Raw genomic sequence first — 57,671 nt, forward strand, 5'->3', positions numbered from 1 at the left:
GCAAGTGCGAGTCATAATATTATTTTTCTAGCAAGAAAAGATCTTCAAAGCAAAGATGAATTTGCACAAAAACAAGTGCGTCGTTTCTCAGGTTCTAGCGAAGAAAATTTTCAAAAAATTTTAGAAATTTACACCCATAAAACCAATGCAATGAATGATGATGAACTCTATCATTACGCACAACTTCAATGCTATCTTGCTATGATGCAAATGTCGCTAGCTGCAATGAGCTTAGGTATTGATTCTTGTATGATAGGTGGCTTTGAAAAAACTAAGGTTGATGATTTTCTTCATTTAACTTATCCTTTTGAAACTGCTGTAATTTTATCCTTAGGATATAAAGCCCACGAACCAAAATATTCTACTCAACGCTTAAATTTTAATGAAGTCGTCGAATTTTACAAGGAAAAATAATGAAAAAAGAACTTGAAATTTTTAGCACAAGATATTCTTGTAGAAATTTTAAAAATGAAAAACTCAAAAAAGAGGATTTAAATTCTATTTTAGAAATAGCAAGATTAAGTCCCAGTTCCTTAGGACTGGAACCTTGGAAATTTATAGTAGTGCAAGATGAGAAAAGAAAAGAAGAGCTTTCTAAAATTTGCAACCAACAAAAACATGTAAAAGATTGCGCTGTATTAATTATCATCATTTCAAGACTTGATTTTTTAGATTATTTTGAAGAAAAACTTAGAAAAAGAGATATGAGTGAAACAGAAATTCAAAAACGCTTAGATACTTATATGCCTTTTTTAAAATCTCTAAATCAAGAACAAAAAATATCTTATGCAAGAGAACAAGCTCATATAGCTCTAGCTAGCATAATTTATAGTGCTAATGCTTTAAATATAGCAAGTTGTACTATAGGTGGTTTTGATAAAGAAAAGCTTGATTCTTATTTATCACTTGATATTCAAAAAGAAAGATCAAGTTTGGTGGTGGCTTTAGGATATTGCAACGATGAAAAAAATCCTCAAAAAAATCGTTTTAGTTTTGATGAAGTTGTAAAATTTATTTAAATTTTGCTTAAAAGCAAAATTTAAATAAAAATAAACTGATTCTTTTTTGTATTTTTACTAAGTCTTTGCTTAAATTTTATACAATTTTGATTATAATTTTACATTTAATTTCACAAGGCTTGTTATGAATTTACCCAATATCTTGGCGGTTTTTAGAATGGTTTTAGCGCCTTTGCTATTTTTTTTATTAATTCATCATTTTGAAAATATTCATCAAAGTTGGATTAACTATTTTGCTACTTTAACTTTTTCATTAGCAGCTTTGAGTGATTTTTTTGATGGATACATTGCAAGAACTTGGAAACAAACTACAAAACTGGGCGGAATCTTAGATCCATTAGCCGATAAAATGCTTGTTTTAGCAGCTTTTTTAGGGCTTTTGCTTACAGGAAAAGCTAATGAATGGGTAATTTATATTATACTAGTAAGGGAATTTTTTATCACGGGTTTTAGAGTTGTAATGATCAGTGAAAATTTAAATGTCAATGCTTCTTTTGCAGGCAAACTTAAAACCGCTTTTCAAATGACTGCGATAGGATTTTTAATCATGGAGTGGATAGGCGGAGAAATTCTACTTTACATAGCTTTGATTTTAACTCTTTATTCTGGATTTGAATACATCTATACTTATATAAAAGCTCAAAAAAAAGGAGAAAAATGAGATCTTTATTATTTTTAATTGTTATTTTGATTTTGGGAATTAAATTTTATTCTATTGAATTTTTAGCAACTGTTTTAGTCATCTCATTTTTAATTTTCTTTCACGAATTAGGACATTTTTTGGCTGCAAGATCTTTGGGTGTAAAAGTTGAAGTTTTTAGTATAGGATTTGGAAAAAGTCTTATAGAGCGTGAATTTAAAGGCACAAACTATCGCTTAAGCACTTTACCACTTGGAGGATATGTTAAACTTAAAGGACAAGATGATATGCGTCCTGGTTTTGAAAATCTAGACAAAGATAGCTATAGCATTTTAAGTCCTTTAAAAAAGATTTATATTCTTTTTGCTGGACCATTTTTTAATCTAATTTTAGCTTTTTTTCTTTATATTATCATAGGAAATTTAGGTCTAAACAAACTTGCTCCGCAAATAGGAAACATAGCGCCAAACTCTGCTGCACAAGAAATAGGACTTCAAAAAAATGATACTATCTTAGAAATTAACGGTATAAGAATTCAAACCTTTGATGAAATTTCAAAGCATTTAAGTTTAGATCCTTTGAAAATATTAATCAATAGAGAAGGAAAAAATTTAGAATTTATTTTAACTCCAAAAATAGGACAAGGATACAATGACTTTGGACAAATCGTTGAAAAACCTCAACTTGGAGTCAGTCCAAATGGGACAAGCACTCTTGTAAAACACCAAGGTTTAGAAAGTTTTAAATATGCCGCACAAGAAAGTTTTCAAGCTTCTACACTCATCATCAAGGGTATTGTAAAACTCATAAGTGGTGAAGTTGAAGCAAAAAATTTAGGCGGTATTATCACCATGACTGAAATTACCTCAAAGGCTGCACAAAATAGCTTTACTTTGCTTTTATTTATCACTGCTTTAATTTCTATAAATTTAGGCATTTTAAATCTTTTACCTATTCCTATGCTTGATGGAGGACATATACTTTTTAATCTTTATGAAATGATTTTTAGACGCAAAGTTCCACAGCGTACTTTTGAATATTTAAGCTATACAGGCATGGCAATACTTTTAAGTTTAATGCTCTTTGCAACTTATAATGATATATCAAGGATTATAGGTGAATAAAAAATTTTCCTACCCTATTCCAAATTTTACTGATAGAAGAAAAAGTATAATCTTTTGGCGCTATTTGCGTTTTCAAGCAAGAAAAATTTTATATTTTCCTCAAGTAAGACTTCTAGAAAAAACGCTTAATAAAGAAAAAAATAAACATTTAAAAGACTTTTTCTCTCAAAGACCCTATGCTTGTTACAATGCTACAAGAAGATTTTGCGATAAAAGTTTTAAAGCAAATGAACGTGTTAAAACACTTATTTATGATGTTGATAAGGGACTCGCTTGTTTTAAATTCCTTCCCGAGGAACAAATAATTTTTTCTTTTGATGAAGATTTTGAGCTTTTTTTAGGATATAACTATAATGTTTGCGAAGAAGGTTTTTGGGCTTTTTCTTTAAAATTTAAAAAATACACAATCTTACAATGTAATTTTTGCTTTACTTTAGAAAACAATCTTCTACTTTCTTGTATACAAGGACATAAATACAAAGATTTTAATATTTTAGAAATTAATAAAATTTTAACTAAAAAATGTCATGGTTTGCGCCCTGTTGCTTTACTTATAGAATGCTCTAAGATGCTTTGTGAAATTTTAAAACTTCAAACTACTTTAGGTGTACATGAAAAAAATCAAATCCGTTCTCAAAAAGGAAAAGAAAAAGGCTATTTTGTAGATTATCAAAAAATTTGGCTAGAAAATGGTGGAGAATTGATAAAAATCGATAAACACAAATACTACAAGCTCCACCACTCGCAAAAAAACCTAGAAGAAATCCCTTCACAAAAACGCTCCATGTATAAAAAACGTTTTGCCATGCTTGAAAATATTAAACAAAATTTATTCCAAATTTTATCTAAATAATACTTTTTAAATATTCTACACTTTTCTCGCAACCTTTTTTTTGAAGTTTTAAAAGCCTCTCTAAGCATTCTTGAGATACTTCTTGAGGATAATAATACTGCATAGCTTTTAAATCTTCAAACAAAGATTTTTCTATCTTAAAAGCCCCTTTACCTAATTCTTTAACCCCGCCTGTTCCTTTTTCTCTTTTAAAAGTCGCACAATAAGGATAACATTGCTCTACATTAATACGGTCAAGTCCTTCTTTTTTAAGAATTTCTACACAAGTTTTAATGTCTAAATTTCCTTCTCCCAAAGGAACGCCGCAAACATATTCTACACCCTCTTCAATGAAAACTATATGATCTTTACAATGCGTGCTAAAAGTATATTTAGCCATGTCTTTGCAAGCTTTTATAGGATCTTCATAGGCCATCATAGAATTTCCAAAATCATATAAAAATCCTATTTTAGGATGACTGATCAATTTCAACAAATCAAGCAAATCCTCTGAAGTTTGATACTCATGATTTTCTATAGCAAGTTTTAAATCATATTTTTCCAAAATCGGTATCAAAGCTTTTATTTCATCCTTTGTAGCTAAAAAATCTTCTTTATCGAATCTAGTAGTAATTTTAGAATCATCATAAGCCCCATCGCTAGCATGTTTAACTTTTTTATTTTTATCGGTTAAGGGCACATAAGAGCGTATAATTTTAGCACCTAAAATAGAAGCTACTTTAGCAATTTTTTCAAATTTATCTTTATTAAAACCCTTAGAGTCAATCTCACAATACATATTGTATTCATCCAATTTGGCTTTAATTTTTTTAAGATGATTTTCGTCATCGCTTCCTAAGCATCCCCATTCTTCATCCAAACCAAAATCTTTAATGATATTTATAATCACACCCTCACAGCCCAAATTTTTAGCAAAATCGATATAAGAAAATATATCCATCCTACCATTTTGAAACCATAAATGCATGCTTTCAGTTTCTAAACCTATTTTCATGATACCACTCCTTTTAATGCTTTTTTTCTAGCTATCATCTTAAGCAAAATCGTAGTTACAATCACACCACAAATAGCAAAAATCCCCATTAACGCAAAAACAATTTGATAGCCTAATAAACCTTTAAAACGATCGATCATAAAACCATAAAGTGCAAAACAAAAAAGTTGTGGAGAATAACCAAAAATACAAGCTATACTCATAGCAGCTCCACTAATTTCCCTAGGCATTTCTATCTCATCCACAGGAGCAAAAAATGTCGCACGCATAGTAAAAACAAGAGCGGCAAAACCTAAGGTTAAACTCATACCAAAATAAATATTTAATTTCTCATGAGGCATAAAAACAAAAATTAATATGGCCAAGGCTGCTAAAATCAAAGCAAAACGCAAATATCTTGTTGAAGATTTAAAGGTTTTATCTGCTAAATATCCCCCAATTGGCCCACCTACTAATTTTAAAGTGTATTGATTGATAATACCATAAGCACCGACCAAAGCCACAGGCATACCATAAATATCTTTTAAAAATGGAATAAAATAAGTCAAACCACAATACACAGAATAAATAGTAAAAATGGTCAAAGATACCACCCAAATTTCAGGAGTTTTAATCGCTTTGATAACTCCATTCCAAGCGGCTTTGTTTTTACTGATTTCATTTCCTTGCTCATCTTGGGTATTAATTTTGTCATCTTCAAGTAGAAAATATGCCAAAATACCTGCTATAATCACACAAGCGCTATAAAATAATATAGCAGCCTTAAGTCCACCTGCGCCAGACCCTAAAAGTAAAAAAATTCCCAAAGCACTAAAAGCAACTATAGTATCTATAACACCACGTCCTGCTTCTAAAAATCCAAAAAGTCTTCCTTGTTGAGTAGAATCTCCAAGCAAGCGAATGGCTTTAAGCAAAACAGGCCAATACACAACTTCTCCAAATAAAGAAAGCAAACCCCAAGCTATTAAAATTCCATAAAAAGAAGGAAAAGTAGAAATATAAATTCCAACCAAACCCACACAAACCAATGAAAAAGGAATGAGTATTTTTTTAGAAAATCTATCTGCTATATAAATGGATGCAATATTTCCCACCGTTTGCACTATGCCATAAACTGAGAGCGCGAGTCCAATTTGTGTATTGCTAAGATTCATAAATTCTTGCATAGGCACATAAAAGGCATCTTTTAAAGAGGAAAGTTTGAAAACAGTTCCTCCGCCAATAACTAAAACGATAAAAGTAAACCAACGAATAGGTTTCGTACTATTCATATTCACCCTCCTTTTTTAACAATTCGCAACTTAAATTAATTATATCACGGATTAAGATAAAAGGTTAAAATTTCACCTTTAAATTATAAACAGGTAATTACAAAAAGTTACAACACTTATTGAAGTATAAATTAAGTATATTTTGATATAATCTAGTCTTGCTTTATGCAAAATCCTTGCTCATGAAAATGGGCTTTAATATCCATAAGGAGAAAAGATGAAACATTATGAGGTTTTATTTATCTTAAAACCAACACTTACCGAAGAGGAAGTGAATGCGAAGTTGGAATTTGTTAAAGAAGTCCTAACCAAAAATGGTGCAGAAATTGAAACTGTTGTTCCAATGGGCACTAGAAAATTAGCGTATAAAATCAAAAAATACGAAAGAGGAACTTATTTTGTGATTTATTTCAAAGCTCCTACAAACTTGATCGCCGAGCTTGAAAGGGTGTTAAGAATCACTGAAGAAGTAATAAGATTTTTAATCGTAAAATATGAAAATAAAAAAGAAATTGCAGCTTGGGAAAAACTAAGCCACGGGATTAAGCAATCTAAAAAAGAAATCAAACCTTTAGATGCTCCTGAAATTCAATAAGGAAAAAGATGTTTAACAAAGTTGTTTTGGTTGGAAATCTTACACGCGATATAGAAATGCGTTATGCACAAAGCGGTAGTGCTATTGGAGCTTCTGCTATCGCAGTAACAAGAAGATTTACCACAAATGGAGAAAAAAGAGAAGAAACTTGCTTTATTGATATAAGCTTTTATGGTCGCACCGCAGAAGTTGCAAACCAATACCTTACAAAAGGTTCAAAAGTACTCATAGAAGGACGTTTGAGATTTGAACAGTGGAGTGATCAAAATGGACAAAATCGCTCTAAACATAGCATTCAAGTTGAAAATATGGAAATGCTTAGCAATTCCAATGCTCCACAACAAGGTGGAATTGGCAATAATAGCTTTTCAAACAACAATTATAGTGGAAACTATGAAAATCAAAGCTATGATCCTTATATGAGTGAAAATCAAAATTTTAATAAAGCAAAAGCAAACCCTGCTCCACAAAGAAACCAAAACCCACAACACGAAGAAAAATTAAAAGAAATTGATATCGATGCTTATGATAGCGATGATACTAATTTACCATTTTAAAGGATAAACTATGGCAGAAAAAAGAAAATACTCTCGCAAATATTGCAAATACACTGAAGCAAAAGTTGAATTTATTGATTATAAAGATACAGCAATGTTAAAACATGCTTTATCTGAAAGATTTAAAATCATGCCACGCCGTTTAACAGGCACAAGCAAAAAATACCAAGAAATGGTAGAAGTTGCAATCAAACGTGCAAGACATGTAGCCCTTATCCCTTATATAGTGGATAGAAAAGAAGTAATCAACAATCCTTTTGAAGGACTATAATCTTTTAAAAGCAAACTTGTAAAAAGTTTGCTTTCTTATACATTTATTCTCAAAATAAAATTAAACCAAAGTATATTCTAAGACATCACTAAAAGTATCAACAGCAATGATTTCCATATTGTCTCTAACCTCACTAGGAATATCTTTTAAATCCCTTTCATAATTTTTTCTTGGGATTAAAGCTGTTTTTATATCTGCTTTATAAGCTGCAATTAATTTTTCTTTTAATCCACCTATTGGTAAAACTTTTCCTTTTAAATCTATTTCACCTGTCATTGCAACATCTGCTTTAACCTTTTTATCACTAAAAATAGAAGCAATGGCTGTGCTTATCGTAATGCCTGCACTTGGGCCATCTTTTGGAGTAGCTCCATCTGGCACATGTATATGAATATTATAACTATCATAAACATTAACTTTAGGATCGATAATTATTTTTTTAGGTATTTTTATTTTTCCTTCATCGATTAAAACTTTTATCATGCTAAAAGCAATTCTAGCTGATTCTTTCATTACATCACCCAAACTTCCCGTGAGCGTTAATTCTCCTTTACCTTTAATTTTTACAGCCTCTACTTTTAAAACATCTCCACCTACACTTGTCCAAGCCAAACCATTAACCTGACCTACTTGATTTTCTCCATTATTTTTTTCTATTTCAAAAACTTTTTTATCTAAAAATTCATTCAAATTTTTTGTATTAATAATGACTTTTTTAATATTTTCTAAAAGTAGTTTTTTAGCACTCTTACGACACAACTCTGCCACTTTGCGACGCAAATTTCTGACTCCTGATTCACGAGTATAATCACTAATGATTAACTCTATAGTTTCATCATCAATAGATAATTCATTGGATTTTAAGCCATGTTTTTTAAGCTCATCTGGAATTAAATATTTTTTCATTATATGAAATTTTTCACTTGGAGTATAAGAGCTAAGTTCTATAAATTCCATTCTATCTCTTAAAGGTGCAGGAATATTGCTAATATCATTTGCCGTTGCTATAAAAATGACTTTACTTAAATCAATATTAAAATTTAAATAATAATCCCTAAATTTAGAATTTTGCTCTGGATCTAAAATTTCTAAAAGCACCGCACTTGGATCGCCTCTAAAACTGCGATTTAATTTATCAATTTCATCCAATACAATTACAGGATTAATTTGTTTTGCCTCTATGAGTCCTTGGGTAATACGTCCAGGCATAGCGCCTATATAAGTTCTACGATGACCACGTAGCTCATTAACATCTTCAAGTCCGCCTAAGGCTATGCGAATAAGCTCTCTTTTTAAAGCTTTTGAAACAGAATTTGCCAGTGAAGTTTTACCCACGCCAGGAGGTCCATAAAGACAAAGTATAACTTTAGCACCATCTTTTTCTGCTATTTTTCTTTTTTCTAAAAGTTCCCTAACTGCAAAATATTCTTCTATGCGTTCTTTTGGTTTATTTAATGCATAATGATCATGGTTGAGCTGTTTTGAAACTTCTTTAATATCAAGTTTTTTCTTAGAAATTTTTTCAAAAGGAATATCTAATGCTGTTTCTATGTAAGTTTGAATCATCGATGCTTCGGAATTATCTTGATGAATGCGTTCGAATTTTTCAATTTGTTTTTTGATTTCTTTATAAGCATCTTCGTGCATAAATTTCTTCTTTAATTCCAGACGCTTTTGATACTCTCTAACCTCATCTTCTTTTTGTGTGTCAGAACCAAGCTCTTTTTGAATTTGTCTTAATTGTTCTTTTAAAAAATATTCTTTATTTACCTTATCAATACGAGAATGTACTTTATTTTTAATTTCTTTTTGAATTTTATTGGCTTCTATTTCTTGGGCAATTAAATCTATTAATTTTACTAATTTTTGCTCAAGATCTGTTAAAACAAAAAACTCATAAGCAACTTGTTTTTTAATACGCACAGTATTTAAAATCAAATCACAAATCCTAGACGCATCAAAACCTTCTTCAATTGTTCTTAAAAGATCCGGAGAAAAATAATGACTAATATTTGCCAAATTTTTTACCTTCTCTTTTAAAACTTCAAGAAGCGCTTCTTTTTTAGTTCCTTCTAAAAAGTCTTCTTTTATAAGTTCTATCTTGGCTTCTAAAGGTTTATTAGAAATTTGCTCTATAATTTTACCCTTAGCATATCCTTGAAAAAGTATTTTCACCCTTCCATCAGGTAAAGGAACTTTTCGCATGATAGTCCCAATCACTCCACAATTATAAATTTCATCAAAATTTCTTCCATTTTCCAACCTTGAAGGCACAACAAAAAGCATACTATCATTTTTAATCGCAAGATCTAAAGCTTTCATATTGGATGAATCGTTAATAAAAATAGGAGTTATCATAAAAGGATATAAAAATAATTCATCTTCAACCAATACTGGTAAATTTGCTGGATAATTTTGTATCTCTTCAATCTGCATTTATTTTCCTTGTTTATTAAAATCTTTCAAATATACTTCTATACCAAGGAAGCTCAGGTTTGATAATACTTTGCTGATAAAATTCACTTTCTTGAAGTCTTTGTTTATAAATTTGTGCACTTTCATCATGCCCTATGCGCTGGTATAGATTTTCTATAGTACTATTAAGATAAAAAACCGCTAAATTAAATTTTGTAAGCATTGTCTGAACCAAAGGTTCATATTCTGTATAAGGATAATCTTTCAAAAAAGTATCTATTTCTTTTTGGCTTTCAAGCATTAAAGCCTGATTACGATTTGGCACTGCAAATGCATCAAATTTTGCTTTAATTTTAAGATAGCGAATATAATCAGCATTGCGTGAATTTCCAAATTTTTTATTATATTCATCTAAATAAAATTCAGCTAACTTATATTCCTCTTCATCCATATGAGCTTGTGCTAAAATAATTAAAGTAGTTTCCAATAAAGGATCGGCAATGTGCTCACTTGCCATGCCATTATAATGATCATCGGCTTTTTCCAAATCCTTGTCCTGTAAATCTTTAATAATTTGCTTATACCACTCACTAGCACTAAGATTGTATAAACCTTCATCATTTTTCGTACTACACGCATTAAAAAAAACACTTAAAAAAACCAATAAAAAAATACCTTTTTTCATACTTCACCTTGATTTATATTCTCAAAAATCTATATTTTAACGATTTTATAATTATGTTCTTCTAAAATTATAATAAAATTAATTAAATAATTTAAAATTTTGGAATGATTATTGCTTATTTTATGTTAAAATATTAAACATTATAACTTGAGGAGAAAACATGACCCTAGCTGTTAAATGCCCTATCTTAGGTTTTGAAGAAACCAAAAATATGGAATTTTCAACTATCGATGAAGTATTTGTAAGACTTAAAAGTCTTGATGGTAAAGACTTTTCTTTTGTTTTAATTAATCCTTATTTAATTAGACCTGATTATGAATTTGATATACCAACTTATTATCAAGAGCTTCTTTCTTTAACACCTGAATCTAATATGAAAATTTTTAATATAGTAGCCATAGCAAAAAGCATTGAAGAATCGACAGTGAATTTTCTAGCTCCAGTAGTCATTAATCTTGATAATAATACTATGGTACAAGTGATACTAGATACAGTTAATTATCCGGACTTTTTTCAAGCTGATCAAATTGCTAATTATATTAAAAAATAATGCTCTATATACTTGCAAATGGAGCTATGGCAACAGCCTTAGCCTATGGATTAAAAGATAATTATGAAATTTGTATAGTAGGAAGAAGCATAGAAAAACTTCAAGCCCTCACCAAAGAAGGCTTTAAAACCTTACTTTACAAAGATTTTAACATAGAAGGTAAAGATGTTATTTTAGCATTTAAACCCTATGCTTTAGAAAATATTGCTCAAATGCTAAAAGGACAAGCACGTATCTTAATCTCTGTTTTAGCCAATGTTGATTTTGAAAAACTACAAACCATCAAAGCTCAAAATTATGTTAGAATAATGCCTAATACAGCAGCTAAATATAAGGCTTCAACCACACCATATATACTTAAAAACTCTCATTTTGAAAATGAAATTTTAGACATTTTAAAAACTTTTGGCTCGGCTTATAAATTAGATAATGAAATACAAATGAATGCAGCTATGGCGATTAGCGGCTGCGCTCCTGCTTTTTTAGCACTTATAGCAGAAAGTATTGCTAATGCTGGAGTTTATGAAGGTTTGTCAAAAGAACTTAGTCTCAATCTTACGCGCTCTTTATTTAAAAGCTCTAGTACTTTACTAGAACATGAACATCCAGCTATTATCAAAGAAAATATTTGCTCCCCTGGCGGAGTTACAATAAAAGGCATAAAAATACTCGAACAAAAAGGAATTCGCGGAAGTTTTTTTGAAGCCATAAATGCTAGCAGCGCTAAATGAAAAAGGCTTTCATACTTATAGAAAGTATTAGTGCTATAACGATCATATCTTTAATTTTCATTGGCATTTTTTATTATTATACTCAACTTTACAAAAACTATGAAAATTTAAATATTTTTGAAAGACTCTATAGACTTCAAGAAGAATTATATGAAAAGCCCATTTTTAAAACCATCATACTTCAAACTTCAGCCTTAAAACCTATAGTTTTACAAGAACAGTTTGTTAATGATGGTATATTTCAATTTCAAAAATTATATTTTCAAGATCAAAATTATAGTGTTTATTTTAAAGAATGAGCAAAGCTTTTACACTTTTTGAACTTATATTATCACTAATACTTTTTACTTTTATAACTAGCTTACTTTCAAAACCTTTAATGGATTTTTATCATTTAAATTTCACTGCTTTACATACAAACAATCTTATCACTCAAGCACATTTAAACTTGCTTAAAATAGAAAAATTAATACAAAATTGTATTAATATTACATTTTCACAAAATACATTAAAATGTCTTTTAAAAGATGAGTTAATTAGCCTAAAAGATAATAAACTTTATCTTATTAACTCTGCTCTTATTTTAGAAAATAATCATACACTTTATTCACCTCATTCTGATTTTAAAACACAACTCCAAAATAGAAAAGATTTATATAATGACAATGAACATATTGGCTATGCTTATAAAATTAATAAGGTTGAAAAAATATTCATCTTAGAAAATGGTATATCTGCAAATTTTACAGGTAGTTTTATTCCTTTGCAAGCTCAATTAGTTATCAAATTGCAAAATGGAGAACTTATATATGAAATAAAGCCAAAATTTAATGAACAATTAAACCAACAAGGATTAATTTCTAAAAACATAAACTCATTTAACCTGCAAAACAATAAATTAAAAATTTGCCTAAAAAGACAAGCAAAATATTGTCTTGAAAAAAGAATTTTACTATGAAAAAAGCTTATGTTTTAATTTGGACAATTTTTTTAATATTACTAATAAGTCTATGGATGAGCTTGACCTTAAACATATCTAGCTACACTCCAAAAATAATCCAAGATAGTTATTACTACCTTCAAGCTCAAATTTTAAGTCATAATGCAACACAATTTTCTAAATATTTTTTATATCAAGCAAAGCAAGAAAATAAAGAATGTTTAGATAATATATATTTTAATTACACAAAAGCTTTGATTAAAATAAAATATTTTTATCCTATTGCACAATGTGTTAATTTTAAATTTTCCAACTTTAATCCCGATGCAAATTTAAGCAAAGATGGTGTTATTATAGCCCACATTAGCATTGCTTTAAATCGTGATAAAAACGTCAATGATGAAATTTTACTCACAAAAAGCATTATTATTTATCCCAAAGAAAATTTTTGGAATTTAAAAAATTAAACCAAAGTCTTAGCAAGCTTAACACACTCTAAAAGACTTTGATTTTCGCATATATAAAGATTTTTAAAATTTAAAAGCTTCTTTGCTGTGCTTTGTCCTATAACTACAACCTTATCTTCTTCTTTTAAGCTATAAAATTTTAAAAAATTTTCTACACTTAAAGGAGAGGTAAATATAAAAATAGCAGGATGAGTAAGTTTTTTGTCACCTTTTTTAAAAACATTTTCATAAACAATTATTTCATCTAAATCCACACCTGCATTTTTAAGATCCAAATTTAAAGTCGAAACAATATTTTTAGCCCTTAAATACAAACATTTTTGCGTTTTTAATTCCTCTTTAAATTCAAGAAAAAGATCTTTTCCATAAGCCTTTGATGGAATTTTAATCTTTTTAAAACCTAAATTTTTAGCGTATTGAGCTGTACTTTGTCCTACAGCGTATAAATTGAGTTTGAAATTTAAAGTGATTTTTGCATGTTGTAAAGCTTTTAAAGCATTTTTTGAAGTACAGATTAAAACATCATACAAACTCAAATCTATACTAAAATCATAAAAAATAATCTCATTTAAAATAAGATTTTCCACCCCTTTAAAAGGAGTTTCATTTAAGAGGTAAATTTTCATAGATTTTACGCTTTAGCTCTTTAGCTGCCAAAAAAGCATCTTTAGCATCCATGATCGCCCTAACCACAGCCACGCCGCTTAAATTTATACCCTTTAACTCATCAAGCACTGCTTTATCAACCCCTCCTATAGCTACAACCCCTATAGGACTTTTATCACAAATTTGGCTTAAAAGCTCAAGGCTTAAAAGCGAACTTTCTTTAGTAGGCGTTGCCTTGATAGCTCCGCAACCTAGATAATTTACTCCTTGTATAAACTCAAGTTGTTCTAGCTTTTTAAGGCTTAAGCCTATGATTTTTTCATCTCCTAAAAGCTTTCTAGCTAGTTTTACTTCTAAATCTTCCTGCCCTAAATGCACCCCATCAGCATCTAAGGCTAAAGCTATGTCCACTCTATCGTTAATCAAAAAAGGTATTTTATAAGCCTTGCAAAGTTTTTGCACCTTTAAACCTAGTTTGTAAAATTCTCTTGCATTAAGCTCTTTTTCACGAAGTTGAACTATACTCACTCCGCCTTTTATAGCATTTTCTAAAGTATTTAAAAAACATTCCTCGCTTTTATTTCCCTTAGTAGCAACCAAATAAAGGCTAAGATCTAATTTATTTTTCATCTAAAAACTTGAAAAAATGATTTGTAGGACCACAACCTTTTCCAAGATTGAGTGAATAATAAATCGCATTTCTTACATATTCTTTGGCTTCACTAACGGCATAAAATAAATCCTTGCCTTTAGCTAAATTACTAGCAATAGCCGAAGAAAGCGTACAACCTGTACCATGAGTATTTTTAGTTTCTATGCGTTCGCCTTTTAAAATATAAATTTCTTTTCCATCATAAAGCACATCATTGGCATTTTCTTCACTATGCCCGCCTTTAAGTAAAACTGCCTTAGCTCCCAAGCTACATAAATGCTTAGCTGCCTTTATCATCTGCTCTTCATTGGCAATCTTAAAACCACATAAAAACTCTGCTTCAGGAATATTAGGCGTAAGAATGTCTGCAAATTTTACTATGGTTTGTTTGAAAAAATCACAATTTTCTTGAGGCATTAAAGCATAACCATTTTTAGCAAACATTACAGGATCGATCACTATGTTTTGAGGTTTAAACTCGCTTAAATTTTTAGCTACACAGCTCATTAATTCACAAGAACCTATCATTCCGATTTTAGTTGCCTTTGGCGCTATATCTTCAAACACGGCAAGCATTTGTTCGTCCACGCTTTGAGTAGGTATATCGTGTACAGAAATCACCCTTGCGGTATTTTCAGCTACCACACTTAAAACCACACTCATACCAAAAAGATTGTGTGCACTAAAGGTTTTAAGATCGGCTTGTATCCCTGCTCCACCACTACAATCACTCCCTGCTATAGTTAAAACAGGTATAAGTTCACTTCCTTTTGCTTTCATAAATCTTCCTTTAAAATTTTGATCCATTCTTCACCCTTAGGGCTTAATTTTTGTCCTTTAAAACTCTGTTTTGCAAAAGCTACGATCAAAGCATGAAAAATTTGATAAAGTTCGTAAAGTTCGCATTTTTTTCCTAAAATTTTACACAAATTTTCTTGCTCACTTTCTATGCCACTTTGAAAAAATTCTCTTAATTCTTCATAATTTTCAAACTCATAACCTAAGTAAAAAGCCAAACGCAAACTATAGCTATCTACAACCAAAATCTCTCTTTTACAAAGATAGCTTAAAATACCATCAACACTTTCAAAACCTAAACCTTTGATATTTAAAAGCCATTCTCTGCTTACATTTGTTTTAAAATTTTCTAAATTTTTATAAGTGTTTATGATACTTTCTACCAAGCCTTTTAAACGCTTGGCTTTGGTGTTGTAAAATCCGCTAGGCTTAATTAAAGTTGCAAGTTCTAAATTGGATAAAGTATTGATTTGTTCTAAGCTTGCAATATTTTCTTTTTTTAAATTGTCTAAAGCTTTTAAGACATTTTTCCAATTTGTATTTTGAGTTAAAATCACAGAAATTAAAAGCTCAAATTCACTCAATCCTTGATTTTCAAGCCAATCAAAATCATGATAATTTAAATCCAAATTTAAAAGCTTGGTAAAAATTTGCGCTCCAGTCATTTAAAATTCTCCTTAAAAGCCAAATAAAATTGCTTCACAGTACGACCACTTCTACTTGCTCTTAGAGTAGTAAATTCTTTAGCTTTAGCGTGTAAAAGCTCTTTATCACAAGAATAATCTTTAAAATAAAAATCTATCATCTTTAAATACTCTTCTAAATTTCCTTGATAAAAACTTAACCACAAACCAAATCTATCACTCAAGCTTAATCTTTCTTCAGCAGCATCGCTTAAATGAAGTTCTGTATGTGCAATTTGCGTATCAAGATTATCAGCAATGCTTTCACTTAATAAATGCCTACGATTTGAACTCGCATAAATAATTACATTATTTGGGGCTTTTTCTATGCTTCCCTCAAGTAAAGGTTTTAAAAATTTATAACTATCATCTCCCTTCTCAAAAGAAAAATCATCACAAAAAAGTATGAATTTAAAATTTTCTAATCTGATTTCATCGATGATATCTGCTAAGGCAAATAAATCTTCTTTATTTAATTCAACAAGTCTTAAGCCCTGATCTTTAAATTCGTTAAATATAGCCTTAATTAAACTTGATTTTCCAGTACCCTTAGATCCCCATAAAAGTGCGTGATTTGCCCCTTTGTTTTGAATGAAATTTAAAGTATTTTCATAAAGTGCTTTTTTTTGTTTTTCCATACCTACTAAATCTTTTAAAGCAATAGGATCGATTTCAAAAATAGGCTTTAAATAGTCTTTTCTTGCTCTATAAATTGCTGCATAAGTTTTATTCCAATCCATTTTAAGCCTTTCTTAAATGCGTTAAAATTGCCTCTAAAATATCATCATCGTCTTTGCTTTTTGCTTTGATGAGTTCTTTTTCATCATTTAAAGCAGTAAATTGAATATTTTGCTCATAGTTGCTAATACTTTTAAATTTATTTAAAGCTAAAATTTTAATAATAATCAAAGATAAAAATTGCTTAGTATAAACGTCAAGTTTTCCAAAGCGATCTTCAATTTCACCTTCGATCTCATAAACCTCATGAACTTGCTCACACTTGCTAAGTCTTCTATAAAGTTCTAATCTTAAGCGATCTTCGCTGATAAGCTCACTATTTAAAAAGGCATTAACATTGAGTTTTAAATCAAGTTTATTTTCTTTTTGATCCACTTCATTTTTACTTAAAGCATTAAGTTCATCTTCTAACATTTTAAGATATAAACTATATCCAATTTGCTCGATATGTCCACTTTGATCTACGCCTAATAAATTTCCACCGCCACGAATTTCAAGATCATGATAAGCCAAAACAGAACCTGCGCCTAAAAAAGAATTACTTTCTAAAGAAACTAGACGCTTTAAAGCATCTTTTGTGATAGCATTTTTATCTTCGATTAAAAAATAACAATAACCTTGCTTATCACTTCTTCCTACACGCCCACGCAATTGGTGCAAATCAGCCATACCAAAACGATCGCTTTTTTCTACTATGATAGTATTTGCATTAGGTAAATCAATCCCACTTTCTACGATAGAGGTACTTAAAAGCAAATCATATTCTTTGTTTTCAAATTTCAACATTTCTTCTTCTTGCATCTTGGCATCGATTTTAGAATGTAAAATCAAAATACGCAAAGTAGAAAAAAGTTCTAATAAATGTTTTTTACATTGCTCTATACTTGCAATATGATTATGAATATAAAAAATTTGCCCACCGCGTCTTAACTCTCTTGCTATAGCTTCTTTTAAAAGTGCGTCATCATTTTCTTTGACAAAAGTTCTTACATCCATTCTATCTTCTGGTGGAGTTTGCAAAACACTATAAGATTTTATAGAACTTAAAGCTTGATTTAAGCTTCTTGGTATAGGGGTTGCTGACATGGATAAAATATGTGAATTTTGAGTGATTTCTTTAAGCTTTTCTTTTTGCTTCACTCCAAATTTATGCTCTTCATCAATAATAACAAGGGCTAAATTTTCACATTCTACACTTAAAAGTGCATGAGTTCCTACAACTACACAAGCTTTATTTTCTTTTAAATTTTGTAAAACTTGTTTTTTTTCTGCACTACTTGTAAAGCGATCCAGTTTAAAAACCTTTATATCAAAAGGATCAAAACGCTTTTTTAAGGTTTTATAATGCTGATGAGAAAGCAAAGTCGTAGGCGCAAATAAAAATGCGCAAAATCGACTTTTAACTACTGGATAAATAGCATTCATAGCAACTTCAGTTTTTCCAAAACCCACATCACCGCTTAAAAGCCTATCCATGACTTTTCCACTTTGAAAATCTTGCAAAATTTCATGACAGGCTTTATCTTGATCACTTGTATAAACAAAACCCGCACTAGCTATAAAATCAGCTTGTCTATTTAAATCCACTGTAATTTTTTTTGCTTGCACTAAAGATCTTTTAGCTGCCATAATAACAATTTCAGAAGCTATGGCTAAAAGTTTAGTTTTTAATTTTTCTTTAAGTTTAATAAAGGTTGTTTTACCTAGTTTATCTAAGCTTGGAATAGATCCACTCACGCCCAAATATTTATCAATCAAATAAAGATTTTCCACTGGTAATAAAAGCTTGTCAGAATTTTGATACTCTATAGCAACAAACTCTTTTTTTGCTCCGCTTATCACTATCATCTCAAGACCTAAAAATTTACCTACCCCATAATCTTCGTGTACTATATAATCCCCATTTTTAAGCTCATCTATAATCAAACTAGCTTTTTTTCTTGTTTTTTGTTTTTCTTTTTGATTTAAAGAAATGATTAGCTCTTCAGGACTAATAAGATTAAGCCTTAAATCACTTTTTACAAAATGGATATTTTGAGTATCTTCAAGCTCCAAAGCTTTAAACAAAGCTTCGTTTTTAGCTAAAAGTGTGATTTTTTTATTTTTATGAAATTCAAAAAAATCTTTATTGTAAGAACTTTGCAATTCTTTAAATTTTTTAGCTTGAGGTAAAATTTTTGCATTCACAAAACTTATATCTTTTTCATATTCGTTAATATCAAACTTTTCACAAGCTAAAAAATCAAGTTCTAAATAATCAAAAAAATCATCAATACACCAAAACCCTAAAGAATTGATATCATGTATTAAAGTATCACTTTGAAAATCTTCTAATTTGTCCTTAAAAATTTCATAATTTTCTTTGTCAAAATATTTTAAAAAAGGACAAATTTCAAAATGTTCTAGTTCATTAGGAATAGACTTTTGACTTTGCAAATCAAAATATCTTATGCTTTCAATCTCTTCGCCAAAAAGTAAAATTCTAATAGGATTTTCTTCATTGATACAAAAAATATCAATAATATCCGCACGAATTGAAATTTCACCTTTATCCTGAACTATATCTACAAATTCGTATCCCAATCTTGAAATTTCATCTTCAAAACATTTCAAATCAAAATTTTGTTTTTTATCGATATAATAATTTTGCAAATGTTTTTTTGAAGGAAGTTTTTTTAAAACAGTATTTAAAGGAGAAATAAGGATTTTTTTTTCTTCTTCTTTATGATAAGCATTTAAAATCTTGCAAAGATTAAAAAGTTCTTTGGAAAAAGCCCTTAAATCATCTCCAAACTGCGCTCTAAAATCAGGTAAAACAAAGGTTTTTAAACCCTTAAATCGTGAAACTTGAGCGAGCAAATCTGCTTGTTTTTCATCTTTACAAAGCAAAAGTTCACAAATTTTTGGATTTTGTAGGTATTCATAAAATGAAGCTTGCATTATTCTTCGTTGTTATTTTCAATAAGTTTGATAGTATCTTCTTTAATTTTACTAGTTCCATTAAAGCGACCGCCATTTTCTATAGAAATTTTTTGCGTTGAAATATCGCCATTAACAACTCCGCCCGCTAAAATTTCTAAACTATTGGCCTCAAGTTGCCCTTCAAAATACCCATTTACTACAATTTTATCTGCTTGTAATTCACCTTTTAAATTTCCATTTTTTCCGATAACTACAATGCTTTCAGAATGAATAATACCACTTAACTCTCCATCGACATGAAGCATAGAAGCAAAATAAAATTTACCCTCAATTCTCGCACCTGAAGAAATTACTGTTGTTTCTGAGCTAGGACTGGATGTTGGGCTGATACCGCCTTTATTAAAGATTGCCATGGAACTCTCCTTTCTTGATTAAAAAAATCATTCATATTTTTTCTTTGCAAATTTAAAAAATACAAAGGTTCTAAAGTTTTATTAATAAACCTTACCTCATAGTGCAAATGCGGTCCCGTAGAAAGACCTGTATTGCCACTATAACCTATCAACTGCCCCTTGCTAACAAATTGACCTGCTTTGACTACTTCTTTGCGCATCATATGAGCAAATACTGTTTTAAAACCAAAATTATGCAATAAAATTACATTATAGCCATAGCCATTATCACTATAACCTGAAAATTCCACTACTCCACTTGCTGGTGCATAAATAGGAGTACCAATTTCTGCTCTTAAATCAATACCAGGATGAAATTCCCTTCTTTTTAAAAGCGGATGCTCTCTCCAGCCAAAATTTCCTGTAATGCCTTTATTTTCAATAGGCCATCCATTAGGAATTTGCCCCAAAATTCCAAGCTGCTGCTCATTGGTAAGCTGAAGATTATCAAGTCTTGCACTAATTGTAAGATTATTTTCTGCTTCTAAGCCCAAAGCCTCTTCAAAAGAAGCTATTTTATCTTCTATAGCTGCATACTGCTGAGTTTTTTCTTCTATGCTTTTTTGCATTTGCGAATTAGATAATTCCAATTCTTTGCTTTTTTTCAAAAGCTCCTCACGCTTTTCACTGATATCACTAAGTTTGCTATCGAGATATTTGATATAAAAACCACTAAAAACTAAAAATAAAACAATAAAAGCAATAGTATAAAAAACTATTTTTTTGATTATTTGATTTAAATAAAAATGTCTTGAACCGTTAATATCTGTAATGGTAATAGTGAATTTATTTTTTACCACACCACTCCTTTAAAAAATTTTCTACCAGCATAAAAGAGCCAAAAACTAGATTTTTTTTATTTTCTTCTAATTTTACAAATTCTTTACATTGTATGCCTAGCTTTGATGCAATACTATAAATTTCATCATCAGCCAGCTTTCGTTCTGCACTTTTATATTTATATATTTGTATTGTATCAATAATAGGCTTTAATGCATTTAAAATTTGAAAAATATCCTTATCCAAATAAGCATTATAAATAAGATTTATTTTTTCTCCTTGAAATTTATCAAGCATAGCCTTAGCAGCCATGGGATTATGACCCACATCAACAAAAAAATTTGGAGAAATTTCTTGGCATCTTCCTTGTAAATTTAACTCTTGTAACTTTTTTAAAGCTTCTAAGGTTTTTTCTTGCGAAGTTAAAATTTCACAAGCCTTTAATGCAAGCTTTAAATTATGCTTTAAAAAACAAGGTAAAACAAACTTTTTACAATAAATCTCAAAATTTTCTTTCAAAAAAGGATTTAAGGAAGAAACTTGCAAATCAGCTTTTTTTAAAAAAGCAATTTTTTTTGCTAAGTTTAAAACATTTTGCTCTTGCTCATCACTTATAAGTGCTATAGGTGCCATAATTTTAAGCTTGGTTCTTGCAATATCTTCTAAAGAATTACCCAAAATTTGAACATGGTCAAATCCAATTCTTGTAAAAATATTCATTCTTCTTTCAAAAACAGAAGTAGCATCATATTCTCCACCCACCCCTGCTTCTAAAACAATGAAATCGCATTTTTGAAATAAAATCATAGCTAAAAAAGTAGCATATTCGAAATAACTTAATTTTTGCAAGTCTTGTTTAAAAATTTCTTCAAGTCTTATATGCGCTTGATCTAATTCTTCATCATTTGCAATCTTACCATCAAGATAAAATCTTTCATTAAAACTGAAAATGTGCGGGCTAGTATAATGCCCTATTTTATAATTTAAATTTTCTAAAAGTTGAGTTAAATATCTGCCCGTGCTACCTTTACCGTTTGTGCCTATAAGTTGGATTATAGGAATATTTTTAAAACATTTCTTATATTTTTCATACATTCTAAACATCAAAAAACGGTCAATTTTATCGTAATTTATACTTTTTTGGGCTAAAAAATTCTCAACTTTCATTATATTGCTCATTAACCGCTGTAATTTGCTTTATTAACTCGTCTAAAATATTAATACTTGGCTTACTTTGCTTATCAAGATAAGCCACTTGAATTTTAGGAGTTATAATATCTTGCTTATAAATAAATCTAAAATTTTCTATAGTTTTAAGATTTGTATTTACAAGCTGTGTAATTTCATCTTTACTTTTTCCTGGCGAAACAATCAAATAACTCTTTTCATCTATCATCCACAGTTCATCAAATTCGCTACAAGAATCTTTTAAAATTTTTTTAAATCGAACAAAAATTTCATTCAAACTTCCCATACCATATTTTTCCATAATGAAACGGTAATTTACTATAGAAAATAAAGCTAAAGAATAATTAACTTTATACTTATTAAAATTTTCATCCATTTTATCAAGCTCTTTAAGAACACTCCAAGCCTCTCTCTCCTCCAAACTTTGCGTGAATTCAATTTGATTATTTAAAGATGTAATTTTTTCTCCAAGTTGTTTAAATTTTAGTTTTAAATCCTCAAAACTAAGTTTTACTTCCCCATTTTCATCTGGTTTTAAGGTATTAATAAAATCCATGTTTTGTTCATTCGATTTATTAAGCAAAACAAGCAATTCATAGATTTTTTTTAGATTATCATTAAAAAAATTTAAATTTTTTTGGACATACATATTATCAACCATTATGCGATGATTGATAAATTCCATTAATTCGTTCTTAAAATTTTCTTCGCCTATTATAAAAGGTTTTTGTGTTAAATTTTGTATAAAACCTTGAATTTTTAAATCTTCCACCAATGAAGGATTTAAACCCAAGCATAATAATTCACTAAAGTGCTCATAACTACGCTCTTCAAGTTTAACTAAGAGTTTTTTAATCACGCTATCATAATCATCATATTTACTAATGCCATATTTACGAGCTTGTTCTTCTAAATTATTTTCATCATAATTTCTTTCAAGCTCTTTCCATTTTTTGGTAAGCAAGTAAATACTTTCACTATCCATAGTTTTAGAAATTCTAATCGAAGTCACCTTAGCCAAATCTCTTATCTTTTTATCCTTACTTATTTGCAAAGTTTTAGATATGGTATATAAAAAATCAAAAAATTCACTAAATTGTTTTCCGCTTTGTCTATTTAAAACAGAAATTAAAAAACTAATTAGTTCTTCTAAACTTCTTATAGTTTTAGAATTTAATTCTTGTTGATAAATCGGTAAAAGTAAGGTTTTGTATTTGTCAAGTTTAGCTTTATTTGAGCTTGTGATACCATATTTTAAAGATAGTTCTTCAAAAATTTCCGTATAATTTTCAGGAGTTGGTTTTAGTTTTCTTTCTTTTAATGCAATTAAAGTTTGCTTTGCTATTTCATTAGTATTTGGAATCACGTTTTTGCCCTTTAATAGCAATTACGGAAATAAACTCATCAAATGCCTCGCTTGAAGCTGCTCGAATAGCCTCATACCTTGCAGAATCACTAATAATACTATTTGGAGAAATTTCAAAATTATAACTTCCACTTGTAGTAAAAGCCTGACTTGAACCATCTTTAAAGACAACATTAAAATCTAAATTTAATTTAGCTTTATAACTAATGACATAGCCATTTTTATCATAAGCTAAAGGAATAAATTCTAAATTATTCATTTTAACATTGATTACATCATCTGCCTCGTGTTTTAAAGCAAGTTTACGCCCTAATTTTGAAATTACCATTTCTTTTAAAGTATCGGCAACATAGATACTATTTTTTGGGTCTTGTTGACTTAATTCAACATTAACATAAACCTTCTCATCGAAAATATTATTAGCGATTTTTGATGTAGGAACATATCCACAAGCACCTAAAAATAAACCTATACAAAAAATTAAAATCTTTTTCATTTAATCACTAGATTAACTAGCTTTCCTTCCACATAAATTTCTTTAACTATACTCTTACCTTCAAGCCATTTAGCAGTATTTTCTTTTGCAAAAGCTAAAATTTCTTCTTTACTCGCACTACTTGAAATTTCAAATTCAGCCCTTTTTTTACCATTAATACTTACAGCTAAATTTAAAGTATCTTTTACAAAAACCTCTTCTTTAAGTTCTAATTTTTTGAAATTTTTACATTTAAAAAGCTCCTCGCTAAGCTCAAAACAAACATGAGGAATAATAGGCTCTAAAATATTTAAAATAATATAAAAAGCCTCTTGCTCCAAAGCTTCATTTTTGCAAAGCGCTAAAGCATTTAAAGCTTCCATGCAAGCTGCAATTAAAGTATTGAAAGCAAAACTTTGATGATAAACTTCAAAAGATTTTTTCAAAGCTTCATATACCTTTAATCTTGCATATTTTTCTTCTTTATTTAAATTTTCTTGTTTTAATTCTACAAGCTCACCTTTTTTAACATTTTGCGCCCTATCATAGAGTTTGCAAATAAATCTATAAGCCCCTTCAACCGCATCATCATTCCATTCAAGCTCTTTAGCCGGAGGCGCAGCAAAAAGTATAAAAAGTCTTGCGGTATCAGCACCGTATTTTTCTATAATCTCATCAGGATCTACAACATTGCCTTTTGATTTTGACATTTTAGCACCATCTTTTAACACCATACCCTGAGTTAAAAGTCTATCAAAAGGTTCATTTTGTGTTAAATAACCCAAGTCTCTTAAAGCTTTTTGGAAAAATCTCGCATAAAGTAAATGCAAGATTGCATGTTCAATACCACCTATATATTGATCCACACTCATCCAATACTTTACACTTTTTTCATCTAAAGCTTTTTCCTGCCAAGTTCTCTCATCACTTGCAAAACGTGCAAAATACCAAGAACTTTCAAAAAAAGTATCTAAAGTATCACTTTCTTTTTGAGCCTCTTTGCCACATTTAGGACAAATACAATTTTTCCAAGTTGGATGTTTATCAAGTGGATTACCCTCACCTGTAATTTGCACATCTTCAGGTAAGATAATAGGTAAATTTTCTAGTTTTTGAGGCACTATACCACAAATTTGACATTTAATCATAGGAATAGGCGCACCCCAATATCTTTGGCGTGAAACACCCCAATCACGAATTTTAAAATTTACAACCCTTTTTCCTATATTTTTAGCTTCAAACTGAGAAATGATTTTTAATCTTGCCTCATTACAATCAAGATTATCAAACTCTTGGCTATTAATTAATTTTCCTGATTTTTGCGTATAAGGTAAATTTTCTTGAGTTTGAATAACTTGTTTGATGGCAAGATTATATTTTGTTGCAAATTCAAAATCTCTTTCATCATGAGCTGGAACAGCCATAACCGCTCCACTACCATAATCAGCCAAGACAAAATTAGCCACCCACAAAGGAATTTTTTCTCCGCTTAAAGGATGAATGGCATAAATTCCTAGAAAATAACCTTCTTTTTCAGAACTTTGTCTTTCTCTTGGGCTTTGATTTTGAATAGTTTTGATTTTATTTAATACATCTTGATTTAATAAATTTTGCGAAAGCAAATTTTGAACAATTTTATGTTCTGGAGCTAAAGCGATATACGAAACTCCATAAATTGTATCTGCTCTTGTAGTAAAAACTTCTAAAGAACTTTCTTTGGTTTTTTGCTTGCTTTCTTCGTCTAAATTTAAAGAAAATTCCAAACCTTCGCTTTTACCAATCCAATTTTCTTGCATAGTTAAAACTTGATTAGGCCATTTATCTTTTAATTCTTCTAAATCTTTTAAAAGTTCCTCAGCATAAGCAGTGATTTTTACATAATAACCTGGCATTTTTTTCTGCACCACTTCATGACCACAACGCCAACATTTTCCGTCTTCAACTTGCTCATTAGCCAAAACCGTTTGATCTTGTTCACACCAATTTACATTTGCTTCTTTAGTGTAAATCAAACCTTTTTCAAACATCTTAATAAAAAATTCTTGCTCAAATTTTGTATAAAGTGGATCTGAAGTAGCAAGCATTCTTTTTTTAGAAAAAGAAAAACCTAAAGAAAAAAGTTCTTTTTTCATATAAGCTATATTTTCATAAGTCCATGACTTAGGATGAATTTTATGTTTAATAGCTGCATTTTCAGCAGGCATGCCAAAACTATCAAAACCTATAGGATGTAAAACATTAAAACCTATCTTGCGATAATATCTTGCCAAAGCATCACCTATAGTATAATTTCTTACATGCCCCATATGAATGCGTCCACTAGGATAAGGAAACATCGATAAAATATATTTTTTAGGCAAATTTAAGTCATCTTTTGGCTCAAAATATTCATTTTCATCCCAAATTTTTTGCCATTTTTTTTCTATTAAACTTGCTTCATAAGCCATAAATTCTCCTTACACAGTTCCTTTTTCATACATTGCACGATTGCGTTCTTTATCTTGTTTTCTTTTTGCTTTTTCAATTTCTTTATTTCTAAACTCAAGCACACTAAATTTAAACCATAATAATGTCGGACTTGCAACAAAGATAGAGCTTAAAGTTCCCGCTATAATACCTACAATTAAAGCCAAAGAAAATCCTTGTATCATTTCCCCGCCAAAGAAATAAAGTATCACAACGGTTGCTAAAGTCAACCCTGAAGTTAAAACCGTTCTTGATAAAGTTGCTGAAACACTTTCATTAATAATAGGTGCAAGTTCGGTTTTTTTACTTGTTTTAATACCTTCTCTGATTCTATCAAAAATAATAATTGTATCATTCAAAGAGTATCCAAGCACAGTTAAAACAGCAGCCAAAGTATCTAAATTGACATCAATTTTAAATAAAGAAATTGCTCCTAAAGTAATCACAACATCATGAATTTCACTGATTATAGCCGCAAGAGCAAAACGCCACTCAAAACGCAACGCTATATAAATTAAAATTGCTATCAAAGATACAGCTATAGCCATAAGTCCTTTATTTCTAAGTTCATCACCTACTTTTGGTCCTACCACATCAGCACGACGCACCTCAAATTTTCCCGTATCCTTTAAAAGAGTGCTTATATGCTCGCCTATATCATTGCTTACATTATCATTACTTCCTAAAAAGCGTATAGTTACTTCTTCATTGCTTCCAAACTCAGTTACAGATAAATTTTGAAAAGTTCCTTGATTTTCTAAAATTTCTCGAATTTGCGTTATAGGAGCTGCATTTTCATATTTAAGCTGAACTAAAGTTCCTCCGCTAAAATCAATGCCATATTGTAAACCCCTATCCCAAAGTAAATAAATAGAACCAAAAAACAAAATAAAAGAAAGGGAAATAGCAGCAAAACGCATTCTCATAAAATCATAAATTTTCTTTTCGCTAAAAAACTGCATTATCTTCTCCTATAGCCAAACCAAAATCTTGTATTATTATTTTTTTCTATGCGTTGCATAAAATAATCAAACATTCCGTGAGTTCCTAAAATAGCTGTAATCATAGAAACAACGATACCAATTCCCAAAGTCACAGCAAAACCTTTAACTGCTCCTGTTCCATAGGCATAAAGTGCTACCGAAGTAACTAAAGAAGTGATATTTGAATCTATAATCGCACTCATAGCATTTTTATAACCTTGTTCTATACTAACTCTTATATTTACTCCATCTCGCAAGAGTTCTCGTATACGCTCATTGATAATCACATTTGCATCTACTGCCATACCCACAGTTAAAACAAGTCCTGCCATCCCTGGTAAAGTTAAAGTTGCTCCAAACATAGCCATAACAGCAACTACTACCAAAACATTAACTAGCATTGCAATATTTGCAAAAATTCCTGCCACACCGTAATACATCATCATAAATACTACAATAAAAACCGATGCACCGATTAAGGCTATCATACTCATTTTAATACTATCAGCACCTAAAGATGGTCCTATGCTTCTTTGTTCAAGTAATTTTACAGGCGCAAGCAAAGCTCCACTTCTTAAAGCTACCGCCACATCGCGTGCTTCTTCTTGAGTAAAAGCTCCACTGATTTGCCCACTACCTCCGCCTATGCGTTCATTGATAGATGGAGCAGAATATACTTTATTATCAAGTACAATAGCAAGACGCTTTCCAACATTTGCTCCTGTATAATCAGCAAATTTTTTAGAACCCTCGGCATTTAAAGTAAAATTAATCACAGGATAATTACTCTTATCACTAATCCCTACTCTAGCATCAGTAAGCATAGATCCATCTAAAATAGGTATACTTTTTAAGGTATATTTTAAATTTGGATTTCTAGAATCAGGCACTAAAATCAGTCCATAACTCGCAGCCTCAGCGTCGCTCATTGTGGAAGCTTGACCCATTTTAGAATCATCAACTTCCATAAGTTGTAAATGTGCTGCTTTTGTGATGCGTTCTTTTGCTCTTAGTTCATCTTCTTTGGTTTTAATCCCTGCAAGTTCAACCAAAATCTTATCATTACCTTGCTTAGCAACTGTTGGCTCTGCTAAACCAAATTGATCAAGCCTATTTCTTATGGTTTCAACTGCTTGCAAAAGTGCAAAATTTTCTATATTTTTTACTTCTTCTGAGGTAAAAGAAATTTTATAGTGCATATTTTCACTTTGTATATTAATTCCTTTTATTTCTTTAAGCAAATTTTCAACTTTTGCAATATCCGCATTATCAAGCAAAGTAAATTCTAAAATATCATCATGGGTATTTAAGCCGTCATTTAAAATATTTTCTTTATTAAAAGAATAACTCAATGAAGATGCAATTGATTTTATTTTAGATTTTACAGCTTCTTCATTATCTACACCTAAGAGCATATAAAGCCCACCTTGCAAATCAAGCCCTAAATTAATCTTCACACCACGTTCTGACTGCAAAAAAGAAGGGAGTGAAAAAGCCACTCCAAAAATAAATACCGCTATAAAAATAATCAAGCGATAATTGATTTTAGAATTACGCATCAATTTTCTTTGCTATAAATTCTCTTGAAATTTTTGCAGTAACATTGTCTTCATTAAGCTTAACTTTGATAAAATCCTCCTCTGGTTTTACGACTTCACAAATAAGTCCGCCATTAGTGATGATTTTATCTCCTTTTTGCAAAGACTCAAGCATTTGTTTATGTGCTTTTGCTTGTTTTTGTTGCGGTCTGATCACCAAGAAATAAAAAATTGCAAATAACACTACAAGAGGTAATAATGAAGTTAAAATTGAATTTTCTGCCATATTTTTCCTTTATTCCAAAAAAATTAAACACTAATTCTATCATTTTTAAAATAATAAAAGTCTTTTTTATTGCAATTTTACTTTCAAATTCTATTTATCTATCATTTTTTGAAAATATTTTTACACAAACCATTAGCCCATTTTTAGCTATTTACGGGTTAGTTTTACTTCTAAAAAGTAAAAATTCTAAACAATATTTTTGGATAGGTTTTTTTGTAGGGATTCTTTGGTTTTGGTGGATTGGTTTATCTTCAATTTATTTTAATCTAAACTATTTAGTACCAATTATACCAATTATCATTGGTTTTATTTATGGACTACTTTTTAGATTATGTTATTTATTAAAATTTGATTTTTTAAGACTTTGTGGAATTTTTTGCATAAGTTTTATCCATCCTTTAGGATTTGATTGGCTTAATTGGGGAATTTTTACAGTTTATGGTTTTTTTGACCCAAGTTATCGTGGTATTATTTGCATATTTTTAATAGCATATTTCATCTATGAGGGTTATATATCAAGATATTATAAAATAGCAATTGTTCTTGTTTTATTCTTTAGTGGATTTCAATATAATGAAAAACAAGCTCAAACTCTTAATTTAAACTACAAACTCATCAATACTAATATCTCTCAAGATCAAAAATTTTTACAAGAAAATTTAAAATCAAATTCTGATATCCTAATTCAAGATATATTTCAAGCTATAAATGAAAAAAAAGAACTTGTAATCTTGCCTGAAACCGCTTTTGCTTTTGATTTAAAAAATACCAAATATGAACTTATGCTTAAAGAATTATCTTATAAAATTACCATTATTACGGGAGCATTTTATACTGAAAAAGAGCAAACTTACAATAGCACGTATATCTTTAAAAAAGGCAATGTCTATATTTTAAATAAGCATTTTTTAGTTCCCTTTGGTGAAGAAATTCCATTTTTTAAAGACTTAATAAAAAAATATTTTCTTAAAAATATTGAAGAATTTTCCCAAGGTCCTATACAAAGCAAATATAAATTAGACAATCAAATTATTACAAATGCAATTTGTTATGAAGCTACCAAAGAACAAAACTATCAAAATTCACAAATTATTATAGCTCTAAGCAACAATGCTTGGTTTAATAATAGCAGCGAATACAAACTCCAACAACTCTTAATGAAATTTTATGCAAGTAAATATGGGGTTAGTGTTTATCATGCTACAAATGGTAAAGAGAATATAGTTATACTCCCTAAAAAGCTTTTAAGTAAAGATTGGAAAAAATTTATCCAAAGAAATATTTAATGATAAAAAATAATATTAAAATTTTAATTTTAAAGTAATTTAAGTTATTTTATATTATAATTCTGTCAAATAATATTTTGACTTAGAGGGGTTTTTACCCCAAAGCTAAATTAATTTAGCTTCCTTCCTAACTTTTATATTTATGGGGGATATTGAAAAATATCCCTCTAAGTCAAAAATTAATACAACTTCATTAATTCTTTATAATTATACAAGCCTTATTTAAGCTTGTATAATATTGTTAATTTTTTAAAGCAGCTTTTTAAACTGTTCTAGAGCATCAAGTTGTTCCCAAGGATAGTCCTTTTGTCCTACTTGCCCACGAGCCGCTACATCCGCATAAAGAAAAGTTTCTTTACTTGGTTTATCCAGATGAAATTTATCACGGATCCAATTTGGCGTTAAAGAGAAGTTTTGCATAACAAAATCACTTAAAACATCATCATTTACACTGGTATTTGTGCCCATACAATCCACACTTACCGAAGTAGGTTTTGCAACACCTATAGCATAACTAAGTTGAACAATACATTTTTTAGCAAGCCCTGCTGCAACTATATTTTTAGCTAGCCATCTACCTGCATAAAGTCCACTTCTATCAACTTTAGTATAATCTTTGCTCGATTGTGCGCCACCACCTATTGGAGAATAACCTCCAAAACTATCTACTATAAGTTTTCTTCCTGTTAAACCACTATCATGTAAAGAAGAATGATTAATATATTTACCAGTTGGATTGATTAAAATTCTAGTCTTATTAGGGTCAAAAAGTTCTTTTGGTAAATTACTATCTAAGATAAGTTTCATCACCAAAGATCTTAAATCTTCTATTTTCATACTTTCAACACAAGGCGCAGAAACTACTATAGTATGAATACTTTGCGGTTTGCAATTTTCAAAATTCGCCTTAGTGCCATAATCAATAGTTACTTGAGTTTTAATATCCACGCCAAGTTCGTGTGGATTTGCTTTTGCATAAGCGTAGACTTTATCACATAGCATTCTTGCATAGCTAATGGCTGCTGGCATGTATTCTTCAGCCTCACAACTTGCAAAACCAAACATAATGCCTTGATCACCTGCTCCTGTTTCGCCATCTTCTTGATCAACACCTTGATTGATATCAGGGCTTTGTTCATTTAAAAACACCATAACATCAACTTCATCAGGATGCAAACACTGCTCTTTGTTAAAATGCCCTGCCCCATCATAACCAATGTTTTTTAAAACATCTTTAACTAAATTATCGTAATCAGCTTTACTAAGTTTGTGATTTGACTTAACTTCGCCTCCTATCACAACCTTATTTCCTGCGACAAAAACCTCACTCGCCACCCTTGAATTTTTGTCATTTTTCAAGAGTATATCCACTATCGTATCAGCGATTATATCAGCGCACTTGTCTGGATGACCTGCACTTACGACTTCTGAAGTGAATAGATACATAAAAAGTCCTTTCATTTAAAATGAACCACAATTGTATCCAAATAAACTTATCAAAGCTTGATAAATTAAAAATTCTCTAAAATTAAGCAAAAATTAGCTAAAATCAACTTCTGATATAAAAAATATTTAAAAGGTTTTTATGTTTTCTAAAATCATTCAAAGCTACGCTAAAGGCAACCTCATAGTTCAAATTTGCATAGGTATAGTACTAGGAATACTTATAGGCATTAGTTCTAAAGAAATATCTGAAATTGCAAATTTACTCGGAATACTTTTTACAAGTGCCTTAAAAGCTATCGCTCCTATGCTTGTTTTTGTTTTGATTTTAACTTCAATTTGCACTAAAGATTTTTCTCAAAGTGGTGCTAAGATCAAAAATATTATCATTTTATATATAGTAGGCACCTTTCTTGCTTCAGCTTGTGCGGTTCTTGCTAATTTTTTCTTTCCTGTAAAGCTTGTTTTAGATGGAATTCAAACCGCTACAAACTCATCTCCAACCCACATGAGTGAGATTTTTAAAGATCTTTTATTTAAAATTGTCGATAATCCTATAAATGCTCTTTCAAGTGGGAATTATTTAGGAATTTTAACCTGGGCAATAGCTGGAGGCATAGCATTAAAACACTGCTCTAACGAAGTAAAACAAGTTTTTATAGATATCAATGAAGGGGTTTTGAAAATTGTTAAATTTGTAGTAAAACTTGCTCCTTTTGGAATTTTTGGACTTGTGGCTAATTCTGTAGCACAAACAGGAGCACAAGGCTTACTAAGCTATATAAAACTTTTATTTTTACTTGTAGCTACTATGCTTTTTGTTACTTTTGTTATCAATGCCTTAATAGTTTTTTTTTATACAAGAAAAAATCCTTTTCCTTTGATTTTTATCTGCTTAAGACACAGTGCATTTTTTGCTTTTTTCACAAGAAGTTCAGCGGCAAATATCCCTGTTAATATGGCACTTTGCGCCAAACTTGGCATAGATAAAGAATTTTATGGCATTTCTATACCTTTAGGAGCTACTATCAACATGGCAGGAGCGGCAGTTACTATAGCTATTTTAAGTCTTACTACAGCCAATACCGTTGGTATAGAAATCAGTCTTTTGCAAGCCCTTTTATTAAGCATTATTGCCACCTTTGCAGCTTGCGGGGCTAGCGGAGTTGCGGGTGGATCCTTACTGCTTATACCTTTGGCTTGTTCTTTATTTAATATAGACTATGATATTGCTATGAAGGTAGTTGCCATAGGTTTTATTATAGGGGTTATTCAAGATAGTGTTGAAACTGCTTTAAATAGTTCTACAGATGTTCTTTTTACAGCAATTTGTTCTAAAAATGAATTAAATTATAATATCAAATAAGGTAAAAGCATGCGTCATCTCATCACTACAGAGGATTTTAATAAAGTCGAAATTATGGAGCTTTTTAAAGAAGCAAGTGATTTCTTAGATGAAAAACCTAGAACTTTTCTTAAAGGAAAAAGTATCACGACAATTTTTTTTGAAAACTCTACACGCACCCTTTCATCTTTTGAAAGCGCTGCAAGAAGATTAGGTGCTAGGGTTTTACGCCTTGATGTTTCAAGATCAAGCTCTAGCAAAGGAGAAACTCTTTATGATACTGCTGCTAATTTAGATGCCATGAGTCCTAATGCTATTGTTATAAGACACGCAAACTCAGGAGTTCCTTTGATATTGGCAAAGCATATGCATTGTCCAGTTGTTAATGGAGGAGATGGAAAACACGCCCATCCTACCCAAGCTTTGCTAGATTTATTCACTATTTATAATCATTTTCAAGGCGATGTCAAAGGTAAGAAAATTTGCATCGTAGGTGATATTAAAAATTCCCGTGTTGCAGCGTCCAATATAGAACTTTTAAGCAGATTTAATCTTGATATTACCCTAGTAGCTCCACCACATTTTATGCCCAATACCCATCTTAAAAAACATTATAAGCTTGATGAGAATATCATAGCAAATTCAGATATTATCATGAGTCTTAGAACACAAACAGAAAGACATAATAAAACCGTTTATGCTTCACTTAAAGACTACGCAAATGATTTTTGCATTCAAAAAAGCTTAGTAAAAGATAAAAAGCTTATTTTACTACATCCAGGCCCTGTAAATCGCAATATTGACATAAGCGATGAAATGATGAGTGATGAAAGAACTTTAGTTTTAAAACAAGTTAAAAATGGAGTGGCCATTAGAATGGCTGTTCTTAAAAAACTCATATTAGAAAATGAAGGATAAAAAATGTTAGAATGGGATTTAAGTGCTTTATTTCACAATAAAGAAGCGTTGCAAAATTTTACACAAGATCAAATCCAACAAAGTTTAAATTTTAAAAAAGACTATGAAAATAAACTCTATACATTAAATGCTAATGAGTTTTTACAAGCTTTAAAAGATTATGAAAATTTAAATCAAGCTCTTGGCAAAATCATGACTTATGCTTATTTGCTTTTTGCTAAAAACACTCAAAATGGTTCTTTTTACGCACAATACGAAGAAGAATGCAAAAAAATAGAAGAAAATTTACTCTTTTTCGAGCTTGAATTTTGTGAGTTAGTTCCTGAAAAAAGTCAAGAATTTACAACTTTTTGTAAAGATTATGATTTTTATCTTTCTAATTTATTGCAAAACAAACGCTATAATCTTAGCAAAAACGAAGAACGCATTATGCTCTATCTTTCAAATACAGGTGCAAATGCTTTTAGTAGGCTTTTTGATGAAAGTATGAGTGCTTTAAAAATCCCTTTTGAAGGTAAAAAACTTAGCGAAGAAGAAATTCTAAGCAAAATGTATGACGAAGATAGAAAAATACGCAAAAAAGCTGCTAAAAAATTCAGTAAAGTTTTGCAAAAAAATAGCAGACTTTTAAGTTTTATTATCAATATGATAAAAACAGAAAGAAAAAATATAAGCTTATTAAGAGGTTATGAAAATGCTGAAATTTCAAGACATATCAGCAATCAAATTTCGCAAAAAAGCGTTGATTCCTTGATAGCAAGTGCGCAAAAACATTTTAACCTAGTATCGCAATTTTACAAAAGAAAAAAACAAATTTTGGGCTATGATGAGCTTAAAGACTATGATAGATATGCACCCATAGGAAAAGAAGCAAGTTTTGATTTTAAAACAAGTAAAAATATTGTTTTAGAGGCATTTCAAGCTTTTTCTCCGCAATTTTATGATATAGCAAAAAATGCTTTTAATCAAGGCTGGATTGATGTTTATCCACAAGAAAATAAACAAGGGGGTGCTTTTTCACATTCTGCAACTTCTGATGCGCATCCTTTTGTTTTATTAAACTACACCGATAAAAGGCGTGATCTTTTTACACTTGCACATGAATTAGGACACACTATCCATCAAAAACTTTCTTACAATGTAAGCTACTTAAATCAAAACACACCTTTAACCACCGCAGAAACAGCTTCAGTTTTTGCCGAAATGCTCGTATTTGATTTTATTAAAGATAAGTTAAAAAAAGAAGAACTCCTATCTTTATATGCAAATAAAATCGAAGATATTTTTGCAACTTTTTATAGACAAATTAATTTTACTTGTTTTGAAAGACGCTTACATGCTCAAGAAAATGAATTAAGCACCGAAGAAATCAATAAAATTTGGATGGAAGAATCTCAAAAAATGTTTCAAGATAGCGTAAAACTTACAAAAAATTATGCTTCTTGGTGGAGTTATATTCCTCATTTTATCCATTCTCCTTTTTACTGCTATGCTTATGCTTATGCCCAACTTTTAGTTTTAGCTCTTTATGGACTTTACAAAAGCAAAAAATGTGAAAATTTTAAAGAACTTTATATCAAAATGCTTTCTTTAGGTGGAAGTGTGAGTCCAAAAGAACTAGTAGGAATGTTTGGATTTGATATAGAAGATGAAAATTTTTGGGAAATAGGCATAAAAGAAATTCAAAAACTCATCAATGAATTTATGGAGTTACAATCATGCTAGAAACAATCTTAAAAAATAAAAATTTTATCCATACCATGCAAAAGCATTGTTATGAAGTTATTTCACACCTTATAGAAGAAAATATAGAATTTTCTATAGTTGCAAATACAAATTTCATAGATTTCAACCCTGAACTTCCCAAAGAGCTTGATGTTAAACAAAATCCTTATGCTCTTTTTGCCCTTGGAGGATACACCTTTGAATCCATACAGCTAAATAAAGATTTCATTCAATTTCACGCAGGTTTTGGTAATGATGATTTTGATAGTTTTGTAAAGGTTGATTTAGGAGCTATCACGCAAATTCAAATAGAAAATAGCATTTTATTTGTTAATTTTAGCCTTTATAAACGTGAAAATAGTAAAAATTTACAAAAATCTAAAAATATATTTTTAAATAATCCAAAAAATAAAGATATTTTCAAAAAATGAATCTATTTGAAGATTTAAATGATAGCCAAAAACAAGCGGTAAGCCACATTGATGGAGCTATGCTTATCCTAGCAGGTGCAGGTAGTGGAAAAACCAAAACTATCACCACTCGTCTTGCTTATCTTATCGGTGAAGTAGGCATCCCCTCGCATAACACTCTTACTCTTACTTTTACGAATAAAGCAGCTAGTGTTATGCGTCATAGAGCATTAAATTTTCTACAAGGTAATCACAATCCTTTGCTTTGCACCTTTCACAAATTTGGACTTTTATTTTTAAAACTACACTTTGAAAGATTGGAGCGTAAAAATAGTTTTATTGTTATCGATACAGATGATACAAAAAAAATAATTAAAGATTTAATCCATGATAAAAACAAAGATAATGTCTATGATATTATCAAATACATATCTTATTGTAAAAATGAAGGCAAAAGAGTAAGCAATGTCTTTGAAGATTTAAATTTACTAAAAGAACATAATTTTGAAAAATATCAAAATGAATACAAATTTGCCAACTATTACCGTGCTTATGAAGAATACTTATTAAAGCAAAATTTTGTAGATTTTGATGATCTTTTATTGCTAAGCAATCTCATTTTGGAAAATGATATAAATTTTGCCAAAGAACAAAGCTTACTTTATAATTACATTACAGTTGATGAGTATCAAGATACTAATACCTTGCAATATAAAATTCTAAAAAATCTATGTTGTATGCATGAAAATATCACAGTTGTTGGTGATGATGATCAAAGTATTTATAGTTGGCGTGGAGCAAAAATTGAAAATATTTTAAATTTTCAAAACGATTTTAAAAATGTTAAACTTGTAAAACTTGAACAAAACTATCGTTCAGTAGGGACTATTTTACAAGCAGCAAATAATCTCATATCTCACAATGAGCAACGACTTGGAAAAACTTTAATCTGCACTAAAGATACTGGGGAAAATATTAAAATATTAAAAAACGAAAACGAAAAAGATGAAGGTTTATATATCGCTCAAGAAGTGAAAAAATTGCTAAATTCTGGAGTAGAAGCTAAAGAGATCGCCGTTTTATTTCGAGTTAATGCACTATCAAGAGCAATAGAAGAAGCATTTATGAAGGAAAAAATTTCTTATAAACTGCTTAGCGGTATGCGTTTTTATGAAAGATTAGAAATAAAAGATTTAATCTCGTATCTTAGACTTATCTTAAATCCAAACGATGATTTGTCATTTAGGCGTATTATTAATCGCCCTAAAAGATCCATAGGAGAAAAAGCCCTAAAAAATTTAGAAGAATATGCAAAAAAACGTCAAATTTCACTTTTTGATGCCTTATGTGAAAGCGATGGCGGTGTAGGAATTTTAACAACAAAAAAAGCACAAAATGAAGCAAATATTTTTATACAAAATATTCACACTCTAAAAAGCTACGATAATGCAAAAAAGGTTTTTGATAATATAGAAGAATTATTTAAAATCAAAGATTATTTTTCAGAGCAAGATGATGGAGATGAAAGAATCAGAAATCTTGATGAGTTTTATGCTAATCTAAGAGAAAAACTCAAAGAAGATCCCGAAGCTTCTTTAGAAGATCTACTTAGTGAAATTTCTTTATTAAGTGATCAAGATAATTTAGATGAAGAATGTGTTTGCTTGATGAGTATTCATGCTAGCAAAGGTTTGGAATTTGATTATGTTTTTATAATAGGCTTTGATGAAGGATTTTTTCCTTTAAATAGCGAAGAAAATCTCGAAGAAGAACGCCGTCTTGCTTATGTTGCCATCACTCGCGCCAAAAAATTTCTCACAATAAGTGTTGCAAATTCTCGTTTTTATCATGGTTCAAGAGCAAATATCAATCCTAGTCGCTTCTTAGAAGAAAGTAAATTAATCAATGAAAAATCAAAAAATCAAAATATACAAAAAACTAGCTTTTGTAAAGGAGATCTAGTTAAACATAAAATTTTTGGCATTGGTAGGGTTGTTGAAGTTAATAAAAGCGGAAAAGAGGAAAAGCTTAATATTAATTTTGGTGGTATAATGCGTGTAATCATGGCAAGCTTTGTGGAAAAAGCAGTATGAACAAGATCTTTGCAGCCTTTAAACCAAGGGGTTTGAGCTCTAATGCCTTTTTAAGCACTTTAAAGAAAAAATATAAAAATAAAAAAGCAGGATATTCTGGCACTCTTGATCCTTTCGCCAAAGGGATTTTAATCGTTGCATTTGGACAATACACAAAACTTTTCCGTTTTTTAAAAAAAACTCCAAAAACCTATAAAGCTACTTTATGGCTTGGAGTTTACTCCTTAAGTCTTGATGATCAAAATATAAAAGAAATTAAAAATATAAAAGAATTTGATCTTGCAAATTTACAACAAATCGTTGATCAAATGCAAGGAATTATCTCCTATACACCACCGCAATTTAGCGCCAAAAGAATCAATGGAACTCGCGCCTATGAACTTGCAAAAAAAGGTATAGAAGTAAATTTAAAACCTTGTCAAATGGAAGTATTTGATTGCAAGATCTTAAGCTATAATCATCCTTTTTTAAATATTGAAATCACAGTCAGTGAAGGTGCTTATATAAGATCTTATTGCGAACTTTTTGCTAGAAAACTAGGTATTAATGCGACTTTAAGCTCTTTAGAGCGCATTAAAGAAGGTAAATTTGTTTATAATAATGAGAAAAGCTTAAATGTGTTAAAATACATTAACCTAAAGCCAAATTTTATCAAGAATTTAAGTAAACTCGAAAATGGTGCTAAAATTTTTGTCGAAGAATTAGAATTTCATGATGAAGGAGATTATTATATTGAAACAGAAAAATATTTTAGCGTAATTAATATTAAAGAAAATACAGTAAAATATCTTCTGAATAAGGTTGAAAAATGTTAATATTATCAAGAAAAGAAAATGAAAGTATAATTATCGGAGAAGGTATAGAAATCAAAGTCGTTCAAACAGGGAAAGGATATGCCAAAATAGGCATAGAAGCTCCAAAATCTCTTATGATACTTAGAAAAGAACTTGTTCAACAAGTAAAGGATGAAAATTTGCATTCTGTTGTTCAGAATGATATTAAACTTGATGACTTAAGCAAAAAACTAATCAAATGAAAGCTTACGCTAAAGCAAATATTTTTTTAAAACTTACCGGTTTTGACTCAAGAAAATATCATCTTTTAGAATCACGATTTATACTTTTAAAAGATCTTTTTGATGAGCTTGAGCTTGTTGATAAAGAATCAGACTCTAAAAAAGAATTTGAAATCATTAGTAATTTTAAATGCGAAAATAATATTATTCAAAAGGCTTATTTGCTACTTTCTAAAAGATATAATAACGAATTAAAAGAATTATTTAGCAAAAAAAGCCTAAAACTCACAAAAAATATCCCAGTATGTGCTGGGCTTGGTGGTGGAAGTAGCGATTGTGCGAGTTTTTTACTACTAATGAATGAAACCCTAAATTTAAAATTAAACCTACAAGAACTTATAAATTTAAGCATACAACTAGGAAGTGATATTGCCTTTTTTTTAAGTGGCTTTCACTCTGCTAATGTAAGTGGCTGTGGTGAAATTATAAAAGAATTTGAAGATGACATACCTAATTTAAAATGGACTTTTCCACAAATATCTTGCCAAACTAAAGCTGTTTATGATGAATTTGATAGAGGAATATTTGACTTTCAAAAAAACAATAATCAAGCGCAAATCTACAAAAAACTCAGCACAAAAGAGTTGTTACAAAACTTTAAAAACAAAGAATTAAATGATTTATTTACTCCTTGTGCAACTTTATATCCTAAAATGAAGTCTTACTTACAAGAAGATTTTTTTCTAAGCGGTAGCGGTAGTAGTGTTTTTAAGGTTGATCGATGAAAATTATTGCGAGAAATAAAAAAGCTTTATTTGATTATAGCATCATAGAACGCTTTGAAGCCGGAATTGTCCTTAAGGGAAGTGAAGTTGTAGCTTTAAGAGCAGGAAGAGCAAATCTTAAAGACTCTTTTGTTCGCATTATAAAAAATGAGATTTTTTTACTTAATTCTCATATTTCATTGCTTCATACTACACATTCTTTCTATAAACACGAAGAAAGAGATGCTAGAAAGCTTTTAATGCATAGAAAGCAAATTGATAAATTATTAGGTAAAGTAAGTATAGAAGGATATACTATCGTTGCATTAGATCTTTATTTTAACACAAAAAATAAAGTAAAAGCCACTCTTGCTTTAGCTAAAGGGAAAAATTTGCACGACAAGCGTGAAACTTTAAAGAAAAAGCAAGCCGATTTAGAAGCTAGAGCTGCTATGAAAAATTATAAATAAAGGAAATTAAATGAAAAAAATTTTAACCCTATTTTTAATAAGTTTAGCATTTTTTCTTAATGCTTGCTCCAAAGAAGAAGAAATTCAAAATGATTTTATGTTTGAAGAGTATCACAAAGGAGATAAAATAGTATTAAATAGTGTAAATGGTGGAAGCAAAACTTTAATAAGAACAGATAAAGGTTTTGTGGTAGAAGGAGAGGAAGGAAAAGTTCTAATGTTTGATTTTTTTGGCACTTTTTGCACCCCATGCAAAGAAGAAGCTTTAGATCTTAGCAAACTTTGGAAAAATAATTCTAGCAAATTTATCATTATAGGACTTACACATTTTGAAGATGTTAGCGATGAAACAGTTAAAAAATTCGCAGATGATTATGGTGCTTACTATTTTCTAAGCAATGGCAGCTCTAACGATCGTATTATTGCTCAAATTTTAAAAGATATAGACTATCAAAATATGGAGCAACTTCCTTTTAAAGTTGTTTTAAAAAATGGAATTTATCAAAAAATAAGCGATTACTGGAATAATAATACTCCAACAAATTTTTATCTTGGCAAAATTCCAACAGAACTCATGCAAGAAGATTTAAATAAAATCTACAAAGGAAAATAATGCCAAAAACCCAAACTCTAGAGCAAATAAAACTTAGTGAACCAAAAATGTATAAAGTTATACTCTTAAATGATGATGTAACAACCATGGATTTTGTCATAGAAATTTTGATGAATATTTTTCATCAAAACCTTGAAAAAGCAAGTCAAACAATGTTAGAAATTCATCACAATGGTTCTGGAATTTGTGGCATTTACACTCAAGAAATAGCTCTTTCAAAACAAAAAAAAGTTATAGATGCGGCTAAACTTGCTAATTTTCCACTACAAGCAAAGGTGGAAGAAGAATGAAATACCAAGAAAATTTACAAAAATATCTTGATAATGCCAAAAATCTAAGCTTAATAAACCACCATGAATTTGTTACCTGTGAGCATGTACTGTTTGCATTACTAAAACTAAGCACTGATTTTAAGGATATATTTGAAGAATTTTCAGATGGAGATCTTGAACTTCTAGAAACTGAATTAAAAAATTACATTTCTCAAAACAATCAAATTATTAAACAAGAAATAGAACCTACAATATCTGTTGTTTTAGATGAAATCTTACTTTCACTTAAAAATAAAAATAATGAAATTAAAATTATAGATTTTTTAGAAAAGCTCATACAGGATTCAAGAAGTTATTCTAGCTATCTCTTAAAAAAACACAACATAAATCTTAACAAAATTCAAGAACTTCAAAATCATGAAAATATACAAAATTTAAGCAACCACACAAGTGATTTAACACTTTTAGCTCAAAATGGCAAGATTGATCCTTTAATAGGAAGAAAATTTGAACTTGAAAGAATGATGCAAATTCTTTCACGTCGCAAGAAAAATAATCCTATTTTAGTAGGAGAGGCAGGAGTTGGCAAAACGGCCATTGTAGAAGGATTAGCATTGGCTATTGCGGAAAAAAAGGTGCCTAAAAACTTACAAAATGCAAAAATTTTTAGTCTTGATATGGCTAGTATACTTGCGGGAACAAAATACCGTGGAGATTTTGAGAAAAGAATTAAAGAAATTTTAAATGAACTTGAGAAAATACCCAATGCTATTTTATTTATTGATGAAATTCACACTATAGTAGGAGCTGGAAGTACAGGAGAATCTCATACTGATTTTTCCAATCTTTTAAAACCGGCTCTAAGTAATGGAACTTTAAAATGCATAGGTGCAACAACTTTTATGGAATATAAAAATACTTTTGATAAAAATAAACCCCTAAGTCGCCGTTTTGCTAAAATAAATGTAGATGAACCAAGCCAAGAAGAAAGCTTGCAAATTCTGAAAGGATTAAAAAACAAATATGAAGAATTTCATCATATAAAATTAAACGATGAAATTCTTCAATATGCTGTAATTTGGGGTAAAAAATTTTTTAATGATAAATTTTTACCTGATTGTGCTATAGATCTGGTCGATGAACTTGGTGCTTCTTTTGCTTTAAATCCAAAAGCTAAAAAAAATGCCAATTTAAAAGATTTAGAAAATGTTTTAGCAAAAATGACCCACCATCACAAAATGTTTGAATTCGATCAAAATAAAGCTTTAATGAATTTAAAAACAAATTTAAAAGCAAAAATTTTTGGCCAAGATGAAGTTATAGATAGCCTTGTTTCATCACTTAAGCAAAGTTTCGCAGGATTTAAAAATTCCAATACACCACGCGGAGTGTTTTTGTTTACTGGATCAAGTGGAGTTGGAAAAACAGAACTTTGCAAAGCTTTAGCTGAATTTTTAGGTTTAAATTTAGAACGCTTTGATATGAGTGAATATGCAGAAAAACATGCTATAAGTAAACTAATAGGATCTCCAGCTGGATATATAGGTTTTGAAGAGGGTGGACTTTTAAGCAATGCTATCCGCAAAAATCCTTTCAGTCTTGTTCTTTTTGACGAAATAGAAAAGGCTCATCCTGATTTAAGTAATACCTTTTTACAGATTTTTGACAATGCTGAACTCACCGACAATAGCGGTCTTAAAGTAGATTTTAAAAATACAATCATTATTATGACATCCAATCTAGGACTTAAAGAAAGCAATGAGCTTGGTTTTTTAAGTAAAAATGAAGAAAAAAGTAATCGTGCTATCAAAGATTTTTTTGCTCCAGAATTTATTAATCGCATTGATAAAATTTTACATTTTAATGATTTAAACGATGCTATACTTGTTAAAATTATCGAAAAAGAACTTGATGAAATTTCTAAAAATTTAAATAATATAAAATTATCAGTGGATGATAAAGCTAAAATTTATTTAGCTAAAAAAGCCTATAATAAAGAATTTGGAGTAAGGCTTTTAAAACGCATAATTTCTGAGGAGATAGGAGAAAAAATCAGTGATGAAATTTTATTCGGAAAGCTTAAAAAAGGCGGTATAGCTAAAATCAAACTTGGTAAAAATGGAAAGCTCGAATTTATATTCTAAATTACTCAATGCACCTAAAAATGCCCCTGTATTTTTAAGTCAAAATTTAGAAGCTGATTTTATTGTAAAAGCTTATACTTTTGGTCTATTCCCATGGACAAGTAAACCTGTAACTTGGTGGTGTCCAGATCCTAGATGCATTTTAATTCCAAATCAAATTCACATCCAAAAAAATATGAAAAAATTTATTAATCTCTATCAAATTAAACTTGATTATGATTTTTTAAAATTAATTACATTATGTCGCGATACACGCTCTCAAAGCTGGATAGATGATGAATTTATTACCACTTATTATAAGTTATTTACCCAAGGCTATGCGCATAGCCTTGAACTTTATGAAAATAATGAACTTATAGGTGGAATTTATGGTTTAATTTTAGGCAAGGTTTTCTTTGGTGAAAGCATGGTAAGCATTAAAAAAAATGCATCTAAAGTTGCCATGATTAAACTTTGTGATTTATTAAAACCTTATGATTTTATCATAGATTGTCAAGTTTATAACCAACATTTAGAATTTATGGGTGCTCATAATATTTCTAGGAAAGAATTTTTAAATATTTTAAAAGAAAAATGCAATCAAGAAAGTGGTTTTAAAAATTTTAAAGATTTAATTACTTAAAAAATAAGCGTGAAAATCACGCTTATGACATTGCTTTAGCAACTTCAGCAGAGCTTTCACGAATTTTCTCCATACATTCTCTTGCTTCTTTTGCAAGTTCAACACTCTGATTAACATCCTCTAAACCGCTTTTAATACTCTCAACCACTTGTGATGTAACATTACGAATAGAATTAATCGTAGTGGTAATTTCATTAACTGAATGCCCTGTTCTTTCAGCTAAATTTCTTACTTCATCAGCAACAACAGCAAAACCTCTACCATGTTCACCAGCACGTGCTGCCTCAATAGCAGCATTTAAAGCAAGCAGATTAGTCTGATCAGCAATATCACTAATAGTCTGAATAATAGATTTAATTTCATCTGATTGTTGATTTAATGAGGAAACAAGATTTGAACTTTGAGACATCATATCAGCAATATTCTGAACATTTGAAACAGTGTTTTCAATTACACGATCTCCATCTTGAGTAAGATTATCATTTTTTTCTGCAAGTTCGCTTATGAGGCGAAGTTTTTCTTGATCTTTTTTAACTTGTTCGCTTATATCTGTAGCAAATTTAATAACCTTGTAAATTTTCCCATCATCATTTTTAACCGGATTATAACTTGCTTCAAGGTATACTTTTTTATTATTTCTTCCGTATCTTATATATTTACCTGATTGAAATTTGCCCTCTCTTAAATCTTCCCAAAATTGAACATAGTCCTTAGAGTGTCTATAATTAGAATCACAGAACATACTATGATGCTTTCCTTTAATCTCATCAATATTAAAATCCATAGTTCTTAAAAAATTTTCATTAGCCGTAATAATAGTCCCATCAGGTTTAAATTCAATAATAGCCATAGAACGATTAGCAGCAGCAATAGTATTTCTAAGATCAAGCATTTCATAATGTCTTTGAGTTATATCATTGGCAAATTTAATAATTTTATAAACATGACCATTATTATCACTAATTGGAAGATAATTTGCTTCTAAATAAACATCTATCCCTCCCTTAGCTATACGTCCAAAAAGACCACTTCTAGCTTTTCCATCTCTTAAATCTTTCCAAAAATCACTATATGCTGAAGAATTAACAACTTCAGGCAAACAAAACATACTATGATGCTTGCCCTTGATCTCTGAAAGGGAGTATTTCATAGTTGTTAAAAAATTTTGATTTGCCTCTAAAATAACGCCATCGGTGGTAAATTCAATTACCGCCATGGTATTCCCAATAGATCTTAAAATATCTCCTAAACCATTACACTTTTTTTCAAGTTGTTCAATTATTTCAGTATTGTTTTTCTTAGCACCAAACATAAAACTCACCTTTTTAATAATAAATTATTTTAAAATTATATCATATTTATATAGTATTATTTACTTAAAATTATATTAATTTATAAGTTAAATATATCTTTTAAACCTACAATAATCATCTTAAACCCCATAGCAGCAATAAATACTTGTGCTATACGAGAAAAAACATGTAAAATCAATTTTCCAACTATTTTTTCTATAGTAGCTGCAAAATGAAAAAGTATAAACATAAAAATAAAAGCTATCATTACTCCGCCAAGAGCAACATCAAGCCCACCATCTTCGGCTATAACGATAATACTAGCTAAAGTTCCAGGCCCAACAAGCATAGGAAATGCCATAGGTATTAAACTCTGTCTTAAAATTTCCTTATCATCTATATCCTGATAAGAACTAAAATCCTTAGTTGCAATTTTTGTTGAAAAAAGTAAATTTTTAATAGCCATTATAATAAGGACTAAGCCACCAGAAACCCTTAAATCATCTAATGAAACTCTAAAAATATAGTTCATAAATAAAGGTCCTGATAGTAAAAATACCAAAACTATAGTAAAAGCTGTATAGAGAATAGTTCTAAAAAGTTTTTTTCGAAGCATTAAAGGCAATCCATCACTCATAGCCAAAAATTGAGTTAAATTACCAAAAGGATTTAAGATGGCAAGTAAAGTAATTGCAGCAAAAAATATCAAATAAAGCTCAGAACCCATACTAGAAAACACTATCAATCCTTAGTTTTTACAAATTCCAAAGAAATAGAATTTACACAATGTCTTACATTTTTAGCAGAAAACCCTTCTCCTTCAAAAACATGACCTAAATGTCCATTGCAGTTTGCACACACAATCTCGGTTCTAATCCCATCTTTATCAGGAATTCTTTTAATAGCCCCTCTTATTTCATCATCAAAGCTAGGCCATCCACAACCTGATTTAAATTTATCTTCGGATTTATAAAGCGAAGCTCCACATTGCTTGCATTGATAAATTCCTTTTTCATAAAAATCATTATATTTCCCACTAAAAGGAGCTTCTGTTCCTTTATTTAAAATTACTTTTTTTTCTTCTTCATTTAATTCTTTCATGATCTACCCTTGTAAAATAATTTTTATATTATATAATTAAAATTTCAATTTTAAATGATAAATTTTTATAATTTTCAAGAAAGTTTTAAATGCAAAAAGAATTTTTTCAAGAGCTTCAAAATATTTTATATGAAAAAAATACAAATATAAAATTTCACTCTTTTCAAAATTTTTATGAAGACTTTAAAAGCCACAAATTTATTTTTAATCACGAGAATCAAAGCATTTTCAAAAAAAATACATCACAACAAATTACCTTACTTCATCCTACGCGTATAAGAAGACCTAAATTTGTCAATTCAACTCATGCGCTTGCTAAAATAATTCATTCAGTCGCTCATATAGAATTTAATGCAATTAACCTGGCTTTAGATGCGAGTTATCGCTTTAAAAATCTACCTTTGCAATTTTATTACGATTGGCTGGAGGTAGCAGATGAGGAAATTAAACATTTCAAACTTTTAAATTCAGTACTTGAAGAACTTGGTTACAAATATGGAGATTTTCCAGTGCATGATAATTTAGAATCTGCTCTAGAAGCTACGAAAGACTCTTTAAGCTTTAGAATGGGAGTAGTTCATAGAGGTTTAGAAGCTAAAGGGCTTGATGCCAACCCATTTGTTGTTCAAAAACTTGAAAGCTCCAATCACTCCATTAAAAATCTTTTAATGGAATATCTTGAAATTATACTTAATGATGAAATAAAACACGTTAAAAAAGGAGATACTTGGTGGAAATTTTCAAATCAAAACAAGTATGATTTTATCGAGCTTTGCAAAACATTTAAACAATTCTCTCTTGCAGGAAAAAAACTTAACATTCAGGCAAGAATCAAAGCTGGTTTCACTCAAGAAGAATGCGAAGTCATTGAAAAATTTTACTCTTGATTTCTTATCTTAAATTTTGAAACAATAATGGTATATAAAACCCGAATAATTCCATAAAGCACATACAAGCTTGCTAAAATTACTAAACTTTCAAGGGGATAAAGATATAAAAATGAAAATATTATAATTAATATAATTAAAACTTTTAAAACGCTAGAACGATTAAAATCAAGCTTTTTAAAGCTGGGATAGCGTATATTACTTACCATTAAAAGCCCCAAAATTGCTTGAAGCACCAAAAAAACTACACCATAAGGCTTTAAAAAATCATAACTGATAAACGCATAAGTCCATATAGCACTCACAACTGCTGCAGTAGGTATAGGAAGACCTATAAAAACAGAAGGTTCATAAGTGCCTGTGGTAACATTAAATCTCGCCAAACGAATGGCTCCAAAAACCACAAAAAAAGCCGTAATCAAAGATCCAAGTTTTCCAAAATCATAACCTATAGCCATATAAAAAAGAACCGCTGGAGCAACTCCAAAAGCTACTAGATCAGCTAAAGAATCAAATTCTACTCCAAATTTTGAAGTAGAATTTGTAAGTCTTGCAACACGGCCATCAAGCCCATCGCAAATCAAAGATAAAATAATATAAATCAAAGCTGTATAATAATTTCCATGTATTGAAGCTATAATAGAAATAACCCCTAAAAAAGCTGAAGCAGCTGTAAAAAGATTGGGTAAAATATAGATTAATTGCGGTCTGTTATTCATTATTTTTCCTTACGCAAAATAGCCTAACAATGAACCTGCTTTAATTTCATCATTTAAGCCTATATGAATTCTAGTATCTTTTGGCAAAAGTAAACTTATAGAGCCATTAATTAAAAAACCCATTCTATCTCCTGCTTTTAAATCATGAGAAATATTATCGAGCTTTAATTTTCTATCAAAAGAACCTGCATAAATTCGCAAAGCTATCGTTTTATTCTCTTTAACTTTTGCCAAAATAAAAGCTCTTTCATTCATCATTTTTGCAGATTTTAATTCACTGCACAAAAAAAGCCCGTGTCGTAAACGAATATCTATTATAGACATTGCAAAAGGTGTATTAAAATTCCCAGCATCATAAAGAGCATTTTTAATAGTAATTTCAACACATTCACCTAAATCTTTATGATGAATATTTTCTATTTTAGTAACCCTGCCATCTATAGGTGCAAAAATAGCTTTTTCATCACTACAAACAAGTTCTCTTTTGGGTGCTCTAAAAAGAAAAATACAAATTACAATTAATGCTAATAGTAGGATGGAAAAAGAATAAAAAATCCACACAAAAATAAAAATCAAGCTTAAAATAATAAGACTTAAATATCCATCTTTTGCAATAAAATCTTTCATTCTTCTACTTTAACTTCAATTTTAACTTCTTCGAGCTCTTGCAAACGAGTTGGTAGACTATTTTGTTCCTCAAACTCTTTAATAATCTCACGCACTTTAGCGCCTTCAATAGTCTCTTCTTCATAAAGGGCTGCTACCATAGTCTCAATCGCTCCTTTATAAGTATTTAAAGTATCTTTAACATCTTTATAGCGTTCATCTAAGGTTTTCTTTACATAATCATCTAAAGATTCTGCCATCTTTTCAGAATAATCTTTTATGGTTTGTCCACCACTTAAGAAAGTATTTCTTTGTTTTTCAAGCACCATAAGTCCTGCAATTTCACTCATACCATACATAGAAACCATAGCTTTTATGATATCAGTTGCTCTTTCTAAATCATTACTTGCACCCGTTGAAATTTCACCTATAAACACTTCTTCAGCTGCACGACCACCCAAAAGTACATCTACTTCAGCGATAAGCTCATGTTTTTGCATTAAAAATTTATTTTCCTCAGGAGTATTTAAAGTATAACCTAAAGCCGCAAGACCACGCGGAATCACAGAAACCTTACTTACACGTTTTGCACCTTTGGTAGTTTCAGCGATTAAAGCATGACCACATTCATGATAAGTAACAATTTTCTTTTCTTTTTCATTAATACGACGTGATTTCTTCTCAAGTCCTGCTATAGCTCTTTCAACAGCTTCAACTAAATCATTTTGTTCTACATATTTTTTAGAATCCCTACCCGCTAAAAGCGCCGCTTCATTAATAATATTTGCAAGATCAGCTCCTGCAAGTCCTGCGGTTAAGCGTGCTATGTCTTCTACCTTAACTTTTGGGGAGATTTTTACATCTTTCATGTGCACTTTTAAAATATCACACCTACCTTTAAAATCAGGTTTATCAACCAAAACTTGTCTATCAAACCTTCCTGGTCTTAAAAGTGCTGCATCTAAAACTTCTGGGCGATTTGTTGCTGCTAAAACAATGACTGGGGAACTTTCTGTCCCAAAGCCATCCATTTCAGCCAAAAGCTGATTTAAAGTTTGTTCTCTTTCATCGTTTCCACCCATCATGCCACTTGCCGCACGACTTTTACCAATAGCATCTATTTCATCTATGAAAACAATAGCAGGAGCTTCTTTTTTTGCATTTTCAAACAAATCTCTCACACGAGAAGCGCCTACACCCACAAACATTTCTATAAAAGACGAGCCTGAAACACTAAAAAACGGCACATCAGCTTCACCTGCAACTGCTTTTGCAAGCAAGGTTTTTCCTGTACCTGGAGGCCCAACAAGCAAAAGCCCTTTTGGAATTTTCGCTCCCAATTTAATATATCTTTCAGGATACTTTAAAAAATCTACAATTTCTTTTACTTCTTCTTTAGCTTCTTCAACACCAGCTACATCGCTAAATTTTACTTTAGGTTTTTCTGAATTTACAAGTTTCTTAGAACTTCCTATACCCAATATAGAACTTCCCATATTTTTTTGCATACGACTTGCCAAAAACATCCAAATACCAAAGAAAATAAATACTGGCAAAACCCATGAAAAAAGTATATCCGTAAACCAATTTGTTTCAGAATACGCACCATAAGCGATATTTTTACTATCTAGTAAACTCACAAGCTCAGGATCGTTAACTTTTTTTGCTGTATAAACAGTATTGTGAGAGCTTGAAATTGCTTTGATTGTTGTTTGTCCTATACTAACTTGATTGATTTGTCCATTTTCAATAAGCTTTTTTAACTCAGAATAAGGGACATTTTTATTTACTTCATTACCATTCAATGCCCCACCAAAAGAACCATTGCCATCAAAAAATCCCTTAAAAATAATTATCATTACAATTGCAAAAATCGCAAAAATAAAAATGGGATTTTTGTTAAAAAAATTATTACCCTGCGGATTACCCTTATTATTTGGGGTATTATTATTCATTACTTATCCTTTTTATTGTTTTTATATACAAAACTACACCACTCATTGATTTGCATTTCATCAATGAGTTCTAAATCTTGAAATTTTTCTTTAATTCTTGTTGAATATTTATCTAAAATTCCTGACAAAATAAGTATAGCATTATCTTCTAAATGGTTTTTAATATCTTTTTCTAAAATTAAAATCACATCTGCAATGATATTTGCAACAATTAGGTTATATAAACCATTTGCTTTATCTATAGATCCACACCAAGTCTTATGAAAATCGACATCATTTAATCTTGCATTTTCCAAAGAACTATCGATAGCCAACTCATCAGTATCACAAATTTCAACATTACAACCAAACTTTGCCATGATAATACCTAAAATTCCACTACCGCAACCAAGATCTAAGGCTCTTAATTTACTTTTAGAAAATTTTTGTAAAAATTTTACACAAGAATATGTGCTTTCATGATGTCCTGAGCCAAAGGCTAAGGCTGGATTAATCTTTATATTTATATAATTCTTTTTTTCTTCTTGCCAAGTGGTATGGATATAAACATTATCCACCAAAATAGGTTTTATGCCGTTTTTATATTCTTGTATCCAGTCCTTGTTTTCTTTCTCTACAAGACTTAAATTAGAAATAATTTTATGGTTTAAATTGAAAGTAGTTGTAAGTTTTTGAGCAAATATTTCAAGTGCCCATGAAAGCTCTTCTAAACTCTCATGGGATCTAATATAAACACCATTATCTTTCTCTTCTATAGCTTCTATACCTAAATCAAAAGCAAAATCAAGAAATAAATTTTTATACTGCTCTTCTACGATAAAGAACAATTCGTAATATTTTTTTTGCATTTAGAATTTTAAAAATCAGCCTTTACTCAGCTGCACCTTCTCCACTTCCTATTCCTAAAACATCTTCAAGCTTTTCTTTTAAAACTTGTGGAGTAAAAGGTTTTACAATATAGTTATTTACGCCAGCTTTTAAAGCAGTAATCACTTCAGCTTTTCCGCCCTCAGTTGTAACCATGATAATGGGCATATCTTCATATTTTTTCTCTGCTCTTACTTTTTTTACCAACTCCAAGCCATTCATTTCTGGCATATTCCAATCTGTAATTAAAACTTTTACATCTTCATTTTTAGTTAATAAATCCCAAGCTTCAACGCCATGCTCAGCTTCTAAAACATCATCGTGTCCAAGTCTTGTTAGGGTATTTTTAATAATCCTTCTCATAGTAGAACTGTCATCAACAACTAACAATTTCACAATTTCGTCCTTTCAAAGTTTTTATAGTTTTATTTTACCCTTTTTAGCCTTATTAATCAAGCTAAAAAATTTTAAAAAATAGCATTATATCATCTTTTATTTAAAATTTTACTCAAATATTATTATTTTTATACTTAACCGTAAATAAATATACACTTAAACCTAAAAGAAGCAAGCTCACTCCACCGATAAGATAAATCGCATAAATCATCTGAGAAAAATCACCAATAGCAAGTTTAAATACCAACATCAAAGCTTCTATAGCCAAAGCAATGATAATAGAACCTAAAAATCTCACCATAGTTTTTTGAATTCCGCCTTCTTCTTTTTTTGTTTTTCCTAATACTTCTTGTTCGATCAAAGTTTTTGCCAAATCGAAAATAGCTAAAGCTAAAGTTATAGCAATAGTACTTTCAAACATATGTTCTATACCTATAGCTTGATTATCAAAAAGACTAAAAAAACCTTTTTGAAATAAAAAGCAAGTAATCACAAATAAAACCAGTGCGAAACAAAAATATACCAAACGACTAAATTGAGTAAAAATAAACTCAAATTTTCCTGCTTGAATAATCCTTAAAATATCTTCAAGCTTGATATCGATACAAACAACAAAAAGCAAGTTATTTTTATCATCGTAAATTGGCATAGAAGCTGTCACGCAAAGTTCGTTGTTTAAAACCGAAGGATAAGGATCGCTTAAAACGCATCGTCTTAATTTTACAGCTCTATAAAAATAAGAACGAGTACTTCTATCCTCACCCTGCCCTATTTCATGAGCCTTATTTAAGGAAATCGCATTTTCTATTTGCATGCCTGAAATATCTAAAATATACAAAGCATCAAAAACAACAACTTCATGAGCTATTTTATCCAAAGCTGTTTTAATCGTTTCAAGGTGAATATCAGGAAGTTTATTAGGTAAATTTCTTGTTAAAATATAACTCATATAAGCTCTAGCACGATAGCGATTATCTTCAAATCTTTGTATATCTTTTATATACATTATACACCTTCTTTATTGTGTTTAAATTCAGGCACAATCTTTAATAAAGCCTCTGAAATATCTTCACATATTTGTAAATTTTCTATCTCTTTATTAAGCCAATCAAGATCAACCTTCTCATTCTTTGCTACAAAAATACTCTCATATTGTGTTTTAGCATCATTTTCATCAATCAAAAGCTCTTCATAAAGCTTCTCACCTTTTCTTAAGCCTGTGATTTTAATTTCTAAATCATTGCGATTAGAAAGTAAAAGCATTTTTTTAGCTAAATCTATGATTTTCACAGGCTTACCCATATCCAAAACAAAAAGTTCTCCCCCTTTTGCGATAGCTCCAGCTTGTAAAACAAGTTGCACTGCCTCAGCCACAAGCATAAAATAACGCACTATATCAGGGTGTGTTAAAGTTAAAGGCTCATTATTGGCAATTTGTGCTTTAAATTTCGGTATCACACTACCACTAGAACCTAAAACATTACCAAAACGCACACAAGCAACTTCAAAATTTTCATCACTCATACTTAAAGTATAAAGCTCGCAAACTCTCTTAGTGCAACCCATAATATTTGTTGGTCGTACTGCTTTATCTGTACTTATCATCACAAATTTAGCTACTTTATTTTCTTTAGCACTATCGCATAAAATTTTAGTTCCTAAAATATTATTAATTACTGCTGAATGTGGATTTTGTTCGCAAAGAGGCACATGTTTATAAGCGGCTGCATGTAAAATAAGCTCAGGTTTATAAGTTTTTAATACCTCATCTAAACTTTGCTTATCTAAAATACTTAACAAAATAGGAGTAATTTTTTCTTTATATAAATTTAAATCATCATTGATTTTATAAAGATTATACTCACTATGATCAACCATGATAAGATGCTTAGCGCCAAATTTAATACATTGCTTACAAAGTTCACTGCCTATAGTTCCACCTGCTCCACTTACCAAAACTACCTTGTCTTTTAAAAAAGCCGCCACAGCACTATCGTCTAAATCTTTTGGTTTTCTAGCAAGCAAGTCTTCTATACTGATATCTCTTGCTTCATTTCTTGTAAAAGAAAATATTTTTACATCGCAAATACCATAAGCTACAAGTTCTTCAAAAAGTTTTTTAAGCTCTTCTTGTTCAAGTCTTAAAGCAATAATGGCAGTTTTTACCCCTTGTTCTACATAAGATTTTATTTTTTCTTTTTCTTCTACAATAAATTTATCACAATAAGTCCCTATAAGCTCTTTCCTCGCATCAACTACACCCACAGGAAAAAGCCCTAAAGAACCTTCTTTTGCGCCTTTTAACAAATGCAAAGCCTTAGAAGTTGCCCCTACTACAATACAAGGAGTTTCTTCTTCTTTCATTTTAGAAGGTTTAAAATCCACAAGCATTCTTTTGCTAATTCTTAAAGTACCTATAAACATATATGAAAGAACAAAATCTATCACAATAGCACTTCTTGGAAAAGGATTAAAAAAATCACTAAAAAAATAAAAAATAAGAAAAAAACAAAACTCAGCTAAAAGCAAAGCAATAAAAATTTTTCTTGCTTCATTGAGAGAAAAAAATCTCCAAGCTACTTTATAAATTCTAAAAACAAACAAAAATAAAAGTTTTAAAACAAGCAAAATAATAGCAGAAATCATCATACCATGATAAAAAATACTCGGAATATCTCCACTAAATCTCAAAGAAAAAGCCAGATAAACGCTAAGTAAAATTAAAACAATATCTGAAGTTAAAAAAAATGCTAATCTTTTGCTTTTATAAAAAATCATTTTAAGCCTTTATGCTCTTTAAGATCAGTTTTGAAATTTGATAAACATCATCTTTACTCATCGCCGTGCCACTTGGCAAACAAATTCCTTTTTGGAAAAATAGCTCACTATTGCCATTAAGATAAGCCTTAGCTCCTTTAAATACTTCTTGAGTGTGCATAGCTTTCCATAATGGTCTTGTTTCTATTTGTTCATTTTTCAAATCTTCTATGAGTTTTGAAATTTTTGGATGCAAAGCGATATTTTTTTGACTGATATTTATATCTTTTTGACAAGCATTAAGTTCATTTTTATCAAAATCAATCAAAGCTGTACTTAACCAGCGATTACTTCTTGAATTTTCTAATTCATCTAAAAAGCTAAAATGCTCTCCTAAAAATTCTTTATACCACTCATAAATTTCTCTTTTTTTAAGCACTCTTTGTTCTAAAACCTCCATTTGTGCTACGCCAATAGCTCCTAAAACATTGCTTAAACGGTAATTATAACCATAATCTAAATGTTCATAATGCAAACAATTTTCCCTTGCTTGAGTGCTATAAAATCTTGCTTTTTCAATCTTTTCTTTATTTTTTCCTATAAGCATACCTCCACCTGAAGTGGTGATAATTTTATTACCATTATAAGAATAAACTCCAAATTCTCCAAAAGTTCCTAAAGCTTTATTCTTATAAAAACTTCCTAAAGCTTCGGCAGCATCTTCGATTAAAACAATTTCATTTTCTTTGCAAATTTTAACAATCTCATCCATTTTTGCAGCATTGCCATAAAGATGAGTTAAAATCAATGCTTTTGGTTTTTTTTCACATTCTTTAATGGCGAGTTTTAACAAATCTACATCAATATTATAAGTTTCATCACAATCTATAAATACAGGCTTTGCTTTAAGATAACAAATAGGTGCTACTGAAGCGATAAAAGTAAAAGAAGAAGCTAAAACGATATCATCTTGTTTTACCCCTGCCACCCTTAAAGCTAAATGCAAAGCCGCTGTGGCTGAATTTAAAGCTAAGGCATTTTCACTTTTGCTATAATCTTTTACACTTTGCTCAAAGCGATTTACAAATTCACCCAAAGGTGCTATATAATTGCTTTTGAAAACTTCTTCTATGTATTTTAATTCATTGCCACCCATATGCGGAGGAGAAAGAAAAAATCTCATGATTTATCCTTTGTATAAAACAAAATTTTTATAAATTGACTCTATTTTACCTAAAAAAATTTACAAAGAATCAAACAAAAATCTTTTTATAATCATTTCATATTTTTCTTTTTGCAGGCACTCCCACAAAAACACCTTTTTCATCTTGACTTTTAACCAAAGTTGCTCCACCACCTAAAATACTATCATCTGCTAAGCTTAAATTAGGCAAAACACAAGAATTAATCCCTAAAAAACAATTTTTACCGATTTTTACATTGCCCGCACACTTAGCCCCTACACTCACATGAGAAAATTCCCCTATCACGCATTCATGTTCAATCACACTTGAAGTATTTAAAATCACGCCTTTTTCTATTTTGGCTTTAGCATTAACTACTACATAAGGCATGATTAAAATTCCTGCATTTTCCTCCACACCTGCACTAGGACTTATAAGTGCACTTTTATGGATAAGATTAACAATTTTAAAGCCATTTTCTGAAATTTTTTGATAAATCTTTTTTCGAATTTCATTGTTTCCTATGGCTATAAAAAAATCATATTTAGGTAAGGTGCTTTCAAATTTCACTCCTTTAAAATCATCTAAAAAAATACATTCTTTATAACCCATATTTTTAGCCACATCTTCACAAACAAGCCCATGACCACTAGCACCATAAATATAAATTTTTTCAGTTCTTGCCATTAAATTTCTCTGTTGTAACATGGCCTTCTTTGCTTACCCCGCTTCGTTTTAAAACCTTTAAAGCTGTTAAAAACATGATTTTTAAATCAAGCAAAAAAGAAATATTTTTCACATAATACACATCAAGTTCGAATTTTTTCTGCCAAGAAATAGCATTTCTACCATTTACCTGCGCCCACCCTGTTATACCTGGACGCACTTTATGACGTAATTTTTGCTCTTCATTGTAAAGAGGTAAATACTCAACCAAAAGAGGTCTAGGTCCAACAAAACTCATATCCCCTTTTAAAACATTAAAAAGTTGTAAAAGCTCATCCAAACTTAAGCTTCTAACGATTTTTCCAAAAGCTTTCAAACGCAATTCATCGCTTAATAACTCACCCTTTTCATCTCTTTCATCGCTCATGGTTTTAAATTTATAAATTTTAAAAATTTTTTCATCTAACCCTGGGCGATTTTGGGTAAAAATCACACTTCCTTGAGTGATTTTTAAAAGTAAAGCAGTGATTAAAATCACCGGAGAAAAAAGCACCAAAAGCACTAAAGCTAAAATAAAATCAAAAATTCTTTTAAAAACTTTTTCATACATTCTTAATTACCCTATCATAAAGTTTTAAATAACGCTGTGCGATATTATTTTCATCGTATTGTAAAGCATCTTGGGCGGCATTTTTAGCTAAATTTAATCTTAATTTTTCATCTTCTAATAAAAGTGAAATTTTTTCGCTTAAATCTTTAGCATTTTTTGTTTTTGCCCAAAGTCCATCATAAGCATTAGAAATAGCCTCCACACAACCTTCGCAATCACTTACCACTATAGCCTTACCGCAAGCTTTTGCCTCCAAAACACTTACAGGAAAGCCTTCTTTATAGCTTGGTAAAACAAAAATATCACAATTTTGCAAAAGCTCGACTATATCACTTCTAGCACCCAAATAATGCACCACGCCAGAGTTTAAAAACTCCAAACTTGCACAAGAAGGATTTTCATCTCTTCCACCAACTAAAACAAAATTTGCTTTGTCTTTTAGCATAGTAGCACTTTCATAAAATTC

Annotated in this window: 61 protein-coding genes and 1 pseudogene (2 of these 62 cut by a window edge); 28 read left to right on the forward strand and 34 right to left on the reverse strand. The window is 30.0% G+C overall.

What is annotated here, in order from left to right:
* The 5 genes from AJ884_RS01060 to AJ884_RS01080 form a co-directional block, all read left to right on the forward strand.
* On the forward strand, positions 1 to 414 hold the 3' portion of the coding sequence (locus tag AJ884_RS01060; RefSeq protein WP_002880780.1) for an NAD(P)H-dependent oxidoreductase. It extends 207 nt beyond the left edge of the window; 414 of the gene's 621 nt are visible here — the last part of the coding sequence; its start codon lies off the left edge, out of view; it ends in the stop codon at positions 412 to 414.
* Positions 414 to 1,019, forward strand: coding sequence for an NAD(P)H-dependent oxidoreductase (locus tag AJ884_RS01065; protein WP_002861791.1), 606 nt, complete (start codon positions 414 to 416; stop codon positions 1,017 to 1,019). The genes AJ884_RS01060 and AJ884_RS01065 overlap by 1 nt, the downstream gene beginning before the upstream one ends.
* 124 nt (positions 1,020 to 1,143) lie before the next feature.
* Complete coding sequence (pgsA, locus tag AJ884_RS01070) at positions 1,144 to 1,680, forward strand: CDP-diacylglycerol--glycerol-3-phosphate 3-phosphatidyltransferase (protein ID WP_070286345.1); 537 nt, start codon at positions 1,144 to 1,146, stop codon at positions 1,678 to 1,680.
* Positions 1,677 to 2,783: an RIP metalloprotease RseP gene (rseP, locus tag AJ884_RS01075; RefSeq protein ID WP_002852927.1), complete on the forward strand. Its 1,107-nt coding sequence runs from the start codon at positions 1,677 to 1,679 to the stop codon at positions 2,781 to 2,783. The genes pgsA and rseP overlap by 4 nt, the downstream gene beginning before the upstream one ends.
* Positions 2,776 to 3,636, forward strand: a complete 861-nt coding sequence (locus tag AJ884_RS01080; protein ID WP_070286346.1) for a VirK family antimicrobial peptide resistance protein — start codon at positions 2,776 to 2,778, stop codon at positions 3,634 to 3,636. The genes rseP and AJ884_RS01080 overlap by 8 nt, the downstream gene beginning before the upstream one ends.
* Here AJ884_RS01080 and AJ884_RS01085 read toward each other — a convergent pair.
* A complete protein-coding gene (locus AJ884_RS01085) occupies positions 3,629 to 4,630 on the reverse strand; it encodes a sugar phosphate isomerase/epimerase family protein (RefSeq protein WP_053872671.1) in 1,002 nt (333 codons plus the stop codon). The genes AJ884_RS01080 and AJ884_RS01085 overlap by 8 nt on opposite strands.
* On the reverse strand, positions 4,627 to 5,901 hold the full coding sequence (locus tag AJ884_RS01090; RefSeq protein WP_002861796.1) for an MFS transporter: 1,275 nt from the start codon (positions 5,899 to 5,901) through the stop codon (positions 4,627 to 4,629). Before AJ884_RS01090 ends, AJ884_RS01085 begins: the two co-directional genes overlap by 4 nt.
* Positions 5,902 to 6,118: 217 nt before the next feature.
* Here AJ884_RS01090 and rpsF point away from each other — a divergent pair, with 217 nt between their 5' ends.
* Genes rpsF through rpsR form a run of 3 tightly spaced genes read left to right on the forward strand, consistent with a single transcriptional unit; the run spans position 6,119 to position 7,324 of the window.
* Positions 6,119 to 6,496: a 30S ribosomal protein S6 gene (gene rpsF, locus AJ884_RS01095; protein ID WP_002812868.1), complete on the forward strand. Its 378-nt coding sequence runs from the start codon at positions 6,119 to 6,121 to the stop codon at positions 6,494 to 6,496.
* Between the two features lie 8 nt (positions 6,497 to 6,504).
* Complete coding sequence (locus tag AJ884_RS01100) at positions 6,505 to 7,053, forward strand: single-stranded DNA-binding protein (protein WP_070286347.1); 549 nt, start codon at positions 6,505 to 6,507, stop codon at positions 7,051 to 7,053.
* Between the two features lie 10 nt (positions 7,054 to 7,063).
* Complete coding sequence (gene rpsR / locus AJ884_RS01105) at positions 7,064 to 7,324, forward strand: 30S ribosomal protein S18 (protein ID WP_002853032.1); 261 nt, start codon at positions 7,064 to 7,066, stop codon at positions 7,322 to 7,324.
* Positions 7,325 to 7,384: 60 nt separating this feature from the next.
* Here the strand turns inward: rpsR and lon are convergent, their stop codons facing one another.
* Both lon and bamD read right to left on the reverse strand, forming a co-directional pair.
* Positions 7,385 to 9,760, reverse strand: a complete 2,376-nt coding sequence (gene lon / locus AJ884_RS01110) for an endopeptidase La (protein WP_070286348.1) — start codon at positions 9,758 to 9,760, stop codon at positions 7,385 to 7,387.
* Between the two features lie 16 nt (positions 9,761 to 9,776).
* A complete protein-coding gene (gene bamD / locus AJ884_RS01115) occupies positions 9,777 to 10,424 on the reverse strand; it encodes an outer membrane protein assembly factor BamD (protein ID WP_002861799.1) in 648 nt (215 codons plus the stop codon).
* A 160-nt stretch (positions 10,425 to 10,584) separates the two neighbouring features.
* Between bamD and fliW the strand changes: the two genes are divergently transcribed.
* Genes fliW through AJ884_RS01140 form a run of 5 tightly spaced genes read left to right on the forward strand, consistent with a single transcriptional unit; the run spans position 10,585 to position 13,112 of the window.
* Positions 10,585 to 10,974, forward strand: coding sequence for a flagellar assembly protein FliW (fliW, locus tag AJ884_RS01120; RefSeq protein WP_002852982.1), 390 nt, complete (start codon positions 10,585 to 10,587; stop codon positions 10,972 to 10,974).
* Positions 10,974 to 11,705: a pyrroline-5-carboxylate reductase gene (locus AJ884_RS01125; RefSeq protein WP_002861800.1), complete on the forward strand. Its 732-nt coding sequence runs from the start codon at positions 10,974 to 10,976 to the stop codon at positions 11,703 to 11,705. The genes fliW and AJ884_RS01125 overlap by 1 nt, the downstream gene beginning before the upstream one ends.
* Positions 11,702 to 12,004 carry a type II secretion system protein gene (locus tag AJ884_RS01130; protein ID WP_070274298.1) on the forward strand — a complete coding sequence of 101 codons (303 nt, stop codon included), beginning with the start codon at positions 11,702 to 11,704 and terminating at the stop codon, positions 12,002 to 12,004. Before AJ884_RS01125 ends, AJ884_RS01130 begins: the two co-directional genes overlap by 4 nt.
* Positions 12,001 to 12,663 (forward strand): hypothetical protein, encoded by a 663-nt coding sequence (locus tag AJ884_RS01135; protein WP_070286349.1) that lies wholly within the window; start codon positions 12,001 to 12,003, stop codon positions 12,661 to 12,663. The genes AJ884_RS01130 and AJ884_RS01135 overlap by 4 nt, the downstream gene beginning before the upstream one ends.
* Positions 12,660 to 13,112, forward strand: coding sequence for a hypothetical protein (locus tag AJ884_RS01140; protein ID WP_002859148.1), 453 nt, complete (start codon positions 12,660 to 12,662; stop codon positions 13,110 to 13,112). The genes AJ884_RS01135 and AJ884_RS01140 overlap by 4 nt, the downstream gene beginning before the upstream one ends.
* Here the strand turns inward: AJ884_RS01140 and AJ884_RS01145 are convergent.
* The 15 genes from AJ884_RS01145 to yajC are packed head-to-tail and all read right to left on the reverse strand — an operon-like array spanning position 13,109 to position 29,045.
* On the reverse strand, positions 13,109 to 13,738 hold the full coding sequence (locus tag AJ884_RS01145; RefSeq protein WP_070274302.1) for a uroporphyrinogen-III synthase: 630 nt from the start codon (positions 13,736 to 13,738) through the stop codon (positions 13,109 to 13,111). The genes AJ884_RS01140 and AJ884_RS01145 overlap by 4 nt on opposite strands.
* Positions 13,716 to 14,348 (reverse strand): thiamine phosphate synthase, encoded by a 633-nt coding sequence (thiE, locus tag AJ884_RS01150; protein ID WP_044779157.1) that lies wholly within the window; start codon positions 14,346 to 14,348, stop codon positions 13,716 to 13,718. The genes AJ884_RS01145 and thiE overlap by 23 nt, the downstream gene beginning before the upstream one ends.
* Positions 14,338 to 15,150 (reverse strand): bifunctional hydroxymethylpyrimidine kinase/phosphomethylpyrimidine kinase, encoded by an 813-nt coding sequence (gene thiD, locus AJ884_RS01155; protein ID WP_070210341.1) that lies wholly within the window; start codon positions 15,148 to 15,150, stop codon positions 14,338 to 14,340. Before thiD ends, thiE begins: the two co-directional genes overlap by 11 nt.
* Positions 15,147 to 15,833: an endonuclease III domain-containing protein gene (locus AJ884_RS01160; protein ID WP_070233061.1), complete on the reverse strand. Its 687-nt coding sequence runs from the start codon at positions 15,831 to 15,833 to the stop codon at positions 15,147 to 15,149. Before AJ884_RS01160 ends, thiD begins: the two co-directional genes overlap by 4 nt.
* Entirely contained in the window at positions 15,830 to 16,591 is a 762-nt protein-coding gene (locus AJ884_RS01165; protein WP_070274303.1) for an ATP-binding protein, read from the reverse strand. The genes AJ884_RS01160 and AJ884_RS01165 overlap by 4 nt, the downstream gene beginning before the upstream one ends.
* Before the next feature lies 1 nt (position 16,592).
* Entirely contained in the window at positions 16,593 to 19,529 is a 2,937-nt protein-coding gene (locus AJ884_RS01170) for a DEAD/DEAH box helicase (protein WP_070286350.1), read from the reverse strand.
* Complete coding sequence (locus tag AJ884_RS01175; RefSeq protein ID WP_002861809.1) at positions 19,529 to 19,924, reverse strand: polymer-forming cytoskeletal protein; 396 nt, start codon at positions 19,922 to 19,924, stop codon at positions 19,529 to 19,531. Before AJ884_RS01175 ends, AJ884_RS01170 begins: the two co-directional genes overlap by 1 nt.
* Positions 19,861 to 20,763, reverse strand: a complete 903-nt coding sequence (locus tag AJ884_RS01180) for a M23 family metallopeptidase (protein WP_002861810.1) — start codon at positions 20,761 to 20,763, stop codon at positions 19,861 to 19,863. Before AJ884_RS01180 ends, AJ884_RS01175 begins: the two co-directional genes overlap by 64 nt.
* Positions 20,750 to 21,910, reverse strand: coding sequence for a folylpolyglutamate synthase/dihydrofolate synthase family protein (locus AJ884_RS01185; RefSeq protein WP_002880807.1), 1,161 nt, complete (start codon positions 21,908 to 21,910; stop codon positions 20,750 to 20,752). The genes AJ884_RS01180 and AJ884_RS01185 overlap by 14 nt, the downstream gene beginning before the upstream one ends.
* Positions 21,900 to 23,297, reverse strand: coding sequence for a hypothetical protein (locus tag AJ884_RS01190; RefSeq protein WP_044779153.1), 1,398 nt, complete (start codon positions 23,295 to 23,297; stop codon positions 21,900 to 21,902). Before AJ884_RS01190 ends, AJ884_RS01185 begins: the two co-directional genes overlap by 11 nt.
* Positions 23,281 to 23,793 carry an LPS assembly lipoprotein LptE gene (gene lptE / locus AJ884_RS01195; protein ID WP_070286351.1) on the reverse strand — a complete coding sequence of 171 codons (513 nt, stop codon included), beginning with the start codon at positions 23,791 to 23,793 and terminating at the stop codon, positions 23,281 to 23,283. The genes AJ884_RS01190 and lptE overlap by 17 nt, the downstream gene beginning before the upstream one ends.
* Positions 23,790 to 26,219, reverse strand: coding sequence for a leucine--tRNA ligase (gene leuS, locus AJ884_RS01200; RefSeq protein WP_002880809.1), 2,430 nt, complete (start codon positions 26,217 to 26,219; stop codon positions 23,790 to 23,792). Before leuS ends, lptE begins: the two co-directional genes overlap by 4 nt.
* 9 nt (positions 26,220 to 26,228) lie before the next feature.
* Positions 26,229 to 27,200 (reverse strand): protein translocase subunit SecF, encoded by a 972-nt coding sequence (gene secF / locus AJ884_RS01205; protein WP_002858025.1) that lies wholly within the window; start codon positions 27,198 to 27,200, stop codon positions 26,229 to 26,231.
* Entirely contained in the window at positions 27,200 to 28,780 is a 1,581-nt protein-coding gene (gene secD / locus AJ884_RS01210; protein ID WP_070240191.1) for a protein translocase subunit SecD, read from the reverse strand. The genes secF and secD overlap by 1 nt, the downstream gene beginning before the upstream one ends.
* A complete protein-coding gene (yajC, locus tag AJ884_RS01215) occupies positions 28,773 to 29,045 on the reverse strand; it encodes a preprotein translocase subunit YajC (protein WP_002786346.1) in 273 nt (90 codons plus the stop codon). Before yajC ends, secD begins: the two co-directional genes overlap by 8 nt.
* On the opposite strand from yajC, the pseudogene AJ884_RS01220 reads away from it, so the two are divergent.
* Positions 29,018 to 30,344, forward strand: a pseudogene (locus tag AJ884_RS01220) (apolipoprotein N-acyltransferase). The gene yajC and the pseudogene AJ884_RS01220 overlap by 28 nt on opposite strands.
* 236 nt (positions 30,345 to 30,580) lie before the next feature.
* On the opposite strand, the gene metK reads toward AJ884_RS01220, so the two are convergent.
* Positions 30,581 to 31,777 carry a methionine adenosyltransferase gene (metK, locus tag AJ884_RS01225; protein ID WP_002861817.1) on the reverse strand — a complete coding sequence of 399 codons (1,197 nt, stop codon included), beginning with the start codon at positions 31,775 to 31,777 and terminating at the stop codon, positions 30,581 to 30,583.
* Between the two features lie 139 nt (positions 31,778 to 31,916).
* Here metK and sstT point away from each other — a divergent pair, with 139 nt between their 5' ends.
* The 13 genes from sstT to aat are packed head-to-tail and all read left to right on the forward strand — an operon-like array spanning position 31,917 to position 44,165.
* Positions 31,917 to 33,140 carry a serine/threonine transporter SstT gene (gene sstT / locus AJ884_RS01230; RefSeq protein ID WP_044780199.1) on the forward strand — a complete coding sequence of 408 codons (1,224 nt, stop codon included), beginning with the start codon at positions 31,917 to 31,919 and terminating at the stop codon, positions 33,138 to 33,140.
* A 9-nt stretch (positions 33,141 to 33,149) separates the two neighbouring features.
* A complete protein-coding gene (locus AJ884_RS01235) occupies positions 33,150 to 34,037 on the forward strand; it encodes an aspartate carbamoyltransferase catalytic subunit (RefSeq protein ID WP_070233044.1) in 888 nt (295 codons plus the stop codon).
* Between the two features lie 3 nt (positions 34,038 to 34,040).
* On the forward strand, positions 34,041 to 35,762 hold the full coding sequence (locus AJ884_RS01240) for a M3 family oligoendopeptidase (RefSeq protein ID WP_044779149.1): 1,722 nt from the start codon (positions 34,041 to 34,043) through the stop codon (positions 35,760 to 35,762).
* Positions 35,756 to 36,193: a hypothetical protein gene (locus tag AJ884_RS01245; protein ID WP_044779148.1), complete on the forward strand. Its 438-nt coding sequence runs from the start codon at positions 35,756 to 35,758 to the stop codon at positions 36,191 to 36,193. The genes AJ884_RS01240 and AJ884_RS01245 overlap by 7 nt, the downstream gene beginning before the upstream one ends.
* Entirely contained in the window at positions 36,190 to 38,265 is a 2,076-nt protein-coding gene (locus AJ884_RS01250) for an ATP-dependent helicase (protein ID WP_002866122.1), read from the forward strand. The genes AJ884_RS01245 and AJ884_RS01250 overlap by 4 nt, the downstream gene beginning before the upstream one ends.
* Positions 38,262 to 39,080 (forward strand): tRNA pseudouridine(55) synthase TruB, encoded by an 819-nt coding sequence (truB, locus tag AJ884_RS01255; protein ID WP_002870522.1) that lies wholly within the window; start codon positions 38,262 to 38,264, stop codon positions 39,078 to 39,080. The genes AJ884_RS01250 and truB overlap by 4 nt, the downstream gene beginning before the upstream one ends.
* Positions 39,074 to 39,301 carry a carbon storage regulator CsrA gene (gene csrA / locus AJ884_RS01260; protein ID WP_002852854.1) on the forward strand — a complete coding sequence of 76 codons (228 nt, stop codon included), beginning with the start codon at positions 39,074 to 39,076 and terminating at the stop codon, positions 39,299 to 39,301. The genes truB and csrA overlap by 7 nt, the downstream gene beginning before the upstream one ends.
* Positions 39,298 to 40,065 (forward strand): 4-(cytidine 5'-diphospho)-2-C-methyl-D-erythritol kinase, encoded by a 768-nt coding sequence (locus AJ884_RS01265; RefSeq protein WP_002870521.1) that lies wholly within the window; start codon positions 39,298 to 39,300, stop codon positions 40,063 to 40,065. Before csrA ends, AJ884_RS01265 begins: the two co-directional genes overlap by 4 nt.
* A complete protein-coding gene (smpB, locus tag AJ884_RS01270; RefSeq protein WP_044779146.1) occupies positions 40,062 to 40,514 on the forward strand; it encodes an SsrA-binding protein SmpB in 453 nt (150 codons plus the stop codon). The genes AJ884_RS01265 and smpB overlap by 4 nt, the downstream gene beginning before the upstream one ends.
* A gap of 10 nt (positions 40,515 to 40,524) precedes the next feature.
* Positions 40,525 to 41,127 carry a TlpA disulfide reductase family protein gene (locus AJ884_RS01275; RefSeq protein WP_002888338.1) on the forward strand — a complete coding sequence of 201 codons (603 nt, stop codon included), beginning with the start codon at positions 40,525 to 40,527 and terminating at the stop codon, positions 41,125 to 41,127.
* The gene (locus AJ884_RS01280) at positions 41,127 to 41,417 is read left to right on the forward strand and encodes an ATP-dependent Clp protease adaptor ClpS (protein WP_044779145.1); all 291 of its coding nucleotides are present in this window, start codon (positions 41,127 to 41,129) and stop codon (positions 41,415 to 41,417) included. Before AJ884_RS01275 ends, AJ884_RS01280 begins: the two co-directional genes overlap by 1 nt.
* Entirely contained in the window at positions 41,414 to 43,543 is a 2,130-nt protein-coding gene (locus AJ884_RS01285) for an AAA family ATPase (RefSeq protein ID WP_070233040.1), read from the forward strand. Before AJ884_RS01280 ends, AJ884_RS01285 begins: the two co-directional genes overlap by 4 nt.
* Complete coding sequence (gene aat, locus AJ884_RS01290; protein ID WP_002826100.1) at positions 43,518 to 44,165, forward strand: leucyl/phenylalanyl-tRNA--protein transferase; 648 nt, start codon at positions 43,518 to 43,520, stop codon at positions 44,163 to 44,165. The genes AJ884_RS01285 and aat overlap by 26 nt, the downstream gene beginning before the upstream one ends.
* Positions 44,166 to 44,187: 22 nt before the next feature.
* Here the strand turns inward: aat and cetZ are convergent, their stop codons facing one another.
* The 3 genes from cetZ to AJ884_RS01305 all read right to left on the reverse strand — a co-directional run bounded on the left by cetZ (position 44,188) and on the right by AJ884_RS01305 (position 46,558).
* Positions 44,188 to 45,477 carry an energy taxis response protein CetZ gene (gene cetZ / locus AJ884_RS01295; RefSeq protein WP_070233038.1) on the reverse strand — a complete coding sequence of 430 codons (1,290 nt, stop codon included), beginning with the start codon at positions 45,475 to 45,477 and terminating at the stop codon, positions 44,188 to 44,190.
* An 80-nt stretch (positions 45,478 to 45,557) separates the two neighbouring features.
* Complete coding sequence (locus tag AJ884_RS01300) at positions 45,558 to 46,184, reverse strand: MarC family protein (protein ID WP_074470041.1); 627 nt, start codon at positions 46,182 to 46,184, stop codon at positions 45,558 to 45,560.
* Between the two features lie 14 nt (positions 46,185 to 46,198).
* Positions 46,199 to 46,558 (reverse strand): methionine-R-sulfoxide reductase, encoded by a 360-nt coding sequence (locus AJ884_RS01305; protein WP_002861829.1) that lies wholly within the window; start codon positions 46,556 to 46,558, stop codon positions 46,199 to 46,201.
* An 89-nt stretch (positions 46,559 to 46,647) separates the two neighbouring features.
* On the opposite strand from AJ884_RS01305, the gene AJ884_RS01310 reads away from it, so the two are divergent.
* Positions 46,648 to 47,445, forward strand: coding sequence for a ferritin-like domain-containing protein (locus AJ884_RS01310; protein WP_002870517.1), 798 nt, complete (start codon positions 46,648 to 46,650; stop codon positions 47,443 to 47,445).
* Here AJ884_RS01310 and pssA read toward each other — a convergent pair.
* From pssA to pglA, 11 genes are all read right to left on the reverse strand, one after another.
* The gene (pssA, locus tag AJ884_RS01315; RefSeq protein WP_002859122.1) at positions 47,436 to 48,164 is read right to left on the reverse strand and encodes a CDP-diacylglycerol--serine O-phosphatidyltransferase; all 729 of its coding nucleotides are present in this window, start codon (positions 48,162 to 48,164) and stop codon (positions 47,436 to 47,438) included. The two genes, AJ884_RS01310 and pssA, sit on opposite strands and share 10 nt — an antisense overlap.
* A 9-nt stretch (positions 48,165 to 48,173) precedes the next feature.
* The gene (locus AJ884_RS01320; protein ID WP_044779141.1) at positions 48,174 to 48,791 is read right to left on the reverse strand and encodes a phosphatidylserine decarboxylase; all 618 of its coding nucleotides are present in this window, start codon (positions 48,789 to 48,791) and stop codon (positions 48,174 to 48,176) included.
* Positions 48,788 to 50,725, reverse strand: coding sequence for an ATP-dependent zinc metalloprotease FtsH (gene ftsH / locus AJ884_RS01325; protein WP_070233034.1), 1,938 nt, complete (start codon positions 50,723 to 50,725; stop codon positions 48,788 to 48,790). The genes AJ884_RS01320 and ftsH overlap by 4 nt, the downstream gene beginning before the upstream one ends.
* A complete protein-coding gene (locus tag AJ884_RS01330) occupies positions 50,725 to 51,573 on the reverse strand; it encodes a 50S ribosomal protein L11 methyltransferase (protein ID WP_002861833.1) in 849 nt (282 codons plus the stop codon). Before AJ884_RS01330 ends, ftsH begins: the two co-directional genes overlap by 1 nt.
* Before the next feature lie 22 nt (positions 51,574 to 51,595).
* Positions 51,596 to 51,988, reverse strand: coding sequence for a chemotaxis response regulator CheY (locus AJ884_RS01335; protein ID WP_032603349.1), 393 nt, complete (start codon positions 51,986 to 51,988; stop codon positions 51,596 to 51,598).
* 112 nt (positions 51,989 to 52,100) lie between these two features.
* Entirely contained in the window at positions 52,101 to 52,994 is an 894-nt protein-coding gene (locus AJ884_RS01340; protein ID WP_053872406.1) for a PDC sensor domain-containing protein, read from the reverse strand.
* The gene (pglF, locus tag AJ884_RS01345) at positions 52,994 to 54,766 is read right to left on the reverse strand and encodes a UDP-N-acetylglucosamine 4,6-dehydratase (configuration-retaining) (protein ID WP_053872407.1); all 1,773 of its coding nucleotides are present in this window, start codon (positions 54,764 to 54,766) and stop codon (positions 52,994 to 52,996) included. The genes AJ884_RS01340 and pglF overlap by 1 nt, the downstream gene beginning before the upstream one ends.
* A gap of 1 nt (position 54,767) precedes the next feature.
* Entirely contained in the window at positions 54,768 to 55,928 is a 1,161-nt protein-coding gene (gene pglE, locus AJ884_RS01350) for a UDP-N-acetylbacillosamine transaminase (protein WP_002880712.1), read from the reverse strand.
* Positions 55,929 to 56,025: 97 nt separating this feature from the next.
* The gene (gene pglD / locus AJ884_RS01355) at positions 56,026 to 56,616 is read right to left on the reverse strand and encodes a UDP-N-acetylbacillosamine N-acetyltransferase (RefSeq protein ID WP_032603433.1); all 591 of its coding nucleotides are present in this window, start codon (positions 56,614 to 56,616) and stop codon (positions 56,026 to 56,028) included.
* A complete protein-coding gene (pglC, locus tag AJ884_RS01360) occupies positions 56,603 to 57,205 on the reverse strand; it encodes an undecaprenyl phosphate N,N'-diacetylbacillosamine 1-phosphate transferase (protein WP_002861839.1) in 603 nt (200 codons plus the stop codon). Before pglC ends, pglD begins: the two co-directional genes overlap by 14 nt.
* Positions 57,198 to 57,671 carry the final stretch of a N,N'-diacetylbacillosaminyl-diphospho-undecaprenol alpha-1,3-N-acetylgalactosaminyltransferase gene (gene pglA, locus AJ884_RS01365; protein WP_070282306.1) on the reverse strand. Its footprint extends 657 nt past the window's final position, so the window shows 474 of its 1,131 coding nt (coding positions 658–1,131); the start codon falls outside the window, past its right edge; the stop codon is at positions 57,198 to 57,200. The genes pglC and pglA overlap by 8 nt, the downstream gene beginning before the upstream one ends.

This window comes from Campylobacter sp. BCW_6463 (genome assembly GCF_001762785.1).
Classification (GTDB): domain Bacteria; phylum Campylobacterota; class Campylobacteria; order Campylobacterales; family Campylobacteraceae; genus Campylobacter_D; species Campylobacter_D jejuni.

Coding starts and splice junctions, on each gene's coding strand:
- AJ884_RS01065 (WP_002861791.1), top strand. CDS start 414: ATGAAAAAAGAACTTGAAATTTTTAGCACAAGATATTCTTGTAGAAAT.
- pgsA (WP_070286345.1), top strand. CDS start 1,144: ATGAATTTACCCAATATCTTGGCGGTTTTTAGAATGGTTTTAGCGCCT.
- rseP (WP_002852927.1), top strand. CDS start 1,677: ATGAGATCTTTATTATTTTTAATTGTTATTTTGATTTTGGGAATTAAA.
- AJ884_RS01085 (WP_053872671.1), bottom strand. CDS start 4,630: ATGAAAATAGGTTTAGAAACTGAAAGCATGCATTTATGGTTTCAAAAT.
- AJ884_RS01090 (WP_002861796.1), bottom strand. CDS start 5,901: ATGAATAGTACGAAACCTATTCGTTGGTTTACTTTTATCGTTTTAGTT.
- rpsF (WP_002812868.1), top strand. CDS start 6,119: ATGAAACATTATGAGGTTTTATTTATCTTAAAACCAACACTTACCGAA.
- AJ884_RS01100 (WP_070286347.1), top strand. CDS start 6,505: ATGTTTAACAAAGTTGTTTTGGTTGGAAATCTTACACGCGATATAGAA.
- rpsR (WP_002853032.1), top strand. CDS start 7,064: ATGGCAGAAAAAAGAAAATACTCTCGCAAATATTGCAAATACACTGAA.
- lon (WP_070286348.1), bottom strand. CDS start 9,760: ATGCAGATTGAAGAGATACAAAATTATCCAGCAAATTTACCAGTATTG.
- bamD (WP_002861799.1), bottom strand. CDS start 10,424: ATGAAAAAAGGTATTTTTTTATTGGTTTTTTTAAGTGTTTTTTTTAAT.
- fliW (WP_002852982.1), top strand. CDS start 10,585: ATGACCCTAGCTGTTAAATGCCCTATCTTAGGTTTTGAAGAAACCAAA.
- AJ884_RS01125 (WP_002861800.1), top strand. CDS start 10,974: ATGCTCTATATACTTGCAAATGGAGCTATGGCAACAGCCTTAGCCTAT.
- AJ884_RS01130 (WP_070274298.1), top strand. CDS start 11,702: ATGAAAAAGGCTTTCATACTTATAGAAAGTATTAGTGCTATAACGATC.
- AJ884_RS01135 (WP_070286349.1), top strand. CDS start 12,001: ATGAGCAAAGCTTTTACACTTTTTGAACTTATATTATCACTAATACTT.
- AJ884_RS01140 (WP_002859148.1), top strand. CDS start 12,660: ATGAAAAAAGCTTATGTTTTAATTTGGACAATTTTTTTAATATTACTA.
- AJ884_RS01145 (WP_070274302.1), bottom strand. CDS start 13,738: ATGAAAATTTACCTCTTAAATGAAACTCCTTTTAAAGGGGTGGAAAAT.
- thiE (WP_044779157.1), bottom strand. CDS start 14,348: ATGAAAAATAAATTAGATCTTAGCCTTTATTTGGTTGCTACTAAGGGA.
- thiD (WP_070210341.1), bottom strand. CDS start 15,150: ATGAAAGCAAAAGGAAGTGAACTTATACCTGTTTTAACTATAGCAGGG.
- AJ884_RS01160 (WP_070233061.1), bottom strand. CDS start 15,833: ATGACTGGAGCGCAAATTTTTACCAAGCTTTTAAATTTGGATTTAAAT.
- AJ884_RS01165 (WP_070274303.1), bottom strand. CDS start 16,591: ATGGATTGGAATAAAACTTATGCAGCAATTTATAGAGCAAGAAAAGAC.
- AJ884_RS01170 (WP_070286350.1), bottom strand. CDS start 19,529: ATGCAAGCTTCATTTTATGAATACCTACAAAATCCAAAAATTTGTGAA.
- AJ884_RS01175 (WP_002861809.1), bottom strand. CDS start 19,924: ATGGCAATCTTTAATAAAGGCGGTATCAGCCCAACATCCAGTCCTAGC.
- AJ884_RS01185 (WP_002880807.1), bottom strand. CDS start 21,910: ATGAAAGTTGAGAATTTTTTAGCCCAAAAAAGTATAAATTACGATAAA.
- lptE (WP_070286351.1), bottom strand. CDS start 23,793: ATGAAAAAGATTTTAATTTTTTGTATAGGTTTATTTTTAGGTGCTTGT.
- leuS (WP_002880809.1), bottom strand. CDS start 26,219: ATGGCTTATGAAGCAAGTTTAATAGAAAAAAAATGGCAAAAAATTTGG.
- secF (WP_002858025.1), bottom strand. CDS start 27,200: ATGCAGTTTTTTAGCGAAAAGAAAATTTATGATTTTATGAGAATGCGT.
- secD (WP_070240191.1), bottom strand. CDS start 28,780: ATGCGTAATTCTAAAATCAATTATCGCTTGATTATTTTTATAGCGGTA.
- yajC (WP_002786346.1), bottom strand. CDS start 29,045: ATGGCAGAAAATTCAATTTTAACTTCATTATTACCTCTTGTAGTGTTA.
- metK (WP_002861817.1), bottom strand. CDS start 31,777: ATGTATCTATTCACTTCAGAAGTCGTAAGTGCAGGTCATCCAGACAAG.
- sstT (WP_044780199.1), top strand. CDS start 31,917: ATGTTTTCTAAAATCATTCAAAGCTACGCTAAAGGCAACCTCATAGTT.
- AJ884_RS01235 (WP_070233044.1), top strand. CDS start 33,150: ATGCGTCATCTCATCACTACAGAGGATTTTAATAAAGTCGAAATTATG.
- AJ884_RS01240 (WP_044779149.1), top strand. CDS start 34,041: ATGTTAGAATGGGATTTAAGTGCTTTATTTCACAATAAAGAAGCGTTG.
- AJ884_RS01245 (WP_044779148.1), top strand. CDS start 35,756: ATGCTAGAAACAATCTTAAAAAATAAAAATTTTATCCATACCATGCAA.
- AJ884_RS01250 (WP_002866122.1), top strand. CDS start 36,190: ATGAATCTATTTGAAGATTTAAATGATAGCCAAAAACAAGCGGTAAGC.
- truB (WP_002870522.1), top strand. CDS start 38,262: ATGAACAAGATCTTTGCAGCCTTTAAACCAAGGGGTTTGAGCTCTAAT.
- csrA (WP_002852854.1), top strand. CDS start 39,074: ATGTTAATATTATCAAGAAAAGAAAATGAAAGTATAATTATCGGAGAA.
- AJ884_RS01265 (WP_002870521.1), top strand. CDS start 39,298: ATGAAAGCTTACGCTAAAGCAAATATTTTTTTAAAACTTACCGGTTTT.
- smpB (WP_044779146.1), top strand. CDS start 40,062: ATGAAAATTATTGCGAGAAATAAAAAAGCTTTATTTGATTATAGCATC.
- AJ884_RS01275 (WP_002888338.1), top strand. CDS start 40,525: ATGAAAAAAATTTTAACCCTATTTTTAATAAGTTTAGCATTTTTTCTT.
- AJ884_RS01280 (WP_044779145.1), top strand. CDS start 41,127: ATGCCAAAAACCCAAACTCTAGAGCAAATAAAACTTAGTGAACCAAAA.
- AJ884_RS01285 (WP_070233040.1), top strand. CDS start 41,414: ATGAAATACCAAGAAAATTTACAAAAATATCTTGATAATGCCAAAAAT.
- aat (WP_002826100.1), top strand. CDS start 43,518: ATGGAAAGCTCGAATTTATATTCTAAATTACTCAATGCACCTAAAAAT.
- cetZ (WP_070233038.1), bottom strand. CDS start 45,477: ATGTTTGGTGCTAAGAAAAACAATACTGAAATAATTGAACAACTTGAA.
- AJ884_RS01300 (WP_074470041.1), bottom strand. CDS start 46,184: ATGGGTTCTGAGCTTTATTTGATATTTTTTGCTGCAATTACTTTACTT.
- AJ884_RS01305 (WP_002861829.1), bottom strand. CDS start 46,558: ATGAAAGAATTAAATGAAGAAGAAAAAAAAGTAATTTTAAATAAAGGA.
- AJ884_RS01310 (WP_002870517.1), top strand. CDS start 46,648: ATGCAAAAAGAATTTTTTCAAGAGCTTCAAAATATTTTATATGAAAAA.
- pssA (WP_002859122.1), bottom strand. CDS start 48,164: ATGAATAACAGACCGCAATTAATCTATATTTTACCCAATCTTTTTACA.
- AJ884_RS01320 (WP_044779141.1), bottom strand. CDS start 48,791: ATGAAAGATTTTATTGCAAAAGATGGATATTTAAGTCTTATTATTTTA.
- ftsH (WP_070233034.1), bottom strand. CDS start 50,725: ATGAATAATAATACCCCAAATAATAAGGGTAATCCGCAGGGTAATAAT.
- AJ884_RS01330 (WP_002861833.1), bottom strand. CDS start 51,573: ATGCAAAAAAAATATTACGAATTGTTCTTTATCGTAGAAGAGCAGTAT.
- AJ884_RS01340 (WP_053872406.1), bottom strand. CDS start 52,994: ATGTATATAAAAGATATACAAAGATTTGAAGATAATCGCTATCGTGCT.
- pglF (WP_053872407.1), bottom strand. CDS start 54,766: ATGATTTTTTATAAAAGCAAAAGATTAGCATTTTTTTTAACTTCAGAT.
- pglE (WP_002880712.1), bottom strand. CDS start 55,928: ATGAGATTTTTTCTTTCTCCTCCGCATATGGGTGGCAATGAATTAAAA.
- pglD (WP_032603433.1), bottom strand. CDS start 56,616: ATGGCAAGAACTGAAAAAATTTATATTTATGGTGCTAGTGGTCATGGG.
- pglC (WP_002861839.1), bottom strand. CDS start 57,205: ATGTATGAAAAAGTTTTTAAAAGAATTTTTGATTTTATTTTAGCTTTA.